The organism is Kitasatospora sp. NPDC001660, assembly GCF_053596725.1.
The window spans coordinates 1-52,336 of sequence record NZ_JBSFGU010000047.1 but is presented as its reverse complement, the minus strand read 5'-3'; the positions used below and the strand labels follow the sequence as shown (position 1 = coordinate 52,336).

The window sequence follows — 52,336 nt, the reverse complement described above, 5'->3', positions numbered from 1 at the left end:
GTGATCAGGTTCTCGGCCTGCCCGGGGAAGCCGGTGCTGACGATCACGGCCGGGAACTGGTGCTGCGCGTACTCGGGCTGGAAGTACTGCGGGGGCCGGGCAGCAGGCAGGAGGCCAGGAAGATCAGCCGGACGGTCCAGGCCGACAGGCCGAAGCGCTCGGCGATCCCGGCGCAGACGCCGGCGATGACGCGGTTGTGACGGGGGCGGGCGAGGCGCGGGCTCATGGTGCTCTCCGTGGGGTCGTACCCGGTCCGGCCTCTCCGGCGGGTGCTACTTCCATGCTCGGCCGCCACCCCGCCGCAATCGTCCGCCCACGAGTCGATTCGCCCGGCGGCCGTCTCGCCGGCGAGGCGTAGCCGGGCCTCGGGGCCGCCTCAGGGTCCACCCGGAGGCCCGTGGCGCGCTGGGCGGGAAACCTCGTCAGCCCGCGTGCGGGGGCTGCTGGGGCTGGGCGTAGGGGTTGTCCGGGACGGGCTGGGCCGCCGGGGTGGCCGGGGTGGCCGGGACGGGCGGGGCCTGCGGGGCGACGGGGGAGGACTGGACCGGCTGGGCGTTCGGGTTGTACGGCGCGTTCGGGTTGTGCGGCGCCGCCGCCGCCGGCTGGGCCGGCTGCGGGGCCGCCGGGGTGGCGCCGCGGTTGGCCAGGGCCTTCACAGAGTTGGCGATCAGCACGATCGGCAGGATGAACGCCTGGAAGAAGATCCGGTATTCGCCCCCCTCGAAGACGAATCCCAGGTAGTAGGCGTAGCCGGTGAATCCGACGCCGACGATGATGTTGATGGCCCGCCAACCGGCCTTCATGCCGCCGACGTTGATGGCACCCATGATCACCATGGCGATGCCGCTGATGGCCAGCAATATGACGTACCAGGAGAACAGGGGCTGGTTGGTGAAGTCGAGGTTGTTCAACGCGGGGTCCTGTGAAGTGGAAAGAGAACGGTGAACCGTTGGGGACGAGAGCGCACGGTACTGGAGGCGGCCGACATCCGTCGCGGGCTTTTCATCACGGACTCGTTGCATTCCGCCGGATGCGCCTTGAGGGGGCGGGGAAATGACTGATTATGAGGTGCTGCGGGTCTTTTGCGGGCCCGACGGGGAATGCGGGAACGCGCTCGGCGTCGTGCGGGACGGGGCCTCCGTGCCGGGGCGCGCGGAGCGGCAGGCGATGGCCGGGGAGCTCGGGTTCAGCGAGACGGTGTTCGTCGACGACCCGGTGCGGGGTGTGATCGACATCTACACGCCGACGCTCCGGCTGCCGTTCGCCGGGCACCCCTGCGTCGGGACCGGATGGCTGCTCGGGGTGGACCGGCTGGTCACGCCCGCCGGCGAGGTGGGCGTCCGGCGCCAGGACGGGCTGACGCTGATCGAGGCCCGGGCCGACTGGGCGCCGCCGCGCACCCTGCGGCAGTACGGGTCGGCGCAGGAGGTGGACGCGCTGGAGGTGCCGCCGCCGGGCGAGTGGATCTACGCGTGGGCGTGGCAGGACGAGACGGCCGGGACGGTCCGGGCGCGGGGCTTCCCCGGGCGCGGCGACGGGATCGACGAGGACGAGGCGACGGGTGCGGCGGCGCTGCTGCTGACCGCGCGGCTCGGGCGGGCGCTGACCGTCACGCAGGGGCGGGGCTCGCGGATCGTGACCGCACCGCGCGGGGGCGGGCTGATCGAGGTCGGCGGCCTGGTGCTCAGGGAGCAGGCTCGGCCGACGCACGGGCGGCCGGGACCGGGGTGATCGCGGCGGCGACCGGGGGGCTCACCAGGGTGGTCACCTTCGGCGCCACCGCGGGCGCCGCCGCGGGCCTGCGGGCCCGGGGCCGCCGCTCCCGCAGCAGCCGCCGCAGCGCCGGGACGAGGGCGACGTGGGTGACGGCGACGCCGATCACGGCGAGCAGTATGTGGTCGACGTTGAGGACGTGCCCGGGCGTCCAGGAGGAGAGGAACTCCAGGCCGGTGGCCAGCAGGGCGGAGACGCCGGTGGTGCGCAGGAAGGACGGCAGCCACGGGGCGCGCGGCCGGCCGCCGGCCAGCGGGAGCAGGACGCCGAGCGGGGCCAGCAGGACGAGTTCGCCGACCACCTGCCAGACCGAGGAGGAGCGCAGGGAGGCCAGCGGCGTCAGGTTGGCGTCGTAGACCCAGGCCACCGGCAGGGGTCTGAGCACCACCAGCCAGAGGACCAGCGACAGGTGGAGGGCGAGGCCCGCCAGCCCGACCTGCCGCAGGGGACGGTGGACGGCCGCCGCCGGCCCGGTGTCGGTCCGCACGCCGGAACGCCGCTCGTCGCGTGTCCTGGTGCCATCTCGCTGCACGGGGGGAAGGACGTGAGCCGGTGGCGCGGCGGTTCCACACCGGGCGTGAACATTCCGACACGCGCCCCGCCCCGGGAGCCACGCCCTCACCTGCAGGCGTTGGCTCCGGCCGTCGGCAGGGCACTGAAGACGTTGTCCGGGGGCGAGGTGGCCAGGCCGGTCGGGCTGGGGGCCGGGCTGGGGCCGGGCTTGGCGGTGCTCCGGGTCGCGGGCGGGCTCGGAGCGGCCGGGGCCGGGGTGGCCAGCGCGGTCGGTACGTGCGGGGCGGTCGGGCAGGCCGTCCGGCTGGCCGGGGCGCCCGCGTCCACCGGGACGGCGGTCGGACGGATCCCGCAGCCGGAGGCCAGCGCCAGTAGGAGCAGCACGCCGGAGGTCCGGCGCAGGGGGGAGCGGGTGGGGGCGGTCACTGGGAGTCCTCGTGCTCGACGGCGTCTCCGGCGGGGCCGTCGCCGGCCCCGTCCGCGGACGGCGGAGGCGGCGGTGCCAGTGGCAGCGTCAGCGTGAACACCGCCCCGACCTCCCCGTTCGCCGCCGTGATCGTCCCCCCGTGGATCTGCGCGTTGGCCATCGCGATCGAGAGCCCGAGGCCGCTGCCCTCGGAGCGGGCCCGGCCGCGGTCGGCCTTGTAGAAGCGGTCGAAGACGTGCGGCAGCACGTCCTCGGGGATGCCCGGGCCGCTGTCCGAGACCTCGACGACGACCGAGCCCCCGGCCTCCCTGACCTTGACCCGCACCGGCGAGCCGCCGTGCTTGAGCGCGTTGCCGATCAGGTTGGCGAAGACGACGTCGAGGCGGCGCGGGTCCACGACGGCCAGGATGCCGCGCGGGGCGTCCAGCTCGACCGCGTCGTACCAGGCCCGGCCGTCGATGCAGGACATGATCAGGTCGGCGATGTCCACCTCGTCGGCGACCAGCTTGGCCGTGCCGGCGTCGAAGCGGGTCACCTCCATCAGGTTCTCCACCAGGTCCGACAGCCGCCGGGTCTCGCTGACGACGAGCCGGACGGCCGGCTCGATCATCGGGTCGAGCGACTCGGCCTCGTCCTCCAGGATGTCGGTGACGGCGGTCATCGCGGTCAGCGGCGTGCGCAGCTCGTGCGACATGTCGGCGACGAACCGCCGGCTCTGCGCCTCGCGCGCGCTCAGTTCCTCGACCCGCTCGTGCAGCGACTCCGCGGCGCGGTTGAACGTCCGGGCGAGGTCCGCGAGTTCGTCCGAGCCGTCGACCTCCAGCCGGGTGTCCAGGCGCCCCTCGCCCAGTGCCCGGGCGGCGTCGCCGAGCCGCTTGACCGGCCGCAGCACGGTCGACGACGCGGCCTGCGCGAGCAGCGCCGAGCCGATCAGCGCCAGCAGGGTGGCGATGGCCAGCGACCAGCCCAGCGTGTTGAGGTCGGCCCGCTCGTTCTCCAGCGACTTGAACATGTACGCCGTCGGGCCGTTCGGCACCACCTTCGTGCCGCCGATCACGAACGGCCGGCCCTGCAGGTTCTGCCGCTGCCAGTACAGGTGGTACGGGTACGGGTTGCTCTCGGTGATCTCGCGCGGGCGGGCGACGGTGGACTGCAGCGCGCTCGGCACGTCGGCGAGCGTGAAGTGCGCCGGGTCGGAGGAGGCCGGGCACTCGGGGTGCGCCGGGTCGACCAGCACGACGTCGTAGCTCAGCCCGGAGCTGGCGACGTTCGTGGCGAGCGCGGCCAGGTCCGGGCAGCTCGCGCCCAGGGGCAGGTCGGAGACGTTCCGGCTGAGCGAGACCCGGAAGTCGTTGAGCGCCGTGTCCTGGGCGCGCTTGAGCACCGCGTCGCGGTTCAGCCAGTAGGCGATGCCGGAGGCCGAGACGGCGGCGAGCAGCGCGACCGCCGCGAACACCGCGATCAGCCGTACCCGCAGCGAGCGCAGCCTTCGCCACGGGCCCGTGGCGAAGCGCCGGGTCGTCGTCTGATGGTCAGTCACAGGAGCCTGTCGTCGTACGGGAGTTCAGGGGCACAAGCAAGGACGCGAGAAGGATGCGAGAACGATGGGAGAAGGACGGGAGGAGGAACGGTACGACTCAGGCGGGAGGGTCCAGCCGGTAGCCCACGCCGCGTACCGTCCGGATCAGGGTCGGCGCCGACGGCACGTCCTCGACCTTCGCCCGCAGCCGCTGGACGCACGCGTCCACCAGGCGCGAGTCGCCCAGGTAGTCGTGCTCCCACACCAGCCGCAGCAACTGCTGCCGGGAGAGCGCCTGGCCGGGCCGGCGGCTGAGCTCCAGCAGCAGCCGCAGCTCGGTCGGGGTGAGCTGGAGGTCCTGCCCGTCCTTGGTGACGGTCATCGCCGCCCGGTCGATCACCACGCTGCCGTACGCGGAGGAGTCCGAGCTCTCCCGCTCGCCGCGTCGCAGCACGGCGCGGATCCGGGCGTCCAGGACGCGCGGCTGCACCGGCTTGACCACGTAGTCGTCCGCACCGGACTCCAGGCCGACCACCACGTCGATGTCGTCGGACCGGGCGGTCAGCAGGATGATCGGCAGCTGGTCGGTGCGCCGGATCCGGCGGCAGACCTCGAAGCCGTCGATTCCGGGCAGCATCACGTCCAGCACGATCAGATCGGGCCGCTGCTCCTTGAAGAGCCTCAGTCCGTCCTCGCCGGAGGCGGCGGTGGCCACACGGTGGCCCTGGCGGGTGAGGGCGAGTTCGAGGCCGGTCCGGATGGCGTCGTCGTCCTCGATCAGTAGGAGGAAAGGCACGGCCCCATTTTGTCCCACCGGAAGCCGCGAATCACCCCCCGGACCGGTCACCGCCCGTACGGGAACCGGAAGAAGCGCCCTCGGCGTCCGGTAGGAGGGAGGCGGACCGGGACGAACGGCCCGTCCCCTGTGACACCCCTGTGACAGTCGGCGGACAGCGCCATCACAACCGCCGGGCAGGATTTTCCATGTCGCCGCAGGACAGCGGGCCAACCGGCCGGCTGGAGGGCGGCAACCGGAACCCGCTCGTACCGAACCAAGGGGGCGCACGATGAACGCCATGCTTCAGACCCGGACCAACCCGGCTGTCCGCACCGCGCGTTCCTCAGCGACCACCCACCGGACCCGGTACGAGTTCAGGACCGACGAGAACTCCGGTGCCGTGACCGTACGGGGGTGCGCGCACAGCACCGGTAACCCTGCCGCCCGCCGGGTGAGCGGCGGTGGCAGGACGGGGGAGCTGTACGGGATCGGCCGGATGGGGAGTGCGGCCGACTCCGCCAACACCCTCACGCTGCGGGGGATCCTCCCCGTCCGCGTCGAGGGCAAGGGCGCCCTGGGGGGTAACCGGGGAACCGGGGGGAACGGTCTGCGGAAGGTCGGTTCGGGGGAGCCGACCGGCCGCGAGGCCGCCGGTGCGACGCTGCTGCGGTTGAACCCCGCCGCCGCGCGCACCGCCGAGGCGGGACAGGGAGACGCGCAGGGGGAGCACCCGGCCGTCGCGGAGGACCACATCACGGAGTTCACCGCGTACGTGCGCGAGCGCCGCGCCTCCCTGTACGCCACGGCGTACCACCTCACCGGTGACCGCTACGAGGCCGAGGACCTGCTGCAGAGCGCGCTCTTCAGCACCTACCGCGCCTGGGGCCGGATCACCGACAAGGCCGCGGTCGGGGGCTACCTCCGCCGCACCATGACCAACCTGCACATCTCCGCCTGGCGCCGCCGCAAGGTCAACGAGTACCCGACCGAGGAGCTGCCGGAGACGGTCGGCGACACCGACGCGATGGGCGGCACCGAGCTGCGCACCGTGCTGTGGCAGGCGCTGGCGAAGCTGCCGGAGAACCAGCGGACCATGCTGGTGCTGCGGTACTACGAGGGCAAGACCGACCCGGAGATCGCCGACGTGCTGGGGATCAGCGTCGGTACGGTCAAGAGCAGCATCTGGCGCGCGCTGCGCCGCCTGCGCGACGACGAGCACCTGAACAAGTCGGGCGACACCGTTCGGGCGTTCGGCGAACTGGTCGCGTGAGACGCGTAACGGAAAGGGACGCTCGAAGCGTCTAGAGAAAGGGACTCCCGTCGGGGGACGGGAAGGACGGTCACGGACTGCGGACGTCGGCTCGGGGGAGCGATGTCCACGGGGGAGCCCGACGACCGTCCGAAAGGCGACGGGCCCGGTGCGGGGGAGACGCACCGGGCCCGTCGTTCTGTCTGTCGCACGCTCGTTCCGCTCGTCACACGCCCCGGGGTCACACGGACGAGAGCTGCGGCTGCCCGGCCGCCGCGGTGATCCGGCGGAAGGCCTCCGGGCCGGCGCACGGGTGGGCGCCCAGGGCGACCTGGCGGCCGACGATGGACCGCTCGGCGCGCATCAGCCGCCAGCCGCGGCGCAGCAGCACCGGCAGCGACTTGCGGCCCTCGCGGACGTCCCGGCGCAGCCGGCGCCAGGCCGTGGTGAGCGCGCCGTTGCGCAGGCACAGGGCGTCGCCGAGCAGGCCCTCCTCGGCGCACTGGGCGGTGATCTCGGCGGCGAAGATGCCCTCGGCGATGAACGCGGGGGCGCCGTCCAGATCGAGCGTCCGGGTGTCGATGCGCCCGTTGTCCGGGATCGAGTACACCGGGACCTCGGTGCGGCCGGTCTCGTACAGGTCGCGGATGGCGGCGACGGCCTGGTCGCGGTGCCAGGCGAGCGGGGAGTCCCAGTCGACCGCGCCGTCGGGCAGCAGCGGGAGGGTGGGGTCGTCGCCGTCCTTGTAGAAGTCGTCGAGCTGGAGCACCGGCAGACCGCTGCGGCCGGCGAGCGAGGACTTCCCGGATCCGGAGGGACCGGACAGCAGCACCACCCGGGCGCGGGTCATCGGCACAGGGTTCAGCGGGTCGTCACTCACGGGACACCAGTCTGACGCATCCGGGCCCGATGCCGAAACCGGCCGGACTACACCGGTTTCGCCGCGGACGGCGCGGCCAACGCGGCGTGCAGCAGCGGGAGGTGGGCGGTGTCGGTCTGGAGGTAGACCAACGGTCCCGGCCCGGGCGGCTGGTAGGCGGTGGCCGCCCAGTCCTGGCTGTGCCAGGCGGCCGGCTCGGGCTCGTGGAACTCTCCGCCGGCCGGCAGCTCCAGGCGCAGGGCGGATGAGGCGAAGGTCACGGCCGCCGAGCCGGGTGTGATCAGCAGCCGGCCGTTGACGTAGCCCGGGCCCTCGCCGGGGCGCTCGACGCGGGCCGAGCAGGGGATCCGGGCAGGCCGTCCGGCGGCCAGCCGGCGCCGGGTGCGGGCGAGCCGCAGCCGGCGGACGAAGCCGTCCGCGAACAGTGCGATGAGCTCTCCCAGGAACTCGCCCATCCGGTCTCCCCTCCGGCCGCTCGGTGTCACCCCAGTCTTCGTGGGCGCCGGGCGCGCCGGGAGCATCGAACGGATTGTCCCGGCGCGACCAAAGTCGTTGGGCGGCCACGCGTCGAACGGCCGCGCGTCGAACGGCCGCGAACGCCGACGGACCCGCGCCAGGGGGGGGAGAGGCGCGGGTCCGTCCTATGACCGTCCGGGCCCTGGGGGGGAGAGGGCTCTGGGGACGGCCAGTCTGTGGAGTTGTTCTCTTTTGTTCTTCCGCGCGGGGCGCGGGGTGGTGGCGACGGAGGGTCAGATCCCCATCGGGTGCCAGACCGTCTTCGTCTCCAGGAACGAGAGTAGCCGGTCCGTACCGGGCGCATTGGTCCAGTCCTGGGCGAACGGGTCCAGCTCCGGACGGACCACCCGCTTCAGGGTATCCGCGGCGGCGGCCTCCAGAGCGGGCGCCGCGCCGGGACCGTCGGCCGCGATGGCACCGGTGAGGTCCAGCGCGTTGACGTCCTGGTGCGAGGCCAGGGTCGGCGCGATGTCCGCCGTGCGGCCCGAGATGATGTTCACCACGCCGCCCGGGACGTCCGAGGTGGCGAGCACCTCGCCCAGCGACAGGGCCGGCAGCGGGGCGTCCGCGGCGGCGGCGACCACGACCGTGTTGCCGGTGGCGATCGCGGGGGCGATCACCGACACCAGGCCGAGCAGCGAGTGCCCGTACCCGGCCTGCGGGGCGACGATCCCGACCACGCCGGTCGGCTCCGGGGTGGAGAGGTTGAAGAACGGACCGGCGACCGGGTTGGCGCCGCCCGCGATCTGGGCGACCTTGTCCGTCCAGCCCGCGTACCAGACCCAGCGGTCGATCGCGGCGTCCACCAGCGCGGCGGCCTTCTTCGGGCCGATGCCCTCGGAGACGGCCACCTCGGCGGCGAACTGCTCGCGCCGGCCCTGGAGCATCTCGGCCACCCGGTACAGCACCTGGCCGCGGTTGTACGCGGTGGTGCCGGCCCAGCCCTTGACCGCCGCACGGGCGGCGACGACGGCGTCGCGGGCGTCCTTGCGGGTGCCCAGCGGGGCGTTGGCGAGCCACTCGCCCTTGGAGTCGGTCACCTCGTACACCCGCCCGCTCTCGGAGCGCGGGAACTTCCCGCCGACGTACAGCTTGTAGGTCTTGAGGACGTCAAGACGCGCGAAGGTCGTGTCAGACATCGAGGTAGGCCTCCAGACCGTGGCGGCCACCCTCGCGGCCGTAACCCGACTCCTTGAAGCCGCCGAACGGCGAGGTCGGGTCGAACTTGTTGAAGGTGTTGGCCCAGACCACACCGGCCTTGAGCTTGTTGGCCATCCAGAGGATGCGCGAGCCCTTCTCCGTCCAGATGCCGGCGGAGAGGCCGTACGGGGTGTTGTTGGCCTTCGCGACCGCCTCGTCGGGGGTGCGGAAGGTCAGCACCGACAGCACCGGGCCGAAGACCTCCTCCTGGGCGATCCGGTGGGCCTGGCTGACGCCGGTGAACAGGGTCGGCCTGAACCAGAAGCCGGTGCCCGGCAGCTCGCACTCGGGCGACCAGCGCTCGGCGCCCTCGGCCTCGCCGGCATCGGTCAGCTCGGTGATCCGGGCCAGCTGGGCCGCCGAGTTGATGGCGCCGATGTCGGTGTTCTTGTCCAGCGGGTCGCCGACCCGCAGGGTGGCCATCCGGCGCTTCAGGGCGTCCAGCAGCTCGTCCTGGATCGACTCCTGGACCAGCAGGCGCGAACCGGCGCAGCAGACGTGGCCCTGGTTGAAGAAGATGCCGTTGACGATGCCCTCGACCGCCTGGTCGATCGGCGCGTCGTCGAACACGATGTTGGCCGCCTTGCCGCCCAGCTCCAGCGAGAGCTTCTTGCGGGTGCCGGCCAGCTGCCTGGCGATCGCCCGGCCGACCGGGGTGGAGCCGGTGAAGGCGACCTTGTTGACGTCCGGGTGCGCGGTGAGCGCGGCGCCGGTGCGGCCGTCGCCGGTGACGATGTTGACGACGCCCTTCGGCAGACCGGCCTGGCGGCAGATCTCGGCGAAGCGCAGGGCCGTCAGCGGGGTGGTCTCGGCCGGCTTCAGGACGACCGTGTTGCCGGTCGCCAGCGCGGGCGCGATCTTCCACGCCAGCATCAGCAGCGGGAAGTTCCACGGGATGACCTGGCCGGCCACGCCCAGCGGCTTCGGGTTCGGCCCGTAGCCGGCGTGGTCGAGCTTGTCGGCCCAGCCCGCGTAGTAGAAGAAGTGCGCGGCGACCAGCGGCAGGTCGACGTCGCGGGTCTCGCGGATCGGCTTGCCGTTGTCGATCGACTCCAGCACGGCCAGCTCGCGGCTGCGCTCCTGGACGATCCGGGCGATCCGGAACAGGTACTTGGCGCGCTCGCTGCCCGGCAGGGCCGACCAGTCGGCGAAGGCCTTGCGGGCGGCGGCGACGGCGCGGTCGACGTCCTCGTCGGTGCCCTGGGCGAACTCGGCGAGCACCTGCTCGGTGGCCGGGTTGACCGTCTTCAGGGCCTCGCCGCCGGAGGAGTCGACGAACTCGCCGCCGATGAAGTGGCCGTAGGAGGTGGCGATGTCGCCCGCGGCGGCGGGGGACTCGGGGGCCGGGGCGTAGGCGAAGAGGCCGGAGGCCTTCACCGGCTCCTCGATGTTCTTCTTCTTGGCCATGGTGATCAGTCCACCGTCACGTAGTCGGGGCCGGAGTAGCGTCCGGTGGCGAGCTTCTGGCGCTGCATCAGCAGGTCGTTGAGCAGGCTGGAGGCGCCGAAGCGGAACCAGTGCGGGCTTAGCCAGTCGTCGCCGAGGGTCTCGTTGACCATCACCAGGTACTTCATGGCGTCCTTGGTGGTCTTGATGCCACCGGCGGGCTTCACGCCGACCTGGACGCCGGTCTGCGCGCGGAAGTCGCGGACCGCCTCCAGCATCAGCAGGGTGACCGGAGGGGTCGCGTTGACGGCGACCTTGCCGGTGGAGGTCTTGATGAAGTCGGCACCGGCCAGCATCGCGAGCCAGGAGACGCGGCGCACGTTGTCGTACGTCTGGAGCTCGCCGGTCTCGAAGATCACCTTGAGGTGGGCGTAGGTGCCGTCCGGGCGCTTGCACGCCTCCTTGACGGCGACGATCTCGTTGAAGACGTCGAGGTAGCGGCCGGAGAGGAAGGCGCCCCGGTCGATCACCATGTCGATCTCGTCGGCGCCCGCGGCGACCGCGTCGGCGGTGTCGGCGAGCTTCACCGGGAGGGCGGCGCGGCCGGCCGGGAAGGCGGTGGCGACGGAGGCGACCTGGATGTCGGTGCCCCGCAGGGCCTCCTTGGCGGTGGCGACCATGTCCGGGTAGACACAGATGGCGGCCACGCGGGGAGTGGACGGGTCGGTGGGGTCGGGGTTCCTGCCCTTGGTGCACAGGGCGCGCACCTTGCCGACCGTGTCCGCGCCTTCGAGCGTGGTCAGGTCGATCATCGAGATCGCCAGGTCGATGGCGTAGGCCTTCGCCGTGGTCTTGATCGAGCGGGTTCCGAGGGCGGCGGCACGCGCCTCCAGGCCGACCTGGTCGACGCCGGGCAGGCCGTGCAGAAAGCGGCGGAGGGAGGCCTCGGACGCCGCAACGTCCGCAAGGCCGCTGCCCGCAACGCCGGGGGCATTGGCTGCAACAGTGGACATAGTCACAAGAGCAGCATATCTACGCGCGTAGCCAACCGCTAGAGCGCCTCCCTTTCGTGGCCGGACCGAGACCTCGGGGGCGGGGTGAGAAGGGGCGAGGACGCGCCGGCTCGACAGGGAATGCCGACGGGGACGGGGTGGGCGGCTCTTCGCGGCAACCGATGCTGTACCGAGACCTCATCCCGGGGGGCATGGGGCAGAATCGTCGGCATGACCGAATCCGACGGCAAGCCCCACCAGGGCTCGTCCGCCCCCGACGGGGAGCCCGGGTACGCGGACCGCGTGTACCGCTCGGTTCCCGGCGTGATCTCCGGTGTGCTGCTGCTGGCGGTGGCCGCCTGGCTGATCGGCGACGCCGCGCTGAACGGGACCGGGAAGACGCCGGCCGTGTCGCTCGCGGCCGTGCCGGTGTTCGCCTTCCCGGTGATCGCCTACACGCTGCGTCCGGCGGTGCTGGCCAACGACCGGCGGCTCGTGGTGCGCAACCCGTGGCGGACGATCACCGCGCCGTGGGCCTCGGTGGACGCGCTGCGCGCCGGGTACTCCGTCGAACTGCTCGCCGAGGGCAAGAAGTACCAGGTGTGGGCCGTGCCGGTGTCGCTGCGCCAGCGCAAGCGGGCCAACCGGGCCGCCCTGCGCGGCGGGTCCGAGCACACCTCCCGGCTGGGGGTCTTCACGCGCAACACCATGCCCACCACGCCGCCGGTGCTGGGCTCCTCCGACCCGACCCGGGCCTGGTCCGACCAGGTGACCTCGGTGCTCCAGGAGATGGCCGAGCGCAACGCCGCCAGTCCGGACGCCGCCGGGCCGGTCGTGGTGCGCTGGTGCTGGTGGGTGATCGTGCCGACGCTGGTCGGCCTGGCCGCGCTGATCACGGTGATCGCCGTCTGAGGACCGGGGGCGACAGGAAGCGATGACGAAGGGGCCCGTACGGTACGCCGTACGGGCCCCTTCCGTGTCGAGCCGGTGCTCAGATGCCCGCGGCCACGGCCAGGTCGCGCTTGACGGCGTCGAGCAGCTCGCCGGCGCGCACCCGCGCGGCGGACAGGTCGGCGGCGGAGGCGACCGGGAGGACGACCTCCAGGTAGCACTTCAGCTTGGGCTCGGTGCCGGACGGCCGGACCACGATCCGGGCGGAGCGGACGGCCTCGCCGGCCAGGTAGTAGCGCAGCCCGTCGGTGGGCGGCAGGTCGGCGGAACCGGCGGTGAGGTCGTCGGCGCGGGTGACGGCCAGGCCGGCCAGGACGGTCGGCGGCTGCTCGCGCAGGCGCGCCATCGCGGCGCCGATCAGCGAGAGGTCCTGCACCCGGACGGACAGCTGGTCGGTGGCGTGCAGGCCGTGCTCCAGCGCCAGGTCGTCCAGCAGGTCGGTCAGGGTGCGGCCGGACTTCTTGAGGGTCGCGGCCAGCTCGGCGACCAGCAGGGCGGCGGTGATGCCGTCCTTGTCCCGGACGCCCTCCGGGTCGACGCAGTAGCCGAGCGCCTCCTCGTAGCCGTAGCGCAGGCCCTCGGCGCGGGAGATCCACTTGAAGCCGGTGAGCGTCTCGGCGTACCCGAGGCCGGCGGCCTCGGCGATCCGGCCGAGGAGGGTGGCGGAGACGATCGTGGTGGCGAAGGTGCCTTCGGCCTTCTTGGCGACCAGGGCCGAGCCGAGCAGCGCGCCGACCTCGTCGCCGCGGAGCATCCGCCAGCCGGAGGTGCCGTTGCCGCTGCCGGCCGCGTTGCCGTTGGCCGGGACGGCCACCGCGCAGCGGTCGGCGTCCGGGTCGTTGGCGATGACGATGTCCGGGCCGACCTCGGCGGCGGTGCGGAAGGCGAGGTCCATCGCCCCCGGCTCCTCCGGGTTGGGGAAGGCCACGGTCGGGAAGTCCGGGTCGGGCTCGGCCTGTTCGGCGACCACGGTGGGCGCGGTGAAGCCGGCCTGGCGGAAGGCGGCGACCAGGGTGTCGCGGCCGACGCCGTGCATCGGGGTGTAGACGACGTCGAGGTCGCGCGGGCTGTGCTCGTCGACGATCGAGACGGCGCGGGCCAGGTACGCCTCGATGACCTCCTCGCCGAGCACCTCCCAGCCGTCCTCGGCGCGCGGGACGTCGTTCAGCGAGCCGATCGCGTCGATCTCGGCGGCGATGCCGGCGTCGGCCGGCGGGACGATCTGCGAGCCGTCGCCCAGGTAGACCTTGTAGCCGTTGTCCTGCGGCGGGTTGTGGCTCGCGGTGACGGTGACGCCGGCGGCGGCGCCCAGGTGGCGGATCGCGAAGGCGAGCACCGGGGTGGGCAGCGGGCGGGGCAGCAGCGCGGCGCGCAGGCCGGCGCCGACCACGACGGCGGCGGTGTCGCGGGCGAAGTCGTACGACTTGTGGCGGGCGTCGTAGCCGATGACCACGAGGTCGCCGAGGCCCTGCTTCCGCACGTACGCGACCAGGCCGGCGGCGGCCCGGATGACGACGGCGCGGTTCATCCGCATCGGGCCGGCGCCGAGTTCGCCGCGCAGGCCGGCGGTGCCGAACTGGAGCCGGTCGGCGAAGCGCTCGGCGAGTTCGGCCCAGGCGAGCTTGCTGTCCTCCTCGGCATCCGGGTCCTCGGCGCGCGCCAGCAGCGCGGTCAGCTCCTCGCGGGTCTGCGGGTCGGGGTCCTCGGCCAGCCAGGCCCGGGCCCGGGCGAGGAGGTCGGTGGTGGGTGCCTGCGTCATCCCAACTCCTTGCGTGGATACCCCGGATACGGCCCGGGGAGTCTGAACGGGTGGTACTTCCTGTGGTGCTTCGGTGACAATCAGTGTCCGCCGAGCCCTGCCGCCGGGCTGGCGGGAAGTCAGGTCTGTGGAGCTGGTGCAGGGCCGATGGGCGGCACGCCGTCCCTCGCCGGTGATCCGGGTCGGCAACCGGCCCCGTGAAGCAGAAGGTCCAACCCGCGAGGATCGGAATCCCCTCGTGTCGAGGGGTGATGTCAAGGCGACTGCTCCATCGGGAGGTTTGGCGGTCATCGGCCGGAGTTCCCGCACGGGCACGGCACGCGGACGGGGCCCGCGGGCGGGTGTGATCAGCGGATCACGGCCGCCCGTGGGCCCCGTCGCTCATGATTGTGCGCCGTGCCGGGTCAGATCCGCTCGAGGACCTTGGCCAGCAGCTCGCCCATGCGCTCGGCCGAGGCCTTGCCGGCCTCCAGGACCTCTTCGTGGTTGAGCGGCTCGCCGGTGATGCCGGCGGCCAGGTTGGTGACCAGCGAGATGCCGAGCACCTCGGCGCCGGCCTCGCGGGCGGCGATGGCCTCCAGGGTGGTGGACATGCCGACCAGCTCGCCGCCGATCACCCGGGCCATGTTGACCTCGGCCGGGGTCTCGTAGTGCGGGCCGCGGAACTGGACGTAGACGGCCTCGTCCAGGGACGGGTCGACCTCGTGGCACAGGGCGCGCAGGCGCTTGGAGTACAGGTCGGTGAGGTCGACGAAGTTGGCGCCGACGATCGGGGAGTCCGCGGTCAGGTTGATGTGGTCACGGATCAGCACCGGCTGGCCGGGCACCCAGCCCTCGCGCAGGCCGCCACAGCCGTTGGTGAGGACGATGATGCCGCAGCCGGCCGCGGCGGCGGTGCGCACGCCGTGGACGACGGTGGCCACGCCGTGGCCCTCGTAGTAGTGGTTGCGGCCGAGGAAGATCAGGGCGCGCTTGTCGCCGATCTTCACCGAGCGGATCTTGCCGGCGTGGCCGGCGACGGCGGGGGCGGGGAAGCCCGGGAGCTCGGTCACCGGGAACTCGGCCACGGTCTCGCCGAGGGCGTCGGCGGCCGGCACCCAGCCGGAGCCCATCACCAGGGCGACGTCGTGGCGCTCGGCACCGGTCAGCTCGCGCAGGCGCGCGGCGGCGGCCTGGGCGGCGGCGTAGGGGTCGGCGGAGACGACCGACTGAGGAGTTGCGTTCACGGGTCCGAGGATAGACGGGAATCGGCTACGCGCGTAGAAAATCCGCCGCGGCATGCCGGATCGTTACCCGGTTGACCCGAAAGCACAGCTCGGTGGCGCTTTCCGGGCGATGCGCCTCGTCGGTATCGACAGTTCCGTCCGGCCGCCCCCGGCCTCCGGGCGGCCCCCCGCGATGGGTCAGCAGGGCCGTCGGCGCAGGTCCATCACGTAGTCGTGCGGGGCTCCGGCGCTCTCCGCCGCGTCGGCGATCAGGCCGAGGTAGCGGGCCGCGGGAAGGCCGCCCTCGTAGTCGTTGAGGACGTACGTCCAGACCTGGATGTCGCCGTCCAGGGTGTGGGCGCGCAGCTTCGTCTTGCGGTAGATGCCGAGCTGGACGCCCTCCCAGCGGTCCAGGCCCTCCTCGTCCATCGGCGCGATGTCGTAGAGGGAGACGAACACCTGCTCCTTCTCGTCCTCGACGACGGTCGCCAGCGAGCCCTCCCAGCCGAGCTGTTCGCCGCCGAAGGTGAGCCGCCAGCCGTCCAGCCAGCCGGTTCCGCGCAGCGGGGAGTGCGGGGCGCGGCGGGTCATCTGCCGGGCATCGAGGTTCGTGGCATACGCGGCGTAAAGGGGCATGCGGGCCAGACTACGGCGACTGGGCGATCGCACAGAAGCCCGTACCCCGGCGTGGCAGCGCTCCGGGCGTGCGGGACAATGGTGAGCGTGACTCGGATCGTGATCATCGGTGGCGGACCCGGCGGCTACGAGGCGGCACTGGTGGCCGCCCAGCTCGGCGCGGAGGTGACCGTCGTCGACCGCGACGGTCTGGGCGGATCGGCGGTGCTCACGGACTGCGTGCCGTCGAAGACGCTGATCGCGACCGCGGAGGTGATGACCACCTTCGACAGCTCCTACGACGAGCTCGGCATCACCGTCGCCCGGGACGAGGCCGCGCGCGAGCACGGCGACAAGGTGGTCGGCGTGGACCTGGGCAAGGTCAACCGCCGTGTGAAGCGGCTCGCGATCGCGCAGTCCCACGACATCACCCAGTCCGTCACCCGCGCCGGTGTCACCGTGCTGCGCGGCCGGGGCCGGCTCGGCGCCGGCGGCCAGGCCGTGGACGGCTCCCGCGAGGTGCTCGTGGACGCGCCCGACGGCACGGTGCACTCGCTGCGCGCCGACGCGGTGCTGATCGCGACCGGCGCCCACCCGCGCGAGCTGCCGGACGCGCAGCCGGACGGCGAGCGGATCCTGACCTGGACCCAGGTGTACGACCTGGAGGAGCTGCCGCGCGAGCTGATCGTGGTCGGTTCCGGTGTCACCGGCGCCGAGTTCGCCGGTGCCTACCAGGCGATCGGCTCCAAGGTGACCCTGGTGTCCAGCCGCGACCGGGTGCTGCCGGGCGAGGACCCGGACGCCGCCGAGGTGCTGGAGGACGTGTTCCGCCGCCGCGGCATGAACGTCATGGGCCGCTCGCGCGCCGAGAGCGCCAAGCGGATCGGCGACCGGGTCGAGGTCACCCTCGCCGACGGCAAGGTGATCGAGGGCACCCACTGCCTGATGGCGGTCGGCTCGATCCCCAACACCGCGGACATGGGCCTGGAGGAGGCCGGGGTCAAGCTCAACGACTGGGGCCAGATCCAGGTCGACCGGGTCTCCCGCACCAGCGCCCCGGGTGTCTACGCGGCCGGCGACTGCACCGGCGTCTTCATGCTCGCCTCGGTGGCCGCCATGCAGGGCCGGATCGCGATGTACCACGCGCTCGGCGACGCGGTGCAGCCGCTCGACCTGAAGACCGTCGCCTCCAACGTCTTCACCGACCCGGAGATCGCCACCGTCGGCTACACCGCCGCCGACGTGCAGTGCGGCAAGATGGACGCGGTCGAGGTCAAGCTGCCGCTGCGCGGCAACCCGCGGGCCAAGATGCAGGGCATCCGGGACGGCTTCGTGAAGCTGTTCTGCCGCCCGGGCACCGGCATCGTGGTCGGCGGCGTCGTGGTCGCCCCGCGCGCCAGCGAGCTGATCCACTCGATCTCGCTCGCGGTGGACGCCAATCTGACGGTCGAACAGGTGGCCAGCGCCTTCACCGTCTACCCGTCGGTCTCCGGCTCGACCGCCGAGGCCGCCCGGCAGCTGCACATCCGCAAGCGGGCCGAAGGCGAATCCTGAGCATCCGGCGCGCAGTTGAGGGCGGTCACCGATCGGTGGCCGCCCTTTGCGCGCGCGTGATCGTCACCCGTACGGCGGGCGCAGTCCCGGCTTATTGACGGCGCGTATTGTACGGTCACGCGCCGCTCGTCCGCGAGCAATTCCCGCTACTAGCTGCAAACGCCTGAAAGCAGACGGTCAGGGAGGTTACCGTCGGTTCTGTGTTTGCTGCAGAACGTCGCCAGTTGATCCTCGAAATGGTGCGCGCCAACGGAGCCGTGTCGCTCCGTGAGCTGGCCCGCGTCGTCCAGACCTCCGAAGTGACCGTGCGCCGGGACGTACGGGCGCTGGAGGCAGAAGGGCTCCTCGACCGCCGGCACGGCGGCGCGGTGCTCCCCGGCGGCTTCAGCCGCGAACCCGGCTACCCGCAGAAGACCCACCTCTCCGCGGCCGAGAAGAGCGCCGTCGCGGACCTCGCCGCCGGGCTGGTGGAGGAGGGCGACGCGGTCGTCGTCGGCGCCGGCACCACGACCCAGGAGCTGGCCCGCCGGCTCGCCCGGGTGCCCGGCCTCACCGTGGTCACCAACTCGCTGCTCGTCGCCCAGGCGCTGGCGCACGCCAACCGGGTGGAGGTGGTGATGACCGGCGGCACCCTGCGGGGCTCCAACTACGCGCTGGTCGGCAGCGGTGCCGAGCAGTCGCTGCAGGGGTTGCGGGTGTCCAAGGCCTTCATCTCCGGCAGCGGGCTCACCGCCGAACGCGGGCTGTCCACCACCAACATGCTGTCCGCGAGCGTGGACCGGGCGCTGGTGCAGTCGGCCGCCGAGGTGATCGTCCTCGCCGACCACACCAAGCTCGGCGCGGACACCATGTTCCAGACCGTGCCCACCGAGACCATCACCCGGCTGGTCACCGACGAGCACGCGACCGCCGACGACACCACCGCGCGCGAGCTGGACGCGCTCGCCGACTGCGGGGTGCAGATCGACCTGGCACCGCTCGGCGCGGCCCCCACCGGGGACGCCCCGGTGCACGGCACCGGCAGCGGGCCCGTCCACCAGACCCAGCCCGGCCCGCTGCCGCGCCGGGCCGCCCCGCCCCCCGGCGGCGCCCCGCTGCCCGGCCAGCGCCGCCCCGGGGCGCACGGAGGCCCGGCCGGGCCGGGCGGGCCGGGCGGAATGTCGGTCCGCCTGGCCGAGCTGGGCGTCCCGCGCGGGCGGTGAGGACGATCGCCGCCGCGAACGCGACCGGTCCGCACACCCCGAGGGCGTACGGACCGGTCGGTGCTCGGTGGACCTGCGTCAGTCCTTGATCTCGCAGAGGGCGGCGCCGCTGCTGACGCTGGCGCCGACCTCGGCCTTGAGGCCGACGACGGTGCCGGCCTTGTGGGCGTTGAGGGGCTGCTCCATCTTCATGGCCTCCAGGACGACGATGAGTTCGCCCTCCGCGACGACCTGGCCCTCCTCGACGGCGACCTTGACGATCGTGCCCTGCATCGGCGAGGCCAGCGTGTCACCGCTGACGGCCGAACCGGCCTTCTTCGCCCCCACGCGGCGCTTGGCCTTGGCCGCGCCCGTGGCGCCCACGGCCGGAGCCGTCGACACGCCGAGGGAGGAGGGCAGGGAGACCTCGATGCGCTTGCCGCCGACCTCGACGACGACGGTCTCGCGGCCCTCGGCCTCCTCGCCCTCGCCGGCGGCACCGGCGAACGGGGCGATGGTGTTGTCGAACTCGGTCTCGATCCAGCGGGTGTAGACCGTGAACGGCTCGTCGCTGCCGTGGACCTCGGGCGCGAACGCCGGGTCCGTGACGACCGCCTGGTGGAACGGGACGGCGGTGGCCATGCCCTCCACCCGGAACTCGTTCAGGGCACGCCTGGCACGCTCCAGGGCCTGCTTGCGGTCGCGGCCGGAGACGATCAGCTTGGCCAGCAGGGAGTCCCACGCCGGGCCGATGACCGAGCCGGTCTCGACACCGGAGTCCAGGCGCACGCCCGGACCGGACGGCGGGGCGAACAGCGTCACCGTGCCGGGGGCGGGCAGGAAGCCGCGGCCCGGGTCCTCGCCGTTGATGCGGAACTCGAACGAGTGGCCGCGCACCTCGGGGTCGCCGTAGCCGAGCTCCTCGCCGTCGGCGATGCGGAACATCTCGCGGACCAGGTCGATGCCGGTGACCTCCTCGGTCACCGGGTGCTCGACCTGCAGGCGGGTGTTGACCTCCAGGAAGGAGATCGTGCCGTCCAGCGCGACGAGGAACTCGCAGGTGCCGGCGCCGACGTAGCCGGCCTCCTTGAGGATGGCCTTGGAGGCGCGGTACAGCTCCGCGTTCTGCTCGGGGGTGAGGAACGGCGCGGGGGCCTCCTCGACGAGCTTCTGGTGGCGGCGCTGCAGCGAGCAGTCACGGGTGGAGACGACCACGACGTTGCCGTGCTTGTCCGCCAGGCACTGGGTCTCGACGTGACGCGGGTTGTCGAGGTAGCGCTCGACGAAGCACTCGCCGCGCCCGAACGCCGCGACGGCCTCACGGACGGCGGACTCGTAGAGCTCCGGGATCTCCTCCAGGGTGCGGGCGACCTTGAGGCCGCGGCCGCCGCCGCCGAAGGCCGCCTTGATCGCGACCGGGAGACCGTGCTCCCGGGCGAAGGCGACGACCTCGTCCGCCCCGGAGACGGGGTCGGGGGTGCCGGCGACCAGCGGGGCGCCGGCGCGCTGGGCGACGTGGCGGGCGGTGACCTTGTCGCCGAGGTCGCGGATGGCCTGCGGGGGCGGGCCGATCCAGGTCAGACCCGCGTCGATGACGGCCTGGGCGAACTCCGCGTTCTCCGACAGGAAGCCGTAACCGGGGTGGACCGCGTCCGCGCCCGAGTCCTCGGCGGCCTTCAGGACCTTCGCGATGTCCAGGTAGCTGGTGGCCGGGGTGTCACCGCCCAGCGAGTAAGCCTCGTCGGCCGCGCGCACGTGCAGCGCATCCCGGTCCGGCTCGGCGTAGACGGCGACGCTGGCGATACCGGCGTCCGAGCAGGCCCGGGCGACGCGGACGGCGATTTCCCCGCGGTTGGCGATGAGCACCTTGCGCACTGTGGCTCCCTTCTTGAACCTCGTTGAGTTTATGGATTCCTGGGCAGTACCGGCGAGTAGCCCCAGGTTGTGAACTATCCCACACGGACGGTGATCTGTTGCGCGGCCCGGTGGACGGCCCCGCGGACGTCCCCGCAGGCGGGGCGCTCGGGGCGGGTGCGACCCGGTGTCGGCGCGGTCGCGACGCGGCGGCGTGGCGGGCCGGTGGGCTTGGCCACACTCACGCGGGGGCCGGGGTCTGGGTGCTCCTGCGCAGGGCGTCGGCGGTGACGTCGGCGGCGAGTTCGACGACATCGGGGCCGTACGCCTTGGGGTTGACGACCTTGAGGACCAGCACGAAGGAGCTGTCCTCGGTGTGCCGCCGGGCGAGCTTGCGGTGGTTGGCGACCAGGTGGCGGACGGCGGCGTGGTTGGCGACCGCGGTCTGGCCCGCGACCAGGAAGGTCGGCCGGTCGCCGGCCGTCGGGTGCAGCCGGGCGAGCAGGACGAAGGAGTGGCCGCCGGTGGGCTCGTCCTCGTCCGCGTACCGATACTCCGTGCTGCCCACGGTCAGGACCGGCACGCGGCCGTCGGGGTCCGGGACGTATTCGACCCCGGGCAGCCAGGACGCCAGGTGGGCCGCCGTCCGCTCGTTGCTGGTCGGGCCGCCGATGCAGAACTCGCCCTTGTCCCCGAGGCCTTGGCGGACCTCGTCGTGCGCCACCAGCTCGGCCCGTGCGCCGCACTCCTTGACCAGCGCGGCCAGCTCCATGAGGGCGTACACGTCGTGGCGCGCGACGCTCCTCGAATTGGCCGAGGTGGCGTGCCGGTTCACGACGATCAGGCACTCGCTGTCGGCGGGCAGGCCGAAGAAGGCCCGCACCCGCTCCACCTTGCGGCGCCGCCGCAGGGCTTGGGCGAGCCAGCCGAGCCCGGCGCTGATGGCGCTTGCCACCAGGCCCAGTACGACGTTGAGCACGCTGTCGGTCATCGGTGCCGTCCCTCCCCGTTCGAAACGGCGGACAGCCTAGCCGGGGGCGCGTGTCCGGACCATTGACGGTGCTCCGGCCGGTGCCCAGCGTTCGCCGAATGATGGTCAAGGCGGGGAAGTCGGGCGCTGCGGCGGCCGTCCTGGCGGTGCTCGCGGCGGCGGGGTGCCAGACCGTGGGGTCGACGGTGTCGCCGAGCGCTCCGACCTCGACGGTGGACGCGGCGCAGAGCTGTACGCGGCCTCGGTGTCGCCCGCGAGGACGCTCAAGCTCTACCCGGGCTCCCGGCACGGCGCCGACCTGCTCGCCGACGGCGCCCTGCCCGACGTCCTGGCCTTCCTCGCGCAGAACGTCCCGGTGCGGTGACCTGCCCGGTGCAGTGACCTAGTTGGCGGCCCAGAGGTCGGTGATACGGACGCCGAGGTCGGCCAGCAGGGTGCGCAGCAGCGGCAGCGAGAGGCCGATGACGTTGCCCGGGTCGCCGTCGATGCCCTCGACGAACGGCGCCGAGCGGCCGTCCAGGGTGAACGCCCCGGCCACGTGCAGCGGTTCGCCGGAGGCGACGTAGGCGGCGATCTCGGCGTCGTCCGGGGTGCCGAAGCGGACGGTCGTGGAGGCGGTGGCCGAGGACTGCTCGCCGGTCACGGTGTCGATCACGCAGTGGCCGGTGCGCAGCACGCCGCAGCGGCCGCGCATCGACTGCCAGCGGGCGAGCGCGTCGGCGGCGTCGAGGGGCTTGCCGAGGGCCTGTCCGTCGAGCTCCAGGACGGAGTCGCAGCCGATCACGAGCTCGCCGCCGGCGAGTTCGGCGGCGACGGCCTTGGCCTTGGCCTCGGCGAGGACGAGGGCGAGCTCGGCCGGGGTGGCGGCGGTGATCGCGTCCTCGTCGACGCCGCTGACGACCACGCGCGGGTCGAGGCCCGCCTGGCGCAGCAGTCCGAGGCGGGCGGGGGAGGCGGAGGCGAGGACGAGGGCGCGCTGGTCGGTCATGCCCACCAGGGTAGGGGGTGCCGGTGTCCGCCGTTCGGGTGAACGGCGGCCCCTCGGTGGTCACAGGAGGAGCAGCACGGCGATCACGAGGAGGAAGGCGGCGAGCACCCGGCCGGCGCGGTGCAGTTTCTCCTGCACCCGGCGGGCCTCGGGGGACGGCTCGTCGCGGGGGTCTGACCAGAGCACTCGTCCAGGGTGCGCCGCGTGCGGGGCGGGGCGCCTGAGTATCCGTACTCAGGTTCCGGGCAATCCGGGCGGACGGGCCAGGAACGGGAGGGCGGCCGGACCGGACGCCGGAGAAATGGAAGAAGAGAAGAAGAAAAATGGAAGGGGCGGGAAGTCGGCCGGGCCGACTTCCCGCTCCTCGGGGTGCTGTGCTCAGCTCGCCCATCCGGAGGTCCGCCAGGCGTTGGCGCCGGGACGGACCGCCGGACGGAGCAGGCGGGCGCGGTCGTTCCACGGGGAGGCCGGGCCGACGCCCGCCCGGCGCGCCGCCTCGGCGGCGGCCTGCGCGGCGGCGGCCCGGGCCTGGACCACCGCCAGGACGGTGGCAAGCTCCTCGGGGGTCGGCTGCCCGTGCAGCACGTGGATCGGGGCCATGGCTCAATCCTCTCGCTACGGCCGTGTTCTGGGCAGAGGGCCTACAGGGGGATGTTCCCGTGCTTCTTCGGCGGGAGCACCTCGCGCTTGCCGCGCAGCGCCCGCAGGCCGCGGACGATGTGCCGGCGGGTCTCGCTCGGCGCGATCACCGCGTCCACGTAGCCGCGTTCGGCCGCCAGGTACGGGTTGAGCAGGGTGTCCTCGTACGAGGCGATGAGCTCGGCCCGCTTCGCCTCGGCGGTGCCCGCGGCCTCGGCCTCGGCGATCTCCCGGCGGTGCAGGATGTTGACCGCGCCCTGCGCGCCCATGACGGCGATCTGCGCGGTCGGCCAGGCCAGGTTGAGGTCGGCACCCAGGTGCTTGGAGCCCATGACGTCGTAGGCGCCGCCGAAGGCCTTGCGGGTGATCACGGTGATCAGCGGCACGGTGGCCTCGGCGTAGGCGTAGATCAGCTTGGCGCCGCGGCGGATGATGCCGTCCCACTCCTGCTCGGTGCCGGGCAGGAAGCCGGGCACGTCGACGAAGGTCAGCACCGGGATGTTGAAGCTGTCGCAGGTGCGGATGAAGCGGGCGGCCTTCTCGCTGGCGTTGATGTCCAGGCAGCCCGCCAGGTCCATCGGCTGGCTGCCGACGATGCCCACCGACTGGCCCTCGACCCGGCCGAAGCCGGTGATGATGTTGCCGGCGTACAGCGGCTGGGTCTCCAGGAACTCGCCGTCGTCGACGATGTGCTCGATCACCTTGCGCATGTCGTACGGCTGGTTCGCCGAGTCCGGCACGATCGTGTCGAGTTCGAGGTCCTCGTGGGTGATCGCGAGGTCGGCCTGCTCGGGGTAGGACGGCGCGTCGCTCAGGTTGTTGGAGGGCAGGTACGAGAGGAGGCTCTTGACGTACTCGATCGCCTCCTTCTCGTCCGTGGCCAGGTAGTGCGCGTTGCCGGACTTGGTGTTGTGGGTGCGCGCGCCGCCCAGCTCCTCCATGCCGACGTCCTCGCCGGTGACGGTCTTGATGACGTCCGGGCCGGTGATGAACATGTGCGAGGTCTGGTCGGCCATCACGACGAAGTCGGTGATCGCGGGGGAGTACACCGCGCCGCCCGCGCAGGGGCCCATGATCAGCGAGATCTGCGGGATCACGCCGGAGGCGTGCACGTTGCGGCGGAAGATCTCGCCGTACAGGCCGAGCGAGACCACGCCCTCCTGGATCCGGGCGCCGCCGGAGTCGTTGATGCCGATGACCGGGCAGCCGGTCTTCAGCGCGAAGTCCATGACCTTGACGATCTTCTCGCCGAAGACCTCGCCGAGGGAGCCGCCGAAGACGGTGAAGTCCTGGGCGAACACCGCGACCTGGCGGCCGTCGACGGTGCCGTAGCCGGTGACCACGCCGTCGCCGTACGGGCGGTTCTTCTCCTGCCCGAAGTTGGTCGAGCGGTGCCGGGCGAACTCGTCGAACTCGACGAAGGAGTCCTCGTCCAGCAGCTCCGCGACCCGCTCCCGGGCCGTCAGCTTGCCCTTGGCGTGCTGCTTCTCCACCGCCTTGGCGGAGCCGGAGTGCACCGCCTCGTCGATCCTGCGCCGCAGGTCGGCGAGCTTGCCCGCGGTGGTGTGGGGGTCGTACGGGGCCTCGGTCATTCCGGTGGCTCTCCCTGATCCTGGGCCGCGACCTGTTCGAATGCGCGCGGGCCGGAACGGGGGCTCGCGCAGGAGGGCAGGGCGGCGCTGCGAACTACCGTTGAGTAGCGTAGCCAGCGCGGTGCGTTTCTCGTTATGGCCAGCGACACAGTGTTGTTAACGGTCGTTCTGCGGGACGATGGGGCGGCCTACGCGCTCTAGGCTCTGCCTCATGACCGCACCCGAGACCCCCCGCCGCAGTGGACTTCGCGGCTTCGGCCACGCCGGGCCGTCGCCGTGGACCGACCTCGACCGGCCGCCGCTGGACGAGGCGGCGCTGCGCCGCGACCTGGTGCTCCCGGGCGGGCTGTGGACCTCGCTCGACGTCGTCACCGAGACCGGCTCCACCAACACCGACCTCGCCGCCCGCGCTCTGGCCGGCGCGCCGCAGGGCGCCGTCCTGGTCGCCGAGGCGCAGAACGCCGCGCGCGGACGGCTGGACCGGCAGTGGACGGCACCCCCGCGCTCGGGGCTGTTCCTCTCCGTCCTGCTGCGCCCCGAGGAGGTCCCGGTCGAGCGCTACGGCTGGCTGCCGATCCTGGTCGGCGTCGCCGTGGCCAGCACGCTGAACCGGGTCGCCGGCGTCGAGGCCGGGCTGAAGTGGCCCAACGACCTCCAGGTCGAGATCGACGGGGTGGAGCGCAAGCTCGGCGGCATCCTCACCGAGCTGAGCGGCGGCGCCGTGATCGCCGGCCTCGGCCTCAACGTCTCGCTGCGTGACGAGGAACTGCCCGTCCCCACCGCCGCCTCGCTCGCCTTGGCCAGCGCCGCCGTCACCGACCGGTCCACCCTGCTGCGCGCCCTGCTGCGCGAGTTCGCCGAGCTGTACGGCGACTGGACGGCCGCCGCCGGCGACCCGCACGCGAGCGACCTGTTCCGCGCGTACGTCGACCGCTGCACCACGCTCGGCCGCCAGGTCAAGGTGCACCTGCCGGGCGACACCGTGCTGGCCGGCGAGGCGGTGGCCATCGACGGCGACGGGCGGCTGGTGGTTCGTACGCCGGAGGGCGCGCGCCGTGCGGTGGGCGCGGGGGACGTCGTCCACGTGCGCCCCGAGCCCCGCTGAACGGCAGTCTTCACCTCTCCTTGACTCGGGCGGATGCTCCGGATCACGCGATTCCGTGCGAACATTCCACCTGGCAGCGGTGTGAGGCGCGCCACTGTCCGCCCGGGTGGCGGGCGGGCGCCCGGACAGGTAGGACACGAGGCAAGTGCGGCAACCGCACGGGGACGGACCGGTGGCAGGGGACGGCAGCAGCGGCGGGACGGCGGGCAGCCACGACCAGACGGTCGCGCTCGAACTCGAACGCCTGATCCTGGACGCGTCACGCCGCTACACCCCGTACCAGGCCGCGAGGGCCGCCGACGTCCCGATGGAGCTGGCCACGCGGTTCTGGCGGGCGATGGGCTTCCCCGACATCGGGCAGTCCCGGGCGCTCACCGACGGTGACGTGATCGCGCTGCGCCGCCTCGCCGGCCTGGTCGAGTCCGGCCTGCTCAGCGAGTCGATGGCGATCCAGGTGGCGCGCTCCACCGGGCAGACCACGGCGCGGCTGGCCGGCTGGCAGATGGACACCTTCCTGGAGAACCTCACCCAGTCCGTCGAGCCCGGCCTCACCCGCGCCGAGGTCGCCTACCCGCTGGTCGAGCTGCTGCTGCCGGAGCTGGAGCAGTTCCTCGTCTACGTCTGGCGGCGCCAGCTCGCCGCCGTCACCGGGCGGGTGGTGCAGGCCGCCGAGGACCACGAGATCACCAGCGGCCGGCTCGCCGTCGGCTTCGCCGACCTGGTGGGCTTCACCCGGCTGTCCCGGCGGCTGGAGGAGGAGGAACTCGGCGAGCTCGTCGAGACCTTCGAGAACACCTGCTCCGACCTGATCGCCGGCCAGGGGGGCCGGGTCATCAAGACCCTCGGCGACGAGATCCTCTACGTCTCCGAGGACCCGGTGACCGCCGCCGAGATCGCGCTCGGCCTGATCGACGCGCTCGCCGAGGACGACACCATCCCCGCGCTGCGGGTCGGCATGGCCTTCGGCACCGTGACCTCGCGGATGGGTGACGTCTTCGGCACCACCGTCAACCTGGCCAGTCGGCTCACCTCGATCGCGCCCAAGGACGCCGTGCTCATCGACGGCGAGTTCGCCGCCGCGCTGGAGCAACACGGCAGCGTCGCGCCGCCCGACGCGGAAGGACCGGGCCTCGCCGAGGCGCTCTCCGCCGCCGCCGGGATGCCGGCCTCCGGGCTGCCGCTGCCCGCGCCGGACTCCGGGCACCGCTTCCACCTGCAGCCGATGTGGCGGCGGCCGGTGCGCGGGCTCGGGCTGGTCGAGCCGTGGCTGCTGTCGCGGCGGCTGAAGGCGGAGTAGGGGAAGCAGGCGGAGACGGGGAGCCAGGGCGGCCGGGCTCGGGTGGGAGGTGGTCGTCCCCGGTGGGTGCCGAATGGCCGAAGGTCGTCCGGCCCCGAGCGGGTCCGTCCAGGCAAACGGGGCATAACCGAACGAAATCGCCATAGTCTTGGTGCAAGCGGCCGGACGGGTGCGGCTGCCCTCGGGGTCTGGCAGGACCGAGCACAGGGAGCGAGGCGAGCCGGTGAGCAGTGAGGCGACCACGACGGACCGCGGCTGCGACTGCGACGGCTCGGGGCGGCCCCCCGCCGCCCCGCCCGACCTGCGGCTGCAGTCCGTGGTCGAGCTCGCCCAGGACATGGCCGGGGCGCTCACCCCCCTGGAAGCCGTCCGGGCCGCCGCCACCCGGGCCACCGAGGCGCTCGGCGCGACCATGGCGGCCGTCTCCGTCTGGGACCGCGAGTCCGGGCGGCTGCGGGTGCTCGTCAACCACGGCGACCTCGCGCCCGGCGAGGAGGAACTGCCCGAGGACGAGTCCTACCCCGTCGCCGACTTCCCGGAGATCGTCACCTACCTGGAGGAGCGCTGGACCACCGGACGGCTGCCGCGCGCCTGGCTGCAGACCGCCGAGAGCAGCGAGCCCCACCCCGGCCACGTGCCCCCCACCGTCGGCGCGTACTGCCAGGAGCGCGCCGCGGCGCTGCGCCGGCGCGGGCGGGGCTGCTGCGTCGTCGCGCCGATCGTCCTGCACGGGCAGGCCTGGGGTGAGCTCTACCTGGCGCGGGCCGGCGGGGTGCCCGCGTTCACCGAGGCCGACGCCGACTACGCGACCCTGCTGGCCGCTCAGGTCTCGGCCGGGCTCGCCCAGACCGAACGCCTCGCCGACCTGCGCAAACTCGCCTTCTCCGACCCGCTCACCGGCCTCGCCAACCGGCGTGCGGTGGACACCCGGCTGGAGAGCGCGCTGGAGGCGCACAACCGGGCCAACACCGTCGTGTCGTTGGTCGTCTGCGACGTCAACGGGCTCAAGCGGGTCAACGACCAGCTCGGGCACGAGGTGGGCGACCGGTTGCTGGAACGATTCGCCCACCAGCTGTCGCTGGCCGCCGCCAAACTGCCCGGCAGCCTCGCGGCGCGGCTGGGCGGGGACGAGTTCTGCCTGCTCGCGGAAGGGCAGAAGGCGGACGAGGTCGTCGCCGTCGCCGAGGAGCTGTGTGCGCGGGCGCTGGCGCTGTCGGAGGGGGAGGGCGTGGCGTGCGGGGTTGCCTCGACGGGGGATTCCATCGGGCCGGTGACCACGCCTGACCGGCTCTTCCGGCTGGCCGACGCCGCCCAGTACCGGGCCAAGGCCGCCCGCGCCGCCCACCCCGTCGTCGCCGGGCGCAGCCATGGCCCCGGCTTCTCGCCCGATCCCACCGTGCTCCTCGCCGACGCCGCCGACCCCCACCACCGCGCCGACGGCCGCGGCCGGCCCGGCGGACGGTCCGGCACCGGCGACCGCCGCCGGTTCCGCGGCGCCGCCCACAGCGCCGACCCCGGGCAGCTGCTCACCGCCGTCCTCGCCGCCCTCGACCAGCACGGCGCCGCCCGGGCCGTCCACAGCGCCGACACCCTCGGCAAGCTCGTCGTCGTCGCCGAGGCGGCCGCCCGGCTGCTGGACGCCGTCGGCTGGTGGGTCTCGTACGTGCCGCCCGGCTCCCAGCTGATGCGCACCGCCCAGCACGCCGTCTACCGCATGACCAGCGGGCCCAGCAGCACCCGCGCGGAGACCCAGCGGGCCCGGATCGAGGCCCCGGACGCCGTGTTCGACCTCCGCCACTATCCGATGACGCGGCGTGCCGTCCGTGGCGGTGCGTTCGCCCTCCGGGCGGGGGCGGCCGGCAACGATCCGGCGGAGGAGGCGATGCTCGTCGTCTCCGGGTACCGGGGGATGGTCGCGGCGGGTGGGCAGAATCCGGCCGGTGGGTGGCTGGTGGAGCTGTTCGCGGATGATGCGACGCTTCCGTTGGGGCAAGTGGCTTGTGCGATGCGGGCGTTGGTGGCTGTTGCGTTGTCGGGGCCGGCTTCGCCTCCGGGGTGAGGGGCGTTTTTTGGGGGCTTTTCGACAGGGCGGGTGGCCGGGGGGCGGCTCTCGCAGTACTCCTCTTGCCTGGTGGGGGACCTGGGGTGTGGGGGTGCTGGTTGTGTGGGGGCGGGCACGCCCGCGGGGATGTGCCGGTTTGGTGACTGAGGGGTCGCGGGTGCGTCCCGGTTGGTCGGTGGGGGGTGTCCCGGGGGTGTGCGGCGGTGCCATGGTGGCGGTGACGGGGCCGGGGCTTGGCTGGGACGGGGGAACGGGGCCGTGGGTAGACGCTTGGTGAGTGCGGCGGTGGCCGGGGTGTTCGCGTTCGGGGGTGCCGTGGCGGTGGCCGGGCCCGCGGCGGCGGCGCCGGGGGTGGTGCGGACGGCCGGTGCGGTGCCGGCGCCTGTTCCTGCGTCCGCGTCCGCCGTGGTCGGCGGGCACCACGTCACTGACGTGGCGATCACCCGCTACAAGTCCAAGCGCAGGAACCGGGGCTTCGTGTCCCGTGCCTTCGGCCGGTCCTTCGGGTTCTTCTGGGTGCTGCTGCTCGTCGCCGTGCTGATCGTCGTCCTGGTCGTGATCAGTCGCCGCAGCCGGCGTTGAGGGCCCGCAGCACGGCGTCGACCAGCCGGTCGGCGTGGTCGTGGCCGAGTGGGGCGAGACGGTACGTCCAGCGGCGGGTCTCCTTCGTCGGGCCCTGCTTCGGCGCCCACACCGACCTGGCCGAGCTGGGCGAGGTGCCCGCCACCGTCGAGGTGCACCGGTGGGTGCCGCAGCTGTCGGTGCTCGCCCGGGCGGATGCGTTCGTCACCCACGCGGGCCCGGGCGACTCCAGCGAGGTGCTGTTCCACGGGGTGCCGATGATCGCGGTGCCGCAGGCGGCCGACCAGTTCGCCAACGCGGACGCGCTGGTGGGCCTCGGCGTGGCCCGCCGCCTGGACACCGAACAGGCCACCCCGCAGGCGCTGCGCGGTGCGCTGCTGGAGCTGGTCGGCGACCCCGCGGTGGCCGAGCGGTCGGCGGTGCCGGCCGCCGCCGGACGGGCCGAGGGCGGCACCGCGCGGGCGGCCGACCTGATCGAGGCCGAGCTCAGGAGGTGACGGCGGCGGGGGCGGGCGCGGTGATCCGGTCCGGCCGGGTGTAGACGTTCGCGCTCTCCCCGCGCAGGAAGCCCACCAGGGTCAGGCCCAGCTCCTCGGCGAGGTCCACCGCGAGCGAGGACGGCGCCGAGACGGCCGCGAGCAGCGGGACGCCCGCCAGCGCGGCCTTCTGGGTCAGCTCGAACGAGGCTCGGCCGCTGACCAGCAGGACGTGCCCGGTCAGCGGCAGCCGGCCCTCGCGCAGGGCCCAGCCGACCACCTTGTCCACCGCGTTGTGCCGCCCGACGTCCTCGCGGGCGCACAGCAGCTCGCCGGTCGTGGCATCGAACAGGCCGGCGGCGTGCAGGCCGCCGGTGGAGTCGAACGTGCGCTGGGCGGCGCGGAGGCTCTCCGGGAGGCCGTAGAGGAGGGACGGCTCGACGCTGAGCGGGTCCTCGGCGACCGGGTGCCGCACGTGGGTGCGGACGGCGTCGACGGTGTCCCGGCCGCACAGGCCGCAGGCGCTGGTGGTCAGCAGGTTGCGGTGTGCGGAGAGCGGCAGGGTGCGGGCGGCGCCGCGCAGGGTGGCGTCGACGACGTTGTAGGTGTTGGCGCCCGCGTCGTCGGTGCCGGCGCAGTACCGCAGGGCGGCGAGGTCCTCGGTGGTGTGGACCAGGCCCTCGCCGACCAGGAAGCCGGCCACCAGGTCGAAGTCCTGTCCGGGCGTGCGCATGGTGACGGTCAGCGGCTCGCCGCCGACCCGGATCTCCAGCGGCTCCTCCGCCGCCAGCGCATCCGGCCGCACCCCGCGCTCGTTCCCCCTCAGCCGCACCACCCGCCGCCGCGCCGTCGCCCGCGTCATCGCCCTGCCACCTCCGTACGTGTTCCTGGCCCACCAGCGTGCGGCATGGGGGGAGCGGATGGCCACGGGGGGTGCGGCAGGGAGCCGGTGTGCGGTGGCGGGTGGGGCGGCGGAAAATCCGAATGGCGAGCACCTGTTGTCATATCTTCATTCACCTGATGTGATGGTGTATATGGATATGCACAGTGCTGTGGCCCCCGACATGCCGCTCGTCCAGGTCGGCAAGGCCGACGTCAGTGCCGAGGACGTGCTGGCCGTTGCCCGGGGGAACGCCCGGGTCGAGATCGGCCCGGACGCGCTCGCCGAGATGGCGGCGGCCCGGGCCCGGATCGATGCTCTCGCGGCCGAGCCGCGTCCCGTCTACGGCGTGTCCACCGGGTTCGGTGCGCTCGCCGTCCGGCACATCAGCCCCGAGCTGCGCGCCCAGCTCCAGCGCTCGCTGGTGCGCTCGCACGCGGCCGGGATGGGGCCGGCGGTGGAGCGCGAGGTGGTCCGGGCGCTGATGTTCCTGCGGATGAAGACGCTGGCCTCCGGCCGCACCGGCGTCCGTCCGCTGGTCGCCCGGACCATGGCCGCGCTGCTGAACGCGGGCATCACCCCGGTGGTGCGGGAGTTCGGTTCGCTCGGCTGCTCCGGCGACCTCGCGCCGCTCTCGCACTGCGCGCTGGTGCTGATGGGCGAGGGCGTGGCCACCGGCCCGGACGGCGTGGAGAAGCCCGCCGCCGAGCTGCTGGCCGCGGCCGGCATCGAGCCGGTGGAGCTGCTGGAGAAGGAGGGCCTCGCCCTCATCAACGGCACCGACGGCATGCTCGGCATGCTGGTGATGGCCATCTCCGACCTGAGCCGCCTGTTCACCACCGCCGACATCACCGCCGCGATGACCCTGGAGGCGCTGCTCGGCACCGACAAGGTGCTCGCCCCCGAGCTGCACGCCCCGATCCGCCCGCACCCGGGCCAGGCGCTGAGCGCGGCCAACATGCTCGCCGTCCTCAAGGGCTCGGGCCTCACCGGCCACCACCAGGACGACGCGCCGCGGGTCCAGGACGCCTACTCGATCCGCTGCGCCCCGCAGGTGGCCGGCGCGGGCCGCGACACCCTCGCGCACGCCCAGCTGGTCGCCTCGCGCGAGCTCGCCGCCTCGGTGGACAACCCGGTGGTGCTGCCGGACGGCCGGGTGGAGTCGAACGGCAACTTCCACGGCGCGCCGGTCGCGTACGTGCTGGACTTCCTCGCCATCGCGGCCGCCGACCTCGGCTCGATCTCCGAGCGGCGCACCGACCGGCTGCTGGACAAGGCCCGCTCGCACGGCCTGCCGGCCTTCCTGGCCGACGACCCGGGCGTGGACTCCGGTCTGATGATCGCCCAGTACACCCAGGCGGCGCTGGTCAGCGAGAACAAGCGGCTCGCCGTCCCGGCCTCGGTCGACTCGATCCCGTCCTCCGCGATGCAGGAGGACCACGTGTCGATGGGCTGGTCCGCGGCCCGCAAGCTGCGCCAGGCGGTCGAGAACCTGGGCCGGATCCTCGCCGTGGAGCTCACCGCCGCCGCCCGGGCGCTGGAGATCCGTCAGCAGGCCGACACGGCCGGCCGGCTCGCCCCGGCCACCGCGGCCGCGCTGGCCGCCGCCCGGGAGGCGGGGGTCGGCGGCGCCGGCCGCGACCGCTTCCTCTCGCCGGACCTGGAGGCCGCCGCCGCGCTGGTCGCCTCGGGCGAGCTGGTGCGGGCGGTCGAGCGGGTCACCGGCCCGCTGGCCTGATCGCCGGGTGCGGGGCGGCCGGGACGGCTCAGTCCCAGTCGCCCCGCGGACGGCGCTCCGCGCGGTCGCGGTGGTCGCTTCGGGCGGCGGCGAAGTTGACCCCGACGATGCCGGCCCAGCAGGCGATCAGGCCGATCAGCCCGCCGCTCTGGGCGTCGCCGGCGATCGCGGTGAGCGGGATGCCGAGCGCCAGGGAGATCACCGCGAGCCGGGTGCCGGGGCGGCCGGGCGTCCACCCGGGGTGGCGCGGGCGGTGCCGGTGGGCGGGCCCGTGGTCGTCGTACTCGGGCGGCGCCGGGCGCTCGGCCCGGGCGTCCATCCGGGCGTCCAGCCGCTTCAGGAACGAGTCGACCAGCTCCGACTCGTACTCCTTGCCGAGTTCCTTGCGGGCCTGCAGGGTGGCGTCGAGTTCGCGCCGCAGTTCGTCCTGGCGAGTGTCCATGGCCACCAGCGTGGGCCCGCGCCGGGGCCCGGTCCACCCGTTCGCGGGGGGAATCCGGGCGGGCTCAGGGACAAATCAGGGTCGCCCCGGGGTCCGCCGTCCGCTTGTCGGGGCGTCTCACCGGGCGTCCCGCCGTACGAGACATCTTTGCCAGGCGGCGTGTGCTGTTGCACAGTCGTCGTCCGAACTGCTCGCACCCGGAGGTAACGCCGATGACCGCCACCGACGAGACCGGCACGGTCGGCCCCTCCGCGCGGTTGCTCCAGCTCTTCGAGGGGTACCGGCTGACGCCGACCCAGCGGCGGATCGCGCACTCGCTGGTCCGGCACGCCACCGAGGCGCCGTTCCTGTCCAGCGTGGAGGTCGCCGAACTCGCGGGGGTGAGCCAGCCGTCCGTCACCCGCTTCGCGGTGGCCCTCGGCTACGACGGCTACCCGGCGCTGCGCAAGCAGCTGCGTGACCTCGGCGCCGGCGAGGCGCCCGCCCCGGAGGGCCCGCACGAGGCGGTGCGCAACGAGCACCAGCAGGCCGTGCTCGCCGAGATCGAGCACCTGCGCCTCCTCGCCGACCTGCTCGCCGACCCCGAGCCGATCATCCGCGCCGCCCGGCTGCTCGCCGCCTCCCGCCCGCTGCCGGTGCTGGGCCTGCGGGCCGCCTCCGCGCAGGCGCGCGGCTTCGCGTACTTCGCGGCCAAGGTGCACCCGGACATCCGGCTGCTCGACGAGGGCGGCAGCATGCTCGCCGACCGGCTGGAGCAGGCCACCGCGGCCGGTGCGACGGCGCTGCTCTGCTTCGCGCTGCCGCGCTACCCGCGGGAGCTGATGGACGCTCTGGCGGTGGCCAGAGAGTGCGGGTTGACGGTGCTGACGGTGGCCGACAGCGCTTTCGCGCCGGTCGCCAAGCTGTCCGACCTGATGCTCCCCGCGGCCGTCGGCACCGGCCTGGTCTTCGACACCGCGTGCGCGCCGATGATGCTGGGGCGGGTGCTCCTGCAGAGCATGTGTGACGAACTCCCGGGCGCGGAGGCCAGGCTGGAGGCCATCGAACAGTCCGCCGCGGCACGTGGCCTGTTTCTGGAGTAGACACGGCCGGGAATAGCCTGCGCGAACCCGGGCATCCCCTACTGCAGGGGGTGCCGCCCATGCGCGTGATCCACGAGATGAAGTTCGTCGCCCGGCTGGCATCGGGCGCCGACGAATGGTCCTGCCCCACCTGCGGACGCCGCGTCACCCTGCGGCGCCTGCCCGATCCCGAACTGACCGTCCTCGACCCGGGCGACGAGTCCGCCGTGCACGTCGGCGTCATCGAGCCGGACGCCCGGGCCGCCGCTGCGGCCGCCGAGAAGTACGGCCTCGGCCCGATCCAGGAGATCCCCCGTCCGCCGGCGCCCGCCGGTCCCACCGTGCCCGACGCCGCCGACCGCCGCTGGCTGGCCGAGATCGGCATCGACTGGGACGGCGACGCCGCCGCCTGAGGCCCGCGGCCTGCGAGAGCCCCGTTCCGGCACTGCCGGACGGGCGCTTCGGCGTGCCTGGAGGCGGGTTTCGGCCGCTGCTGCTCCGATGGATCCAGGGTCTGGTCGCGGGCGGGATGTTTGGATATATTCAGCCGAACCAAGCCTGAATGAATCCATCCGCAGGGAGGCCGGGACATGGTGCAGCAGCAGACGAGCGGGCCGCGCGAAGTGCGCGCGGCGCGCGGGACGGGGCTCACGACGCAGGGGTGGCAGCAGGAGGCTGCCCTGCGGATGCTCATGAACAACCTCGACCCGGAGGTCGCCGAGCACCCGTCGAAGCTGGTGGTCTACGGCGGCACCGGCAAGGCGGCACGTGACTGGCGCTCGTTCGACGCCATGGTGAAGACCCTCCAGGGCCTGAAGCAGGACGAGACCATGCTGGTCCAGTCCGGGCGGCCGGTCGGCGTCATGCAGACCCACGAGTGGGCGCCGCGCGTGCTGATCGCCAACTCCAACCTGGTCGGCGACTGGGCCAACTGGGAGGAGTTCCGCCGGCTGGAGAGCCTCGGGCTCACCATGTACGGGCAGATGACCGCCGGCTCGTGGATCTACATCGGCACCCAGGGCATCCTCCAGGGCACGTACGAGACCTTCGCGGCCGTCGCCAACAAGCGCTTCAACGGGTCGCTGGAGGGCACCATCACCCTCACCGCCGGCCTCGGCGGGATGGGCGGCGCCCAGCCGCTGGCCGTCACCATGAACGGCGGCGTCGCGATCTGCATCGACTGCGACCCGTCCCGGATCTCCCGCCGGATCGAGCACCGCTACCTGGACGTCGAGGCCAAGGACCTCTCCCACGCGCTGGAGCTCGCCACCGCCGCCCGCGACAAGAAGCAGCCGCTGTCCATCGGCGTGCTGGGCAACGCCGCCGCGCTCGTCCCGCAGCTGCTCGCGATGGACGCGCCGATCGACATCGTCACCGACCAGACCAGCGCCCACGACCCGCTGAGCTACCTGCCGATCGGTGTCGCGTTCGAGGACATGGCGCACTACGCGGCCGCCAAGCCCGCCGAGTTCACCCAGCGCTCGCGCGAGTCGATGGCCAGGCACGTCGAGGCGATGGTCGGCTTCCAGGACCGCGGCGCCGAGGTCTTCGACTACGGCAACTCGATCCGCGGCGAGGCCCAGCTGGCCGGCTACGACCGGGCGTTCGCCTTCCCCGGCTTCGTCCCCGCGTACATCCGCCCGCTGTTCTGCGAGGGCAAGGGCCCGTTCCGCTGGGCGGCGCTGTCCGGCGACCCGCAGGACATCCACAAGACCGACAAGGCCGTCCTCGACCTCTTCCCGGAGAACGAGTCGCTGGCCCGCTGGATCAAGATGGCCCAGGAGAAGGTGCACTTCCAGGGCCTGCCCGCGCGCATCTGCTGGCTCGGCTACGGCGAGCGCGACAAGGCCGGCGAGCGGTTCAACGACATGGTCGCCTCCGGCGAGCTGTCCGCGCCGATCGTCATCGGCCGCGACCACCTGGACTGCGGCTCGGTGGCCTCCCCGTACCGGGAGACCGAGGCGATGCTCGACGGCTCGGACGCGATCGCCGACTGGCCGCTGCTCAACGCCATGGTCAACGTCGCCTCCGGCGCGTCCTGGGTCTCCATCCACCACGGCGGCGGCGTCGGCATCGGCCGCTCGATCCACGCCGGCCAGGTCACCGTCGCCGACGGCACCGCGCTGGCCGGGGAGAAGATCCGCCGGGTGCTCACCAACGACCCGGGCATGGGCGTCATCCGCCACGTGGACGCCGGGTACGACCGCGCCGACGAGGTCGCCGCCGAGCGTGGCGTGCGCATTCCGATGGGCGAGCTGTGAGTTTCGAAGAGATGTGGGCGGAGCTGCTCCCCGTGGGCCGCTCCGCCGCCTCGGGCGGCTACCGCCGCTTCGCGTGGAACTCCGCCGACGCCGAGTGCCGGGCCTGGTTCGAGCAGCAGGCCCGGGACCGCGGCCTGACCTACGAGCTGGACCGCAACGGCAACCAGTGGGCCTGGCTGGGCGATCCGGCCGGGGACGGCGCGATCGTCACCGGCTCGCACCTGGACTCCGTCCCCGACGGCGGCGCCTTCGACGGCCCGCTCGGCGTCGTCTCCTCCTTCGCCGCCCTGGACGAACTCCGCGGCCGGGGAGCCGAGTTCACCCGCCCGCTGGCGATCGTCAACTTCGGCGACGAGGAGGGCGCCCGGTTCGGCGTCGCCTGCATCGGCTCCCGGCTGACGGCCGGCCTGCTGGACCGCGACGCCGCGTACGCGCTGCGCGACGGCGACGGCGTCCGGCTGCCCGACGCGATGGAGCGGGCCGGGTACGACCCCACCGCGATCGGCGCGGACGACGGCCGGCTGGCCCGGATCGGCGCCTTCGTCGAGCTCCACGTCGAGCAGGGCCGCTACCTCGCCGAGGACCAGCCGGTCGGCGTGGCCGGGGCGATCTGGCCGCACGGCCGCTGGCGGTTCGACTTCCACGGCGAGGCCAACCACGCCGGGACCACCCGCATCGAGGACCGCCGCGACCCGATGCTCACCTACGCCAACACCGTGCTCTCCGCCCGGAAGAAGGCGCGGGAGGCGGGCGCCCTCGCCACCTTCGGCAAGGTCGCGGTCGAGCCCAACGGCACCAACGCGATCGCCTCCCTGGTCCGCGGCTGGCTCGACTCCCGGGCCGCCGACGAGCGCACGCTCACCGCGCTGGTCGCCGAGATCGAGCGGGCCGCCGCCGAGCGCGGCGAGCGCGACGGCGTCCGGGTCGAGCTCACCCGCGAGTCGTACACGCCGGTGGTGGAGTTCGACGGCCCGCTGCGCGACCGCCTCGCCAAGCTGCTGAACGCCCCGGTGCTGCCCACCGGCGCGGGACACGACGCCGGGATCCTGGCGTCCGCGATCCCGACCGCCATGCTGTTCGTGCGGAACCCGACCGGCGTCTCGCACTCCCCGGCCGAGCACTCCGAGCTGCCCGACTGCCTCGCCGGGGTCGCCGCCCTGGCCGACGTACTGGAGGACCTGGCGTGCCGGTGATCGAACCAGTGACTTACTGGGCGCAGTACGCCTGGCTGCCGCACTCCAACGGGCCGGCGGTCGAGCGGGACGTGCTGATCGCCACCGGCCCCGGCGGCCGGATCGAGCGGGTCGTGCCGGACAGCGGGCCGTGCCCGGCCGGTGTCGTCCGCCTCGAAGGGCTGCTCGTGCCCGGCCAGGCCAACGCGCACTCGCACGCCTTCCACCGGGCGCTGCGCGGCAGCGTCCAGGTCGGCTCCGGCACCTTCTGGACCTGGCGCGACACCATGTACAGGTTCGCCGGGGCGCTCGACCCGGACGCCTACCTGGAGCTCGCCACCGCCGTCTACGCCGAGATGGCGCTCGCCGGGATCACCGCCGTAGGCGAGTTCCACTACCTGCACCACGCGCCCGGCGGCGCCCGCTACGACGACCCCAACGCGATGGGCGAGGCGCTGATCGAGGCCGCCGCCCGGGCCGGCATCCGGATCACCCTGCTCGACACCTGCTACCTGTCCTCCGGCTTCGGCGCCGAACCGACCGGGCCGCAGCTGCGGTTCAGCGACGGCGACGCCGAGGCGTGGGCGGCGCGGGCGGACGCGCTCAAGCCGCGCGAGCACGCCCGGATCGGCGCCGCCATCCACTCGGTGCGGGCCGTCCCCGCCGAGCAGTTGGGCACCGTCGCGCGGTGGTCCGAGCTGCGCGGGGCTCCGCTGCACGTCCACCTGTCCGAGCAGACCGCCGAGAACGACGCCTGCCTCGCCGCGCACGGCGTCACCCCGACCCGGCTGCTCGCCGACCACGGCGCGCTCGGGCCGCGCACCTCGGCCGTCCACGCGACCCACCTCACCGACGAGGACGTCCGCCTCCTCGCCGAAAGCTCCACCACCATCTGCATGTGCCCCACCACCGAGCGGGACCTCGCGGACGGCATCGGCCCGGCCCGCCGGCTCGCCTCGGCCGGGTGCCCGATCAGCCTCGGCAGCGACAGCCACGCCGTCATCGACCCGTTCGAGGAGGCGCGCGCCCTGGAGCTGGACGAGCGGCTGCGGACCCGGACCCGCGGGCACTGGACGGCGAACGCGCTGCTGCGGGCCGGGACGGAGGACGGGCACGCCTCGCTCGGCTGGCCGGAGGCCGGACGGATCGAGGCCGGCGCGCTCGCCGACTTCACCGTGATCGCCCTCGACTCGGTGCGCACCAGCGGGCCGCCGCCCGGGCTGGGCGCCGAGATCGCCGTCTTCGCGGCCTCGGCGGCGGACGTCCGGCACGTGGTGGTCGGCGGCCGGCACGTCGTCGAGGACGGCGTGCACCGGCTCGTCCCGGACGTCCCGGGCGCGCTGCGGGCCTCGATCGGCGCGCTGAGCTGCTGATTCGTTCCTACAACTCCGTTCGGAAGGCGTCGTCTTGAGCACCCTGATCACCGGCATCGGCAGTCTGGTCACCAACGACCCCGGGCAGGGCACCGGGCCGCTCGGCCTGCTGACCGACGCGGCCGTGGTGCTGGACGGCGCCACCGTCGCCTGGGTCGGCCCGGCCGCCGGGGCGCCCGCGGCCGACGAGCGCTTCGACGCGGCCGGGCGGGCCCTGCTGCCCGGCTTCGTCGATTCGCACGCCCACCTGGTGTTCGCGGGCGACCGCACCGCCGAGTTCAACGCCCGGATGTCCGGCCAGTCCTACACCGCGGGCGGGATCCGGACCACGGTGGCGGCCACCCGGGCCGCGACCGACGCCGAACTCGACGCCAACGTGGCCCGGTTCGTCGGGGAGGCGCTGCGGCAGGGCACCACGACCGTCGAGTGCAAGTCCGGGTACGGGCTGACGGTGGCCGACGAGGCCCGCGCGCTGCGGATCGCCGCGCAGTACACGCCGGAGACCACGTACCTGGGCGCGCACGTCGTGGCGCCCGAGTACGCGGAGGACCCGGGGGCGTACGTCGACCTCGTCACCGGGGAGATGCTGGACGCCTGCGCCCCGTACGCCCGGTGGGTGGACGTGTTCTGCGAGAAGGGCGCGTTCGACGGGGACCAGGCGCGGGCGATCCTGAACGCCGGCATCGAGCGCGGGCTGACCCCCCGGGTGCACGCCAACCAGCTGTCGTACGGGCCGGGCGTGCAGCTGGCGGTCGAGCTGGGGGCGGCCTCGGCGGACCACTGCACCCACCTGACGGACGAGGACGTGGCGGCGCTGGCCGGCTCGGGGACGGTGGCGACGCTGCTGCCGGGGGCGGAGTTCTCGACGCGCGCGCCGTACCCGGACGCGCGGCGGCTGCTCGACGCGGGGGCGGTCGTGGCCCTGTCCACGGACTGCAACCCGGGCTCCAGCTTCACGAGTTCGATGGCGTTCTGCATCGCGGTCGCGGTGCGCGAGATGGGGATGACGCCGGACGAGGCGGTCTGGGCGGCGACGGCGGGCGGGGCGCACGCGCTGCGGCGCGGCGACGTCGGCGTGGTCGAGGTCGGGGCGCGGGCGGACCTGCTGCTGCTGGACGCGCCGTCGCACGTGCACCTGGCCTACCGGCCGGGGGTGCCGCTGACGGCGGCGGTGTGGCGGGCGGGGGTTCGCCAGGCCTGAGCCTGCGAGAGCTGGAGGCCCCCGCGCCCCCGGGGTGGCGGGCGCGGGGGCCTCCGTTTTCACCTGATGCCCAACGAGCGCTTCAGGAAGCCGAGTTCGTGCTGCAGCAGATTCGCTGCCACGGTCTCGTCGCTGGGGGAGTGCGTCGTGTTGCTCAGCGGGAGCACCTCGTGGGGGCGGCCTGCGGCGAGGAGGGCGCTGGAGAGGCGCAGGGTGTGGACGGGGAGGACGTTGTCGTCCGCGAGGCCCTGGATCAGCAGCAGGGGGCGGCGCAGGTTCGGGGCGTCGGCGATCAGCGAGCCGGAGTCGTAGTGCTCGGGGTGTTCGTCGGGGTGGCCGAGGAAGCGCTCCTGCCAGTGGGTGGAGTAGAGCCGCTGCTCGGTGGGGGCGGCCCCGGCCGACGCCGCGTGGAAGACGTCCGGGCGGCGCAGGACGGCGAGTGCGGAGAGGTAGCCGCCGTAGGACCAGCCGCGGATGGCGACCCGGCCGAGGTCGAGCACGCCGGGGCGCAGCCTGGCGGCCTCGTGCAGGCCGTCGACCTGGTCCGCGAGGGCCGGTCCGGCCTTGTCGCCGTAGATCGTCCTGCTCCAGCGCGGCCCGCGGCCCGGTGTGCCGCGGCCGTCGACGGCGAGCACCGCGAAGCCCTGCTCGGCGAACCAGCGCGAGACGAGGTCCCACCAGAGGCCGCCGGTGCCGACCTTCCGGGTGGCCGGACCGCCGTACGGGTCGACGAGGACGGGCAGCGGGCCGTCCTCGGGGCGGTACCCGGTGGGCAGGTAGAGCGCGGCGCGCATCTCGCGCGGGCCGAGGCGGAGCAGCTCGGGCTCGGCGGCGAGCACGGGCGACTCGGCGTGCGAGGTGAGCTCCACGGCGTCGCGCCCCTCCGCCAGGACGGTGGTGCGCCCGGCGGGGTGGCCCTCGGAGCGGGTGGTGACGACCAGCGTGCCGCCGCGGCGGGCGCCGGTGTGCATGCCCGGCCCCTCGCTCAACTTGCGTGTGCCGGCGCCCGGTTCGTAGCTCCAGAGGTGGGTCTCGGTGGGCTCGTCGACGGCGGTGAACAGGATCCGCTCGCCCTCCGTCCCGAGCACCTCCCACAGCTGGAGCCCGGGCGGGGTGACGGGCTCGCCGTCCACGGTGAGGTGCTGGGTGTCGCCGTGGACGGCGGTGTCGACGAGTGCCCCGGAGGCGGTGCGCGCGGGCAGCCCGGGGACGAGTTCGACCCAGTGGTCGTCGCGCTGTTCGCCGAGCACCCGGACAGCGCCGTCGGGCTCGATCGCGAGCGTGCGGACGGTGCGCTGGTCGCGGCTCTGGACGGAGGCGTACGGGCCGTGCCCGTCCCAGCCGGCGGCGGTGACGTACTCGAACGCGGCCCGGTCCCAGCGGACTTCGGTGCGCGAGCCGGTGAGGTCGAGCAGCCACAGCGACACGTCGGCGTTGGCGGTGCCGGCGAGCGGGTAGCGGATGGCGCGCGGGGGCCGGGCGGGGTCGGCCGGGTCGGCGAGGTGCAGGCGGGTGACCGGGCGCTGGTCGACGCGGGCGACGAGCAGCGCGGCGCCGTCGGGGGACCACCAGTGGGCGCGGGAGCGGTGCATCTCCTCGGTGGCGACGTGCTCGGCGATGCCGTACGTCACGTCCTCGGCCTCGGGTTCGGCGAGCGCGCGGTCGTCGGTGCCGTCGACGGAGACCACCCGCAGGGCGCCGCCGCCGGCGTAGGCGATCCGGCGGCCGGTGGGGTCGAGGCGCGGGTCGTACACCTCGGTGGCGGTGGGGACGGCGCGGACGGTGCCCGCCACGGTGTCGGCGAGCCAGAGGTGGCCGCCGAGCGCGAAGGCGGCGAGCCGGCCGGTGGCGTCGGTGGCGAAGGCGGTGATGCCGGAGGCGGCCACCCGGGCCCGCTCGCGCCGGATCCGCTCGGCCTCGGGGAGGTCGCCGTCGTCGCCGCCGAGCGTGGCCGGGTCGGCGATCAGCCGTTCCTCGCCGGTGGCGGTGTCGAGCGCCCAGAGGCGGTTGACCGGGTCGGCGCCGCCGCGGCTGCGGACGAACAGGACGGTGGCGCCGTCGGCGGTGATCACGGGGTGGGTGGGGGTGCCCAGCGCGAAGCGGCGGGTGCGGGCGAGTTGGCGGGGGAGCGCGTCGGTCGGCATGTTCGGCACCATATGCACACTCCGCGCCACCCGGTCGAGTGGTTTACGGGCCGGGGAGCGCCGCGTCCGGAAAAGCGGCCGGGGCCGGCGTGGATTCCAGGAATCCACACCGGCCCCGGCCGGGTCGGGCGCGTGTCAGTGCACGTCGCCCATGAGCGCGTTGACACGCTTGCGGTACATCGCCAGGGCGACACCCGCGATCAGGGCCATCACACCCTGGACCGCGAAGTACCAGGTGCCGCCGACCACCTTGTCGCCCAGCACGAGCTGGAAGATCGCGGCGACGCAGTCACCGGCGGTGACGGCGAGGAACCAGACGCCCATCATCTGGCTGGCGTACTTGGTGGGCGCCAGCTTGGTGGTGACGGACAGGCCGACGGGGGAGAGCGTGAGCTCACCGACGGTCTGGACCAGGTAGACCATGGCCAGCCACAGCGGGGTGACCTTGGTGTCGCCGGAGGCGGCGGCCATCGCCAGCATCATGACGATGAAGGACGCGCCGATCATCAGCAGACCGATGGCGAACTTCATGGTGGTGCTGGGGTTCTTGGCCTTGCGGGACAGGACCACCCAGAACCAGGCGAAGACCGGGGCCAGCGCCATGATGTACAGCGGGTTGAGCGACTGGAACCAGCTGGACGGGAAGTTGAACCCGAACAGCGTGGACGCGGTGTGCTCGTCGGCGAAGACGTTCAGCGTCGAGCCGGACTGGTCGTAGATCATCCAGAACACGGCGGCGGCGACGAAGAACCAGATGTAGCCGCTCATCTTGGACTGCTCGGCGGCGTCGAGGTCCTTGTCGCGCTTCACCTTGCTGAAGACCAGCACCGGGATCGCGAGGCCCGCGATGGACAGCGGCCAGATCGCCCAGTTGATGGTGAAGTGGCCGGTGGCGCCGACGACGGCGTAGAAGACCACGGCGACGGCGAGCCAGATGCCGGCCTTGGCGAAGATCTTCCGCTTCTCGGCCGGGTCGATCGGCGAGGTGACGATGTCGCTCTTCGGGCTCAGGTGGCGGGTGCCCAGCAGGAACTGGCCGAGGCCGAGCGCCATGCCGACACCGGCCAGGGCGAAGCCCAGGTGCCAGTCGACCTTCTGGCCGACGGTGCCGATGACCAGCGGAGCCAGGAAGGCACCGAGGTTGATGCCCATGTAGAAGACGGTGAAGCCACCGTCGCGGCGCGGGTCGTTCGGGCCGTCGTAGAGGTGGCCGACCATCGTCGAGATGTTGGCCTTGAGCAGACCGGAGCCGATCGCGATGAAGGCCAGACCGGCGAAGAACGCGCCGCTGAACGGCACGGCCAGCAGGAAGTGGCCGATCATGATGATCGTGCCGCCGACCGCGACGGTCTTGCGAGCGCCGAGGAATCGGTCGGCGATCCAGCCGCCCGGAAGGGCCAGCAGGTAGACCATGGCCGTGTACACGCTGTACACGGCCGCGGCGACTGCCGTCTTCATCGCGAGGCCGCCGTCCGCGACGGAGGCGGTCATGTAGAGCACCAGCAGGGCGCGCATGCCGTAGTAGCTGAAGCGCTCCCACATCTCGCTCATGAAGAGAGTGGCGAGCCCTCGGGGGTGACCGAGGAAGGTCTTGCCGCTGGGGGAGGCCGACGTGACGCCGGCGTCCTGGAGCGTAGACGCCATGAGTAGTGGTTCCTTGCCTGACAGCGTCCGCCTAGGGGGGTGGCGGCGGACGTGGACGGAACCACTGTACGTGGCCATATTTGGCGTTATCAGATGACAAAAGACGCGTATCAGGTATGGGAATGGTAAAGGCCGTGACCGGCCCGACCGCTTGTTCCATGGTAGAGGCGGATATCTTCCTTCGGATTCAAGCCGCAGGAGGGGAATCTTCGCCGAACGGCCGGTCGGCAACGCTCCGTTGAGACCTTGGAAGTCCTTGTATAACGATCACGCTCTGTGAACCACCTCACAGGGCCATCGGGTGGGGTGCGGCGGACTACCATCACCACATGACCTGTGTGCTGCTTGCCGAGGACGATCCGGCGATCTCCGAACCGCTGGCCCGGGCCCTGCGCCGCGAGGGCTACGAGGTGCTCGTCCGCGAGGACGGTCCCACCGCACTCGCCGCCGGCCTCACCGAGGAGGTCGACCTCGTCGTCCTCGACCTCGGCCTGCCCGAGATGGACGGCCTTGAGGTCTGCCGCCGCCTGCGCGCCGACGGCAAGAGCTGCCCCGTCCTGGTGCTCACCGCGCGCGCGGACGAGGTGGACACCGTCGTCGGGCTCGACGCCGGCGCCGACGACTACGTCACCAAGCCCTTCCGCCTGGCCGAGCTGCTCGCCCGCGTCCGGGCCCTGCTCCGGCGCGGCAACGTCGACCAGCTCACCACCGGTGCGCACGGCGTGAAGATCGACATCGAGTCGCACCGCGCCTGGCTCGGCGAGGAGGAGCTCACGCTCTCCGCCAAGGAGTTCGAGCTGCTGCGCGTGCTCGTCCGGGACGCCGGCCGGGTGGTCACCCGCGAGGAGATCATGCGGCAGGTCTGGGACACCACCTGGTGGACCTCCACCAAGACCCTGGACATGCACATCTCCTGGCTGCGCAAGAAGCTCGGCGACGACGCCGCCAACCCGCGCTACATCGCCACCGTGCGCGGAGTGGGCTTCCGGTTCGAGAAGAATTAGCCCCGTACGGAGAGCGTGGCCGGAACACGGCCCATGAAGCGGAACACCTCGGGGAGCGGCAGCGTGAAACGCCGGATGATCAACTCGCTGCTGGGCGTCGTCCTGGTGGTCGTCGTGGTGTTCTGCGTGCCGCTCGCCCTGGTCGAGAAGCGGACCATCGTCAACTCGGCCCAGGACCGGACGGACGCCGCCGCCGTCCGGGTGTTCGGGCTCGTGGAGAACCGGCTCGCGAACCAGGAGCCGGTCAACGCGCGGTCCTTCGACAACCAGGTCGCCGAGGGCAGCTACGTCGAGGTGCAGATCCCCGGTCAGGCGGTGGTCTCGGCCGGCGTGCGCCCGGCCGGGGACCACCTGCTGAAGGCCGTCGAGCGCGGCAACAACGGCGAGACCGTCACCGTCGAGCAGTCCCGCGAGGACGTCGACCACGAGATCGCCAACATGCTGCTGCTGCTCGGCGTCGTCGCGCTGCTCGCCGTCCAGGCCGCCGTCGCGCTCGCCGTCTGGCAGGCCAAGCGGCTCGCCCGGCCGCTCACCGACCTCGCCGAGACCGCCGAGCGGCTCGGCTCCGGCGACCCGCGCCCGCGCGACCGCCGCTACGGCGTGCCCGAGCTCGACCGGGTCGCCGAGGTGCTGGACGTCAGCGCCGAGCGGATCGCCCGCATGCTCACCGCCGAGCGCCGGCTCGCCGCCGACGCCTCGCACCAGCTGCGCACCCCGCTCACCGCGCTGTCCATGCGGCTGGAGGAGATCACCGCCCTCGCCGAGGACCCGGAGACCGTCAAGGAGGAGGCGACCATCGCCCTCCAGCAGGTCGAGCGGCTCACCGACGTCGTCCAGCGGCTGCTCACCACCCAGCGCGACCCGCGCAGCCCCACCGCGGTCGCCTTCGAGCTGGACGAGGTGATCAAGCAGCAGGTCGAGGAGTGGGGCCCGACCCTGCGCGAGAAGGGCCGGGTGCTCTCCCTGGAGGGCCTGCACGGCGTCATCGCCGTCGGCACCCCGGGCACGGTCGCCCAGGTGCTCGCCACACTGATCGAGAACTCGCTGATGCACGGCGCCGGAACGATCACCCTGCGGGTGCGCCCGTCCGGCACCTCGGTCGTGGTCGAGGTGCAGGACCAGGGCGCCGGAGTGCCGCCGGAGCTGGGCAACCGGGTCTTCGAGCGCGCGGTCAGCGGCCGCAACTCGACCGGGATCGGACTGGCCGTCGCCCGCGACCTCGCGGAGGCGGACGGCGGCCGGCTCGAACTGCTCTCGCTGCGGCCGCCGGTGTTCGCGCTCTTCCTCGGCCGCAGCCACGGCGACGACTAGGCCCTGTCCTCGGCCCGGCTGGCACGCCGAGCCGGCGCATCAGGCCCGTCACGTCCCGGCGAGGGGAGGACGCGCGTCGGGCCCGCGAGCAGGGTGCTCGCGGGCCCGACGGCGGAAGCGGGAGGGGGCCTACTCGGCCTTGGCGTACCGGATCTCCTCGGCGGCCAGCATCAGCTCGGCCTGGGCGGCCAGCTCCTCGGCCCGGTCCGCCGACTCCTCGGGCAGGGCCTTGAACACCCAGGTCCGGTACGAGACGAAGCGGAACACCGTGCCCAGGGCGAGGCCGACCAGCTTGGCGGCCACCTGCTCCAGGTGCGAGTCCAGGCCGAGCACGTACACCGAGAAGCCGAGCACGCCGGTCTCGATCAGCATGCCGATGCCGCTGAACAGCAGGAACAGGGTGATCTCCCGCTTGCGGGAGGCGGCGTCGCGGTCCCGGTACAGCCAGTAGCGGTAGCCGAGGTAGTTGGTGGCGATGGCGACCAGCGTCGCGGCGATGTTCGAGCGCAGGGAGGCCAGGTGCAGGCCGTTGATGCAGACCCAGAACACCAGGAAGTTGACCACCACGCCGCTCAGGCCGACGATGCCGAACTTCACGGCTTCACCCGAGAGTCCACGCAGTTTCTGCGCGAGTGTGGAACTCGGAGCTGCGGACGTCGCCATACCGGGCTGCCTCCATGTGCCTGCGGTCGAAGGGCGGTGCGTCAGGACGGGGCCCGCCCCTTGTGCCCTGCGTGCACGCACATGATCGGACTGCGTAAACCAGGACCTGGCCGACCAGGCTACCCGCTTCCGCCGAACGGCTCAGCCCCCTGCGCCCCCGGTTGACATCTACGCGCGTCTACCCCAAATGCCCGCTCCGCCTTGGTACCAGCGGCTCCATCGCCCCCGACCGGCCCGGATATCCTGGCGGGGTGACTTCCCCGGGCAAGATTAATTTTCCAGTGGTGGGCATGATCGGCGGCGGGCAGTTGGCCCGCATGGCACACCAGGCGGGCATCCCGCTCGGGGTCAGGTTCAAGCTCCTCGCCGACACCCCCCAGGACTCCGCCGCGCAGGTCGTCTCCGACGTCGTGCTCGGCGACTACCGCGACCTCGACACGCTGCGCCGCTTCGCGGCCGGCTGCGACGTGATCACCTTCGACCACGAGCACGTCCCGACCGAGCACCTGCGGGCCCTGGAGGCCGACGGCATCGCCGTCCGCCCCGGCCCGGACGCACTGGTCAACGCCCAGGACAAGGGCGTCATGCGGGCCAGGCTCGACGCCATCGGCGTGCCCTGCCCGCGGCACCGGATCGTCGCCGACCCGGCCGACGTGACGGCCTTCGCCGACGAGGGCGCGGGCTACCCCGTCGTCCTGAAGACCGTCCGCGGCGGCTACGACGGCAAGGGAGTCTGGGTCGTCGACGACGAGCAGGAGGCCCACGCGCCGTTCCTGGCGGGCGTGCCGGTGCTGGCCGAGGAGAAGGTCGACTTCGTCCGCGAGCTGGCGGCCGACGTGGTCCGCGCGCCCAGCGGCCAGGCCGTCGCCTACCCGGTCGTCGAGAGCGTCCAGGAGGACGGCATCTGCGCCGAGGTCATCGCCCCCGCGCCGGACCTCGACCCGGCCCTGTCCGACGAGGCCCAGCAGCTCGCCCTGCGCATCGCCGGCGAGCTCGGCATCACCGGCCACCTCGCCGTCGAGCTGTTCCAGACCCGGGACGGCCGGATCCTCGTCAACGAACTGGCCATGCGCCCGCACAACTCCGGCCACTGGAGCCAGGACGGCGCCGTCACCTCGCAGTTCGAGAACCACCTGCGGGCCGTCCTCGACCTTCCGCTCGGCGACCCCCGGCCGCGCGCCAGGTGGACCGTCATGGTCAACGTCCTCGGCGGCGACTACCCGGACATGTACCACGCCTTCCTGCACTGCATGGCCCGTGACCCGGGCCTGCGCATCCACATGTACGGGAAGGACGTGAAGCCCGGCCGCAAGGTCGGCCACGTCAACGTCTTCGGGGACGACCTCGACGACGTCCGCGAGCGCGCCCGTCACGCGGCCGCCTACCTGCGAGGAACGATCACCGAATGACATCTCCGGCCCACCCGTCGCCCGGCCACCACCCCTCTTCGGGCGCTGACGCGCACCCCCTTGTCGGCATCGTCATGGGCTCGGACTCCGACTGGCCCGTCATGGAGGCCGCCGCCCAGGCCCTCGACGAGTTCGAGATCCGCTACGAGGTCGACGTCGTCTCCGCCCACCGGATGCCGCGCGAGATGGTCGCCTACGGCGAGAACGCGCACAGGCGCGGGCTGAAGGCGATCATCGCGGGCGCCGGCGGCGCCGCGCACCTGCCGGGCATGCTCGCCTCCGTCACGCCGCTGCCGGTCATCGGCGTGCCGGTGCCGCTGCGCTACCTGGACGGCATGGACAGCCTGCTGTCGATCGTCCAGATGCCGGCCGGCGTGCCGGTCGCGACCGTCTCGGTGGCCGGCGCGCGCAACGCGGGCCTGCTCGCCGTGCGCATGCTCGCCGCGTTCGACCCCGAACTGACCGAGCGGATGACCGACTTCCAGGCCGAGCTCAACAACCAGGCCACCGAGAAGGGCAGGAAGCTCCGCGCCAAGGTGGCCGGTTCCACCTCCTTCGGCTTCGGCAAGTAGGGGCGTCGGGCGGTCCTGCGGCCGGTCTCGGGTAGAACAGGTCGCATGACCTCTGAGCTGGACCCCCCGAAACCGGCCGCAGGCCCGCTGGACCGCGCCCGGGCCCTCCTGCGCACCGCCCCCGTCGTGGACGGCCACAACGACCTCCCCTGGGCGATGCGCGAACAGGCCGGGTACGACCTCGGCGCGGTCGACCTCGCCGCCGACCAGAGCGACCGCCTGCACACCGACCTCGCCCGCCTCGCGGAGGGCGGGGTCGGCGCGCAGTTCTGGTCCGTCTACGTGCCCACCCGGCTGGCCGGCGACCACGCCGTGAGCGCCACGCTGGAGCAGATCGACTTCGTCCACGCCCTCGTCGCGCGCTACCCCGACCGGCTCCGCCTCGCCCGTACCGCCGACGACATCGAGGCGGCCCGCGCCGAGGGCCGGATCGCGTCCCTGATGGGCGCCGAGGGCGGCCACTCCATCGACTGCTCGCTCGCCACCCTGCGGGCCCTGTACGAGCTCGGCGTCCGCTACCTGACGCTCACCCACAACGACAACGTGCCGTGGGCCGACTCCGCGACCGACAAGCCGGTGGCCGGCGGGCTCACCCGCTTCGGCGAGGAGGTCGTCCGGGAGATGAACCGGCTCGGCATGCTGGTCGACCTCTCGCACGTCTCCGCCGACACCATGCGCGACGCCCTGCGGGTCACCGAGGCGCCCGTCGTCTTCTCGCACTCGTCGTCCCGCGCGGTCTGCGACCACCCGCGCAACGTCCCGGACGACGTCCTCGCGCAGCTGCCCGGCAACGGCGGCGTGGCGATGGCCACCTTCGTGCCCAAGTTCATCCACGCCGAGGCCGCCGAGTGGACCCTGCGGGCGGACGAGAACATGCGCGCCCACGGACTCCACCCGCTGGACACCACCCCCGCGGGGATGGCCCGCCAGCGCGCCTTCGAGGCCGCCCACCCGCGGCCCGTCACCACCGCGGCCACCGTCGCCGACCACCTCGACCACATGCGCGAGGTCGCCGGGATCGACCACATCGGCATCGGCGGCGACTTCGACGGCACCGCCTTCCTGCCCGACGGCCTCGGTTCGGTGGCCGGCTACCCCAACCTGGTCGCCGAACTCCTGCGCCGCCACTGGTCGGAGGCCGACCTGGCCAAGCTCACCTGGCACAACGCCGTCCGCGTCCTGCGTGACGCCGAGTCCGCCGCCGCGTCGCTGCGGGCGCTGCGGCGCCCGTCCATCGCGACCATCGCGCAGCTGGACGGCACCACCGGGGGCTGAGCCGTCAGCCGAGCAGGGGGAACTCGATGGCGGGGCAGCGGTCCATGACCATCGGGACCCCGGCCGCCGTGGTGCGCTCGTACGCGGCCTCGTCGACCACGCCGAGCTGGAACCAGACCGCCTTCGCCCCGACCGCCACCGCCTGGTCGGCCACCTCGCCGGCCAGGGCGCTGTTCACGAACACATCCACCACGTCGACCGGGAACGGGATCTCGGCGAGCGAGGCGTAGCCGGGCTCGCCGAGGACCGTCTCGGCCTTCGGGTGGACGGGCACGATCCGCTTGCCGTAGCGCTGGAGCACCTGCGCGACCCCGTACGCGGCGCGGCGGGTGTTGGTGGACAGACCGACCACCGCCCAGGTGTCGCCCGCGCCGGTGAGGATGTCGCGGACCGTCGCGTCGTCGCCGTAGCTCGTCATGCCGGTTCCAACGACGCTCCGGGGTGCGGCATTCCTCAGCTCGGGCGGCCGAGGGCGCGGTACGTCCAGCCGGCGGCGCGCCAGGCGTCCGCGTCGAGGACGTTGCGGCCGTCGAGCAGGCGGCGCTCGGCGACGACGGCGCCCAGCGCGGCCGGGTCGAGGGTGCGGAACTCCTGCCACTCGGTCAGGTGGAGCACCACGTGGGCTCCCTCGGCGGCCTCCAGGGCGGAGTCGGCGTAGGCCAGGCCCGGGAACATCTTGCGGGCGTTGTCCATCGCCTTCGGGTCGTAGACGGTGACCTGGGCGCCCTGGAGCTGGATCTGGGCGGCGACGTTGAGCGCGGGGGAGTCCCGGATGTCGTCCGAGTTGGGCTTGAAGGCGGCGCCGAGCACCGCGACCCGGCGGCCCAGGAAGCCGCCGCCGCACTGCTCGCGGGCCAGCTCGACCATCCGGGAGCGGCGGCGCATGTTGATCGAGTCGACCTCGCGCAGGAAGGTCAGCGCCTGGTCGGCGCCCAGCTCGCCGGCCCGGGCCATGAACGCCCGGATGTCCTTGGGCAGGCAGCCGCCGCCGAAGCCGAGGCCGGAGTTGAGGAACTTGCCGCCGATCCGCTCGTCGTGGGCGAGTGCGGTGGAGAGCTGCGTGACGTCGGCGCCGGCCGCCTCGCAGACCTCGGCCATCGCGTTGATGAACGAGATCTTCGTGGCCAGGAAGGAGTTGGCGGCGGTCTTCACCAGCTCGGCGGTCGCGTAGTCGGTGACCATGAACGGCACCCCGGCCCCGATCGGCTCGGCGTACACCTCGCGCAGCAGCCGCTCGGCGCGCTCGCTGTGCGCGCCGACCACGATCCGGTCCGGGCGCAGGGTGTCCTGGACGGCGAAGCCCTCGCGCAGGAACTCCGGGTTCCAGGCGAGTTCGGCGTCGGCGCCGACCGGCGCAAGCGCGGCGAGCCGCTCGGCCAGCCGGCCCGCCGATCCCACCGGCACGGTGGACTTGCCGACCACCAGCGCCGGCCGCTCCAGGTGCGGCGCGAGGCCGTCGATCGCGGCGTCCACGTAGGACATGTCGGCGGCGAACTCGCCCTTGCGCTGCGGGGTGTTGACGCACACGAAGTGGACGTCGGCGAACTCGGCGACCTCCTCGACGGAGGTGGTGAAGCGCAGCCGCCCGGTGGAGCCTTCGTGCCCGGCCACGTGCTTGAGCAGCAGTTCGGACAGGCCCGGCTCGTACATCGGGACCCGGCCGGCGGTCAGTGTGGCGATCTTCTCGGGGTCGATGTCCAGACCGAGCACCTCGAAGCCGAACTCGGCCATCGCGGCCGCGTGGGTGGCGCCGAGGTAGCCGGTGCCGATCACGGAGATGCGGAGGGTCACGGGTTCCCCTTTGTGCGGACTCGACCATGAGTGGGTGCCCTGATGCTATCCGTCCTCCGGCCTCCCTCGGAGGCCGCCCGTCCGAGGCCGCCCGAGGGGCCGGAAACGCTAGGCAGCCGCAGGTCGGAGCCCTAGGATCTCTACTTAACGGTAACTAACCGGATCCTTCGATCACTGGGCGAGGCGGGCATCATGGCGGGCAGCGCAGGCGCGGCTGACTTCGATCTCTTCCGTATCTCCGAGGAGCACGAGATGCTCCGTGAGGCGGTGCGTGGGCTGGCCGAGGCGAAGATCGCGCCGTTCGCGGCGGA

The 52,336-nt window shown here is 73.1% G+C and carries 49 protein-coding genes and 3 pseudogenes; 24 read left to right on the top strand and 28 right to left on the bottom strand.

What is annotated here, in order from left to right:
- Positions 1-43 precede the first annotated feature (43 nt).
- Together ACWCXH_RS32720 and ACWCXH_RS32715 are read right to left on the bottom strand one after the other, a co-directional pair.
- Positions 44-226 carry a PspC domain-containing protein gene (locus tag ACWCXH_RS32720; protein WP_449805121.1) on the bottom strand — a complete coding sequence of 61 codons (183 nt, stop codon included), beginning with the start codon at positions 224-226 and terminating at the stop codon, positions 44-46.
- A gap of 196 nt (positions 227-422) precedes the next feature.
- Complete coding sequence (locus tag ACWCXH_RS32715) at positions 423-911, bottom strand: hypothetical protein (protein ID WP_449805120.1); 489 nt, start codon at positions 909-911, stop codon at positions 423-425.
- Positions 912-1,053: 142 nt separating this feature from the next.
- On the opposite strand from ACWCXH_RS32715, the gene ACWCXH_RS32710 reads away from it, so the two are divergent.
- Positions 1,054-1,731, top strand: coding sequence for a PhzF family phenazine biosynthesis protein (locus ACWCXH_RS32710; RefSeq protein ID WP_449805119.1), 678 nt, complete (start codon positions 1,054-1,056; stop codon positions 1,729-1,731).
- On the opposite strand, the gene ACWCXH_RS32705 is transcribed toward ACWCXH_RS32710, so the two are convergent.
- The 4 genes from ACWCXH_RS32705 to ACWCXH_RS32690 all read right to left on the bottom strand — a co-directional run bounded on the left by ACWCXH_RS32705 (position 1,685) and on the right by ACWCXH_RS32690 (position 5,028).
- Positions 1,685-2,260, bottom strand: a complete 576-nt coding sequence (locus ACWCXH_RS32705; protein WP_449805118.1) for a VanZ family protein — start codon at positions 2,258-2,260, stop codon at positions 1,685-1,687. The two genes, ACWCXH_RS32710 and ACWCXH_RS32705, sit on opposite strands and share 47 nt — an antisense overlap.
- A gap of 131 nt (positions 2,261-2,391) precedes the next feature.
- Positions 2,392-2,712, bottom strand: a complete 321-nt coding sequence (locus tag ACWCXH_RS32700; protein ID WP_449805117.1) for a hypothetical protein — start codon at positions 2,710-2,712, stop codon at positions 2,392-2,394.
- Positions 2,709-4,253, bottom strand: coding sequence for a sensor histidine kinase (locus ACWCXH_RS32695; RefSeq protein ID WP_449805116.1), 1,545 nt, complete (start codon positions 4,251-4,253; stop codon positions 2,709-2,711). The genes ACWCXH_RS32700 and ACWCXH_RS32695 overlap by 4 nt, the downstream gene beginning before the upstream one ends.
- 97 nt (positions 4,254-4,350) lie before the next feature.
- Positions 4,351-5,028, bottom strand: coding sequence for a response regulator transcription factor (locus tag ACWCXH_RS32690; protein WP_030257458.1), 678 nt, complete (start codon positions 5,026-5,028; stop codon positions 4,351-4,353).
- Between the two features lie 478 nt (positions 5,029-5,506).
- Here ACWCXH_RS32690 and ACWCXH_RS32685 point away from each other — a divergent pair, with 478 nt between their 5' ends.
- A complete protein-coding gene (locus ACWCXH_RS32685) occupies positions 5,507-6,280 on the top strand; it encodes a SigE family RNA polymerase sigma factor (RefSeq protein ID WP_449805126.1) in 774 nt (257 codons plus the stop codon).
- Between the two features lie 220 nt (positions 6,281-6,500).
- Here the strand turns inward: ACWCXH_RS32685 and ACWCXH_RS32680 are convergent, their stop codons facing one another.
- The 5 genes from ACWCXH_RS32680 to deoC form a co-directional block, all read right to left on the bottom strand.
- Positions 6,501-7,139: an ATP-binding protein gene (locus ACWCXH_RS32680; RefSeq protein WP_449805115.1), complete on the bottom strand. Its 639-nt coding sequence runs from the start codon at positions 7,137-7,139 to the stop codon at positions 6,501-6,503.
- A 47-nt stretch (positions 7,140-7,186) separates the two neighbouring features.
- Entirely contained in the window at positions 7,187-7,594 is a 408-nt protein-coding gene (locus ACWCXH_RS32675) for a hypothetical protein (RefSeq protein ID WP_449805114.1), read from the bottom strand.
- Between the two features lie 294 nt (positions 7,595-7,888).
- The gene (locus ACWCXH_RS32670; protein WP_449805113.1) at positions 7,889-8,794 is read right to left on the bottom strand and encodes an aldehyde dehydrogenase family protein; all 906 of its coding nucleotides are present in this window, start codon (positions 8,792-8,794) and stop codon (positions 7,889-7,891) included.
- Positions 8,787-10,262: an aldehyde dehydrogenase family protein gene (locus tag ACWCXH_RS32665; protein WP_449805112.1), complete on the bottom strand. Its 1,476-nt coding sequence runs from the start codon at positions 10,260-10,262 to the stop codon at positions 8,787-8,789. Before ACWCXH_RS32665 ends, ACWCXH_RS32670 begins: the two co-directional genes overlap by 8 nt.
- Before the next feature lie 5 nt (positions 10,263-10,267).
- Complete coding sequence (gene deoC / locus ACWCXH_RS32660) at positions 10,268-11,254, bottom strand: deoxyribose-phosphate aldolase (RefSeq protein WP_449805111.1); 987 nt, start codon at positions 11,252-11,254, stop codon at positions 10,268-10,270.
- Between the two features lie 210 nt (positions 11,255-11,464).
- Here deoC and ACWCXH_RS32655 point away from each other — a divergent pair, with 210 nt between their 5' ends.
- Positions 11,465-12,145 carry a PH domain-containing protein gene (locus ACWCXH_RS32655; RefSeq protein WP_449805110.1) on the top strand — a complete coding sequence of 227 codons (681 nt, stop codon included), beginning with the start codon at positions 11,465-11,467 and terminating at the stop codon, positions 12,143-12,145.
- A 79-nt stretch (positions 12,146-12,224) separates the two neighbouring features.
- Here the strand turns inward: ACWCXH_RS32655 and ACWCXH_RS32650 are convergent, their stop codons facing one another.
- The 3 genes from ACWCXH_RS32650 to ACWCXH_RS32640 form a co-directional block, all read right to left on the bottom strand.
- Positions 12,225-13,943 carry a phospho-sugar mutase gene (locus ACWCXH_RS32650; RefSeq protein WP_449805109.1) on the bottom strand — a complete coding sequence of 573 codons (1,719 nt, stop codon included), beginning with the start codon at positions 13,941-13,943 and terminating at the stop codon, positions 12,225-12,227.
- Positions 13,944-14,347: 404 nt separating this feature from the next.
- Positions 14,348-15,169 carry a purine-nucleoside phosphorylase gene (locus tag ACWCXH_RS32645; protein WP_449805108.1) on the bottom strand — a complete coding sequence of 274 codons (822 nt, stop codon included), beginning with the start codon at positions 15,167-15,169 and terminating at the stop codon, positions 14,348-14,350.
- Positions 15,170-15,346: 177 nt separating this feature from the next.
- Positions 15,347-15,784, bottom strand: a complete 438-nt coding sequence (locus ACWCXH_RS32640) for a gamma-glutamylcyclotransferase (RefSeq protein ID WP_449805107.1) — start codon at positions 15,782-15,784, stop codon at positions 15,347-15,349.
- A 78-nt stretch (positions 15,785-15,862) separates the two neighbouring features.
- On the opposite strand from ACWCXH_RS32640, the gene ACWCXH_RS32635 reads away from it, so the two are divergent.
- Complete coding sequence (locus ACWCXH_RS32635; RefSeq protein ID WP_449805106.1) at positions 15,863-17,317, top strand: NAD(P)H-quinone dehydrogenase; 1,455 nt, start codon at positions 15,863-15,865, stop codon at positions 17,315-17,317.
- A gap of 236 nt (positions 17,318-17,553) precedes the next feature.
- Positions 17,554-18,519 carry a DeoR/GlpR family DNA-binding transcription regulator gene (locus ACWCXH_RS32630; RefSeq protein WP_449805125.1) on the top strand — a complete coding sequence of 322 codons (966 nt, stop codon included), beginning with the start codon at positions 17,554-17,556 and terminating at the stop codon, positions 18,517-18,519.
- 78 nt (positions 18,520-18,597) lie between these two features.
- Here ACWCXH_RS32630 and ACWCXH_RS32625 read toward each other — a convergent pair whose 3' ends face one another.
- Complete coding sequence (locus tag ACWCXH_RS32625) at positions 18,598-20,373, bottom strand: acetyl/propionyl/methylcrotonyl-CoA carboxylase subunit alpha (protein ID WP_449805105.1); 1,776 nt, start codon at positions 20,371-20,373, stop codon at positions 18,598-18,600.
- A 220-nt stretch (positions 20,374-20,593) separates the two neighbouring features.
- Positions 20,594-21,343 carry a hypothetical protein gene (locus ACWCXH_RS32620; RefSeq protein WP_449805104.1) on the bottom strand — a complete coding sequence of 250 codons (750 nt, stop codon included), beginning with the start codon at positions 21,341-21,343 and terminating at the stop codon, positions 20,594-20,596.
- Between the two features lie 163 nt (positions 21,344-21,506).
- Here ACWCXH_RS32620 and ACWCXH_RS32615 point away from each other — a divergent pair, with 163 nt between their 5' ends.
- Positions 21,507-21,707, top strand: coding sequence for a hypothetical protein (locus ACWCXH_RS32615; RefSeq protein WP_449805103.1), 201 nt, complete (start codon positions 21,507-21,509; stop codon positions 21,705-21,707).
- Between the two features lie 18 nt (positions 21,708-21,725).
- On the opposite strand, the gene ACWCXH_RS32610 is transcribed toward ACWCXH_RS32615, so the two are convergent.
- The 4 genes from ACWCXH_RS32610 to ACWCXH_RS32595 all read right to left on the bottom strand — a co-directional run bounded on the left by ACWCXH_RS32610 (position 21,726) and on the right by ACWCXH_RS32595 (position 24,562).
- The gene (locus ACWCXH_RS32610; protein ID WP_449805102.1) at positions 21,726-22,331 is read right to left on the bottom strand and encodes a Maf family protein; all 606 of its coding nucleotides are present in this window, start codon (positions 22,329-22,331) and stop codon (positions 21,726-21,728) included.
- Between the two features lie 60 nt (positions 22,332-22,391).
- A complete protein-coding gene (mmpB, locus tag ACWCXH_RS32605; protein WP_449805101.1) occupies positions 22,392-22,517 on the bottom strand; it encodes a morphogenic membrane protein MmpB in 126 nt (41 codons plus the stop codon).
- 192 nt (positions 22,518-22,709) lie between these two features.
- A complete protein-coding gene (locus tag ACWCXH_RS32600) occupies positions 22,710-22,931 on the bottom strand; it encodes an acyl-CoA carboxylase epsilon subunit (protein WP_449805100.1) in 222 nt (73 codons plus the stop codon).
- Between the two features lie 41 nt (positions 22,932-22,972).
- Positions 22,973-24,562 carry an acyl-CoA carboxylase subunit beta gene (locus ACWCXH_RS32595; protein ID WP_449805099.1) on the bottom strand — a complete coding sequence of 530 codons (1,590 nt, stop codon included), beginning with the start codon at positions 24,560-24,562 and terminating at the stop codon, positions 22,973-22,975.
- 211 nt (positions 24,563-24,773) lie between these two features.
- On the opposite strand from ACWCXH_RS32595, the gene ACWCXH_RS32590 reads away from it, so the two are divergent.
- The 4 genes and pseudogenes from ACWCXH_RS32590 to ACWCXH_RS32575 all read left to right on the top strand — a co-directional run bounded on the left by ACWCXH_RS32590 (position 24,774) and on the right by ACWCXH_RS32575 (position 29,608).
- A complete protein-coding gene (locus ACWCXH_RS32590) occupies positions 24,774-25,667 on the top strand; it encodes a biotin--[acetyl-CoA-carboxylase] ligase (protein WP_449805098.1) in 894 nt (297 codons plus the stop codon).
- Positions 25,668-25,839: 172 nt separating this feature from the next.
- Positions 25,840-26,964, top strand: a complete 1,125-nt coding sequence (locus tag ACWCXH_RS32585; RefSeq protein WP_449805097.1) for an adenylate/guanylate cyclase domain-containing protein — start codon at positions 25,840-25,842, stop codon at positions 26,962-26,964.
- A 337-nt stretch (positions 26,965-27,301) separates the two neighbouring features.
- Positions 27,302-28,444 (top strand): annotated as a pseudogene (locus tag ACWCXH_RS32580) (diguanylate cyclase domain-containing protein); the annotation flags it as partial.
- 840 nt (positions 28,445-29,284) lie between these two features.
- Positions 29,285-29,608, top strand: coding sequence for a hypothetical protein (locus ACWCXH_RS32575; protein WP_449805096.1), 324 nt, complete (start codon positions 29,285-29,287; stop codon positions 29,606-29,608).
- Here the strand turns inward: ACWCXH_RS32575 and ACWCXH_RS32570 are convergent.
- Positions 29,586-29,753: a hypothetical protein gene (locus ACWCXH_RS32570; protein ID WP_449805127.1), complete on the bottom strand. Its 168-nt coding sequence runs from the start codon at positions 29,751-29,753 to the stop codon at positions 29,586-29,588. The two genes, ACWCXH_RS32575 and ACWCXH_RS32570, sit on opposite strands and share 23 nt — an antisense overlap.
- Here ACWCXH_RS32570 and ACWCXH_RS32565 point away from each other — a divergent pair.
- Positions 29,710-30,105: pseudogene (locus ACWCXH_RS32565) on the top strand (nucleotide disphospho-sugar-binding domain-containing protein); the annotation flags it as partial. The gene ACWCXH_RS32570 and the pseudogene ACWCXH_RS32565 sit on opposite strands and share 44 nt — an antisense overlap.
- Here ACWCXH_RS32565 and fdhD read toward each other — a convergent pair.
- Complete coding sequence (gene fdhD, locus ACWCXH_RS32560; protein WP_449805095.1) at positions 30,095-30,946, bottom strand: formate dehydrogenase accessory sulfurtransferase FdhD; 852 nt, start codon at positions 30,944-30,946, stop codon at positions 30,095-30,097. The pseudogene ACWCXH_RS32565 and the gene fdhD sit on opposite strands and share 11 nt — an antisense overlap.
- A 202-nt stretch (positions 30,947-31,148) precedes the next feature.
- Here fdhD and hutH point away from each other — a divergent pair, with 202 nt between their 5' ends.
- Complete coding sequence (gene hutH / locus ACWCXH_RS32555) at positions 31,149-32,702, top strand: histidine ammonia-lyase (RefSeq protein ID WP_449805124.1); 1,554 nt, start codon at positions 31,149-31,151, stop codon at positions 32,700-32,702.
- A 28-nt stretch (positions 32,703-32,730) separates the two neighbouring features.
- On the opposite strand, the gene ACWCXH_RS32550 is transcribed toward hutH, so the two are convergent.
- Complete coding sequence (locus ACWCXH_RS32550) at positions 32,731-33,144, bottom strand: hypothetical protein (protein ID WP_449805094.1); 414 nt, start codon at positions 33,142-33,144, stop codon at positions 32,731-32,733.
- A gap of 212 nt (positions 33,145-33,356) precedes the next feature.
- On the opposite strand from ACWCXH_RS32550, the gene ACWCXH_RS32545 reads away from it, so the two are divergent.
- The 6 genes from ACWCXH_RS32545 to hutI all read left to right on the top strand — a co-directional run bounded on the left by ACWCXH_RS32545 (position 33,357) and on the right by hutI (position 40,212).
- Positions 33,357-34,226, top strand: coding sequence for a MurR/RpiR family transcriptional regulator (locus ACWCXH_RS32545; protein ID WP_449805093.1), 870 nt, complete (start codon positions 33,357-33,359; stop codon positions 34,224-34,226).
- 59 nt (positions 34,227-34,285) lie between these two features.
- Positions 34,286-34,618 (top strand): hypothetical protein, encoded by a 333-nt coding sequence (locus tag ACWCXH_RS32540; protein WP_449805092.1) that lies wholly within the window; start codon positions 34,286-34,288, stop codon positions 34,616-34,618.
- Between the two features lie 177 nt (positions 34,619-34,795).
- Entirely contained in the window at positions 34,796-36,466 is a 1,671-nt protein-coding gene (hutU, locus tag ACWCXH_RS32535; RefSeq protein ID WP_449805091.1) for a urocanate hydratase, read from the top strand.
- A gap of 11 nt (positions 36,467-36,477) precedes the next feature.
- Positions 36,478-37,659: an allantoate amidohydrolase gene (locus ACWCXH_RS32530; RefSeq protein WP_449805123.1), complete on the top strand. Its 1,182-nt coding sequence runs from the start codon at positions 36,478-36,480 to the stop codon at positions 37,657-37,659.
- Positions 37,656-39,011 carry a formimidoylglutamate deiminase gene (locus ACWCXH_RS32525; RefSeq protein ID WP_449805090.1) on the top strand — a complete coding sequence of 452 codons (1,356 nt, stop codon included), beginning with the start codon at positions 37,656-37,658 and terminating at the stop codon, positions 39,009-39,011. Before ACWCXH_RS32530 ends, ACWCXH_RS32525 begins: the two co-directional genes overlap by 4 nt.
- A 34-nt stretch (positions 39,012-39,045) precedes the next feature.
- A complete protein-coding gene (gene hutI / locus ACWCXH_RS32520) occupies positions 39,046-40,212 on the top strand; it encodes an imidazolonepropionase (RefSeq protein WP_449805089.1) in 1,167 nt (388 codons plus the stop codon).
- A 59-nt stretch (positions 40,213-40,271) separates the two neighbouring features.
- On the opposite strand, the gene ACWCXH_RS32515 is transcribed toward hutI, so the two are convergent.
- The gene (locus tag ACWCXH_RS32515; protein WP_449805088.1) at positions 40,272-42,356 is read right to left on the bottom strand and encodes a prolyl oligopeptidase family serine peptidase; all 2,085 of its coding nucleotides are present in this window, start codon (positions 42,354-42,356) and stop codon (positions 40,272-40,274) included.
- 135 nt (positions 42,357-42,491) lie between these two features.
- Positions 42,492-44,000, bottom strand: a complete 1,509-nt coding sequence (locus ACWCXH_RS32510) for a peptide MFS transporter (RefSeq protein WP_449805087.1) — start codon at positions 43,998-44,000, stop codon at positions 42,492-42,494.
- Between the two features lie 329 nt (positions 44,001-44,329).
- Between ACWCXH_RS32510 and ACWCXH_RS32505 the strand changes: the two genes are divergently transcribed.
- Together ACWCXH_RS32505 and ACWCXH_RS32500 are read left to right on the top strand one after the other, a co-directional pair.
- Complete coding sequence (locus ACWCXH_RS32505) at positions 44,330-45,004, top strand: response regulator transcription factor (protein ID WP_030290974.1); 675 nt, start codon at positions 44,330-44,332, stop codon at positions 45,002-45,004.
- Between the two features lie 63 nt (positions 45,005-45,067).
- Positions 45,068-46,315, top strand: a complete 1,248-nt coding sequence (locus ACWCXH_RS32500) for an ATP-binding protein (protein ID WP_449805086.1) — start codon at positions 45,068-45,070, stop codon at positions 46,313-46,315.
- 129 nt (positions 46,316-46,444) lie between these two features.
- Here ACWCXH_RS32500 and ACWCXH_RS32495 read toward each other — a convergent pair whose 3' ends face one another.
- Complete coding sequence (locus ACWCXH_RS32495; protein WP_449805085.1) at positions 46,445-46,912, bottom strand: GtrA family protein; 468 nt, start codon at positions 46,910-46,912, stop codon at positions 46,445-46,447.
- 335 nt (positions 46,913-47,247) lie between these two features.
- Between ACWCXH_RS32495 and ACWCXH_RS32490 the strand changes: the two genes are divergently transcribed.
- Genes ACWCXH_RS32490 through ACWCXH_RS32480 form a run of 3 tightly spaced genes read left to right on the top strand, consistent with a single transcriptional unit; the run spans position 47,248 to position 50,234 of the window.
- Positions 47,248-48,387: a 5-(carboxyamino)imidazole ribonucleotide synthase gene (locus ACWCXH_RS32490; protein WP_449805122.1), complete on the top strand. Its 1,140-nt coding sequence runs from the start codon at positions 47,248-47,250 to the stop codon at positions 48,385-48,387.
- Positions 48,384-48,959 (top strand): 5-(carboxyamino)imidazole ribonucleotide mutase, encoded by a 576-nt coding sequence (purE, locus tag ACWCXH_RS32485; protein WP_449805084.1) that lies wholly within the window; start codon positions 48,384-48,386, stop codon positions 48,957-48,959. The genes ACWCXH_RS32490 and purE overlap by 4 nt, the downstream gene beginning before the upstream one ends.
- Positions 48,960-49,004: 45 nt before the next feature.
- Positions 49,005-50,234 (top strand): dipeptidase, encoded by a 1,230-nt coding sequence (locus ACWCXH_RS32480; RefSeq protein WP_449805083.1) that lies wholly within the window; start codon positions 49,005-49,007, stop codon positions 50,232-50,234.
- A 4-nt stretch (positions 50,235-50,238) separates the two neighbouring features.
- Here ACWCXH_RS32480 and ACWCXH_RS32475 read toward each other — a convergent pair whose 3' ends face one another.
- Both ACWCXH_RS32475 and ACWCXH_RS32470 read right to left on the bottom strand, forming a co-directional pair.
- On the bottom strand, positions 50,239-50,652 hold the full coding sequence (locus ACWCXH_RS32475; protein ID WP_449805082.1) for a CoA-binding protein: 414 nt from the start codon (positions 50,650-50,652) through the stop codon (positions 50,239-50,241).
- Positions 50,653-50,687: 35 nt separating this feature from the next.
- Positions 50,688-52,025: a UDP-glucose dehydrogenase family protein gene (locus ACWCXH_RS32470; protein ID WP_449805081.1), complete on the bottom strand. Its 1,338-nt coding sequence runs from the start codon at positions 52,023-52,025 to the stop codon at positions 50,688-50,690.
- Between the two features lie 192 nt (positions 52,026-52,217).
- Between ACWCXH_RS32470 and ACWCXH_RS32465 the strand changes: the two are divergent.
- Positions 52,218-52,336: pseudogene (locus ACWCXH_RS32465) on the top strand (acyl-CoA dehydrogenase); the annotation flags it as partial.

Excerpts from the sequence above, each read along its gene's own strand:
- ACWCXH_RS32670 (WP_449805113.1), bottom strand. The coding sequence starts at position 8,794 with ATGTCTGACACGACCTTCGCGCGTCTTGACGTCCTCAAGACCTACAAG.
- ACWCXH_RS32640 (WP_449805107.1), bottom strand. The coding sequence starts at position 15,784 with ATGCCCCTTTACGCCGCGTATGCCACGAACCTCGATGCCCGGCAGATG.
- deoC (WP_449805111.1), bottom strand. The coding sequence starts at position 11,254 with ATGTCCACTGTTGCAGCCAATGCCCCCGGCGTTGCGGGCAGCGGCCTT.
- ACWCXH_RS32510 (WP_449805087.1), bottom strand. The coding sequence starts at position 44,000 with ATGGCGTCTACGCTCCAGGACGCCGGCGTCACGTCGGCCTCCCCCAGC.
- ACWCXH_RS32665 (WP_449805112.1), bottom strand. The coding sequence starts at position 10,262 with ATGGCCAAGAAGAAGAACATCGAGGAGCCGGTGAAGGCCTCCGGCCTC.
- ACWCXH_RS32675 (WP_449805114.1), bottom strand. The coding sequence starts at position 7,594 with ATGGGCGAGTTCCTGGGAGAGCTCATCGCACTGTTCGCGGACGGCTTC.
- ACWCXH_RS32595 (WP_449805099.1), bottom strand. The coding sequence starts at position 24,562 with ATGACCGAGGCCCCGTACGACCCCCACACCACCGCGGGCAAGCTCGCC.
- ACWCXH_RS32630 (WP_449805125.1), top strand. The coding sequence starts at position 17,554 with ATGGTGCGCGCCAACGGAGCCGTGTCGCTCCGTGAGCTGGCCCGCGTC.
- ACWCXH_RS32475 (WP_449805082.1), bottom strand. The coding sequence starts at position 50,652 with ATGACGAGCTACGGCGACGACGCGACGGTCCGCGACATCCTCACCGGC.
- ACWCXH_RS32590 (WP_449805098.1), top strand. The coding sequence starts at position 24,774 with ATGACCGCACCCGAGACCCCCCGCCGCAGTGGACTTCGCGGCTTCGGC.
- ACWCXH_RS32545 (WP_449805093.1), top strand. The coding sequence starts at position 33,357 with ATGACCGCCACCGACGAGACCGGCACGGTCGGCCCCTCCGCGCGGTTG.
- ACWCXH_RS32710 (WP_449805119.1), top strand. The coding sequence starts at position 1,054 with ATGACTGATTATGAGGTGCTGCGGGTCTTTTGCGGGCCCGACGGGGAA.
- ACWCXH_RS32530 (WP_449805123.1), top strand. The coding sequence starts at position 36,478 with ATGTGGGCGGAGCTGCTCCCCGTGGGCCGCTCCGCCGCCTCGGGCGGC.
- ACWCXH_RS32635 (WP_449805106.1), top strand. The coding sequence starts at position 15,863 with ATGGTGAGCGTGACTCGGATCGTGATCATCGGTGGCGGACCCGGCGGC.
- hutU (WP_449805091.1), top strand. The coding sequence starts at position 34,796 with ATGGTGCAGCAGCAGACGAGCGGGCCGCGCGAAGTGCGCGCGGCGCGC.
- ACWCXH_RS32540 (WP_449805092.1), top strand. The coding sequence starts at position 34,286 with ATGCGCGTGATCCACGAGATGAAGTTCGTCGCCCGGCTGGCATCGGGC.
- fdhD (WP_449805095.1), bottom strand. The coding sequence starts at position 30,946 with ATGACGCGGGCGACGGCGCGGCGGCGGGTGGTGCGGCTGAGGGGGAAC.
- purE (WP_449805084.1), top strand. The coding sequence starts at position 48,384 with ATGACATCTCCGGCCCACCCGTCGCCCGGCCACCACCCCTCTTCGGGC.
- ACWCXH_RS32480 (WP_449805083.1), top strand. The coding sequence starts at position 49,005 with ATGACCTCTGAGCTGGACCCCCCGAAACCGGCCGCAGGCCCGCTGGAC.
- ACWCXH_RS32550 (WP_449805094.1), bottom strand. The coding sequence starts at position 33,144 with ATGGACACTCGCCAGGACGAACTGCGGCGCGAACTCGACGCCACCCTG.
- hutH (WP_449805124.1), top strand. The coding sequence starts at position 31,149 with ATGCCGCTCGTCCAGGTCGGCAAGGCCGACGTCAGTGCCGAGGACGTG.
- ACWCXH_RS32685 (WP_449805126.1), top strand. The coding sequence starts at position 5,507 with ATGGGGAGTGCGGCCGACTCCGCCAACACCCTCACGCTGCGGGGGATC.
- ACWCXH_RS32505 (WP_030290974.1), top strand. The coding sequence starts at position 44,330 with ATGACCTGTGTGCTGCTTGCCGAGGACGATCCGGCGATCTCCGAACCG.
- ACWCXH_RS32650 (WP_449805109.1), bottom strand. The coding sequence starts at position 13,943 with ATGACGCAGGCACCCACCACCGACCTCCTCGCCCGGGCCCGGGCCTGG.
- ACWCXH_RS32610 (WP_449805102.1), bottom strand. The coding sequence starts at position 22,331 with ATGACCGACCAGCGCGCCCTCGTCCTCGCCTCCGCCTCCCCCGCCCGC.
- ACWCXH_RS32655 (WP_449805110.1), top strand. The coding sequence starts at position 11,465 with ATGACCGAATCCGACGGCAAGCCCCACCAGGGCTCGTCCGCCCCCGAC.
- ACWCXH_RS32620 (WP_449805104.1), bottom strand. The coding sequence starts at position 21,343 with ATGACCGACAGCGTGCTCAACGTCGTACTGGGCCTGGTGGCAAGCGCC.
- ACWCXH_RS32720 (WP_449805121.1), bottom strand. The coding sequence starts at position 226 with ATGAGCCCGCGCCTCGCCCGCCCCCGTCACAACCGCGTCATCGCCGGC.
- ACWCXH_RS32515 (WP_449805088.1), bottom strand. The coding sequence starts at position 42,356 with ATGCCGACCGACGCGCTCCCCCGCCAACTCGCCCGCACCCGCCGCTTC.
- ACWCXH_RS32600 (WP_449805100.1), bottom strand. The coding sequence starts at position 22,931 with ATGGCCCCGATCCACGTGCTGCACGGGCAGCCGACCCCCGAGGAGCTT.